The organism is Terriglobales bacterium, from assembly GCA_035561515.1.
Classification (GTDB): Bacteria; Acidobacteriota; Terriglobia; order Terriglobales; family Acidobacteriaceae; genus DATMXP01.
The window spans coordinates 115,344-162,389 of record DATMXP010000014.1 but is presented as its reverse complement, the minus strand read 5'-3'; the positions used below and the strand labels follow the sequence as shown (position 1 = coordinate 162,389).

36 protein-coding genes (1 of these 36 cut by a window edge) are annotated in these 47,046 nt (G+C 57.7%); 10 read left to right on the top strand and 26 right to left on the bottom strand.

What is annotated here, in order from left to right; translation table 11 throughout:
- Positions 1-169: 169 nt before the first annotated feature.
- Both VN577_05830 and VN577_05825 read right to left on the bottom strand, forming a co-directional pair.
- Positions 170-1,777 carry an NAD(P)/FAD-dependent oxidoreductase gene (locus VN577_05830; protein HWR14325.1) on the bottom strand — a complete coding sequence of 536 codons (1,608 nt, stop codon included), beginning with the start codon at positions 1,775-1,777 and terminating at the stop codon, positions 170-172.
- A complete protein-coding gene (locus VN577_05825) occupies positions 1,774-3,315 on the bottom strand; it encodes a hypothetical protein (GenBank protein ID HWR14324.1) in 1,542 nt (513 codons plus the stop codon). The genes VN577_05830 and VN577_05825 overlap by 4 nt, the downstream gene beginning before the upstream one ends.
- 73 nt (positions 3,316-3,388) lie before the next feature.
- Between VN577_05825 and VN577_05820 the strand changes: the two genes are divergently transcribed.
- Positions 3,389-3,856 carry a GNAT family N-acetyltransferase gene (locus tag VN577_05820; GenBank protein ID HWR14323.1) on the top strand — a complete coding sequence of 156 codons (468 nt, stop codon included), beginning with the start codon at positions 3,389-3,391 and terminating at the stop codon, positions 3,854-3,856.
- Between the two features lie 52 nt (positions 3,857-3,908).
- On the opposite strand, the gene VN577_05815 is transcribed toward VN577_05820, so the two are convergent.
- The 17 genes from VN577_05815 to VN577_05735 all read right to left on the bottom strand — a co-directional run bounded on the left by VN577_05815 (position 3,909) and on the right by VN577_05735 (position 23,540).
- A complete protein-coding gene (locus VN577_05815; protein HWR14322.1) occupies positions 3,909-4,337 on the bottom strand; it encodes a cytochrome c in 429 nt (142 codons plus the stop codon).
- 164 nt (positions 4,338-4,501) lie between these two features.
- Positions 4,502-5,938, bottom strand: a complete 1,437-nt coding sequence (locus VN577_05810; GenBank protein ID HWR14321.1) for an ammonia-forming cytochrome c nitrite reductase subunit c552 — start codon at positions 5,936-5,938, stop codon at positions 4,502-4,504.
- Positions 5,925-6,458 (bottom strand): cytochrome c nitrite reductase small subunit, encoded by a 534-nt coding sequence (gene nrfH / locus VN577_05805; protein HWR14320.1) that lies wholly within the window; start codon positions 6,456-6,458, stop codon positions 5,925-5,927. The genes VN577_05810 and nrfH overlap by 14 nt, the downstream gene beginning before the upstream one ends.
- A 127-nt stretch (positions 6,459-6,585) precedes the next feature.
- Complete coding sequence (locus VN577_05800) at positions 6,586-9,699, bottom strand: FAD-linked oxidase C-terminal domain-containing protein (protein HWR14319.1); 3,114 nt, start codon at positions 9,697-9,699, stop codon at positions 6,586-6,588.
- Between the two features lie 11 nt (positions 9,700-9,710).
- Positions 9,711-10,805 carry an enolase C-terminal domain-like protein gene (locus VN577_05795; protein HWR14318.1) on the bottom strand — a complete coding sequence of 365 codons (1,095 nt, stop codon included), beginning with the start codon at positions 10,803-10,805 and terminating at the stop codon, positions 9,711-9,713.
- Positions 10,806-10,909: 104 nt separating this feature from the next.
- Entirely contained in the window at positions 10,910-11,215 is a 306-nt protein-coding gene (locus VN577_05790) for a cytochrome C oxidase subunit IV family protein (protein HWR14317.1), read from the bottom strand.
- Positions 11,216-11,227: 12 nt separating this feature from the next.
- Entirely contained in the window at positions 11,228-11,911 is a 684-nt protein-coding gene (locus VN577_05785) for a cytochrome c oxidase subunit 3 family protein (protein HWR14316.1), read from the bottom strand.
- On the bottom strand, positions 11,901-13,529 hold the full coding sequence (ctaD, locus tag VN577_05780; protein HWR14315.1) for a cytochrome c oxidase subunit I: 1,629 nt from the start codon (positions 13,527-13,529) through the stop codon (positions 11,901-11,903). The genes VN577_05785 and ctaD overlap by 11 nt, the downstream gene beginning before the upstream one ends.
- Positions 13,530-13,531: 2 nt before the next feature.
- Complete coding sequence (gene coxB, locus VN577_05775; protein HWR14314.1) at positions 13,532-14,554, bottom strand: cytochrome c oxidase subunit II; 1,023 nt, start codon at positions 14,552-14,554, stop codon at positions 13,532-13,534.
- Positions 14,554-15,417: an SCO family protein gene (locus VN577_05770; protein HWR14313.1), complete on the bottom strand. Its 864-nt coding sequence runs from the start codon at positions 15,415-15,417 to the stop codon at positions 14,554-14,556. Before VN577_05770 ends, coxB begins: the two co-directional genes overlap by 1 nt.
- Before the next feature lie 34 nt (positions 15,418-15,451).
- A complete protein-coding gene (locus VN577_05765; GenBank protein HWR14312.1) occupies positions 15,452-15,976 on the bottom strand; it encodes a hypothetical protein in 525 nt (174 codons plus the stop codon).
- Positions 15,969-17,183, bottom strand: a complete 1,215-nt coding sequence (locus VN577_05760; protein HWR14311.1) for a hypothetical protein — start codon at positions 17,181-17,183, stop codon at positions 15,969-15,971. The genes VN577_05765 and VN577_05760 overlap by 8 nt, the downstream gene beginning before the upstream one ends.
- The gene (locus VN577_05755; GenBank protein ID HWR14310.1) at positions 17,183-17,752 is read right to left on the bottom strand and encodes a cytochrome c; all 570 of its coding nucleotides are present in this window, start codon (positions 17,750-17,752) and stop codon (positions 17,183-17,185) included. Before VN577_05755 ends, VN577_05760 begins: the two co-directional genes overlap by 1 nt.
- Before the next feature lie 67 nt (positions 17,753-17,819).
- The gene (locus tag VN577_05750) at positions 17,820-18,374 is read right to left on the bottom strand and encodes a DUF3341 domain-containing protein (GenBank protein ID HWR14309.1); all 555 of its coding nucleotides are present in this window, start codon (positions 18,372-18,374) and stop codon (positions 17,820-17,822) included.
- The gene (gene nrfD / locus VN577_05745; GenBank protein ID HWR14308.1) at positions 18,371-19,756 is read right to left on the bottom strand and encodes an NrfD/PsrC family molybdoenzyme membrane anchor subunit; all 1,386 of its coding nucleotides are present in this window, start codon (positions 19,754-19,756) and stop codon (positions 18,371-18,373) included. The genes VN577_05750 and nrfD overlap by 4 nt, the downstream gene beginning before the upstream one ends.
- Positions 19,753-22,809 carry a TAT-variant-translocated molybdopterin oxidoreductase gene (locus VN577_05740; protein ID HWR14307.1) on the bottom strand — a complete coding sequence of 1,019 codons (3,057 nt, stop codon included), beginning with the start codon at positions 22,807-22,809 and terminating at the stop codon, positions 19,753-19,755. The genes nrfD and VN577_05740 overlap by 4 nt, the downstream gene beginning before the upstream one ends.
- 32 nt (positions 22,810-22,841) lie before the next feature.
- On the bottom strand, positions 22,842-23,540 hold the full coding sequence (locus tag VN577_05735; protein HWR14306.1) for a cytochrome c3 family protein: 699 nt from the start codon (positions 23,538-23,540) through the stop codon (positions 22,842-22,844).
- 301 nt (positions 23,541-23,841) lie between these two features.
- Here VN577_05735 and VN577_05730 point away from each other — a divergent pair, with 301 nt between their 5' ends.
- Positions 23,842-25,590 (top strand): thiamine pyrophosphate-dependent enzyme, encoded by a 1,749-nt coding sequence (locus tag VN577_05730; protein ID HWR14305.1) that lies wholly within the window; start codon positions 23,842-23,844, stop codon positions 25,588-25,590.
- A gap of 10 nt (positions 25,591-25,600) precedes the next feature.
- On the opposite strand, the gene VN577_05725 is transcribed toward VN577_05730, so the two are convergent.
- Positions 25,601-27,022 (bottom strand): aldehyde dehydrogenase family protein, encoded by a 1,422-nt coding sequence (locus tag VN577_05725; protein ID HWR14304.1) that lies wholly within the window; start codon positions 27,020-27,022, stop codon positions 25,601-25,603.
- Between the two features lie 136 nt (positions 27,023-27,158).
- Positions 27,159-29,930 carry a bifunctional acetate--CoA ligase family protein/GNAT family N-acetyltransferase gene (locus VN577_05720; protein ID HWR14303.1) on the bottom strand — a complete coding sequence of 924 codons (2,772 nt, stop codon included), beginning with the start codon at positions 29,928-29,930 and terminating at the stop codon, positions 27,159-27,161.
- A 224-nt stretch (positions 29,931-30,154) separates the two neighbouring features.
- Between VN577_05720 and VN577_05715 the strand changes: the two genes are divergently transcribed.
- The 6 genes from VN577_05715 to VN577_05690 all read left to right on the top strand — a co-directional run bounded on the left by VN577_05715 (position 30,155) and on the right by VN577_05690 (position 37,527).
- A complete protein-coding gene (locus tag VN577_05715; protein ID HWR14302.1) occupies positions 30,155-30,415 on the top strand; it encodes a hypothetical protein in 261 nt (86 codons plus the stop codon).
- Between the two features lie 76 nt (positions 30,416-30,491).
- Entirely contained in the window at positions 30,492-31,217 is a 726-nt protein-coding gene (locus VN577_05710) for a hypothetical protein (protein HWR14301.1), read from the top strand.
- Positions 31,218-31,325: 108 nt separating this feature from the next.
- Positions 31,326-32,096 carry an SRPBCC family protein gene (locus VN577_05705; GenBank protein HWR14300.1) on the top strand — a complete coding sequence of 257 codons (771 nt, stop codon included), beginning with the start codon at positions 31,326-31,328 and terminating at the stop codon, positions 32,094-32,096.
- Positions 32,093-33,283 carry a zinc-dependent alcohol dehydrogenase gene (locus VN577_05700; GenBank protein ID HWR14299.1) on the top strand — a complete coding sequence of 397 codons (1,191 nt, stop codon included), beginning with the start codon at positions 32,093-32,095 and terminating at the stop codon, positions 33,281-33,283. Before VN577_05705 ends, VN577_05700 begins: the two co-directional genes overlap by 4 nt.
- 142 nt (positions 33,284-33,425) lie before the next feature.
- Positions 33,426-34,478 carry a phosphoribosylformylglycinamidine cyclo-ligase gene (gene purM / locus VN577_05695; GenBank protein HWR14298.1) on the top strand — a complete coding sequence of 351 codons (1,053 nt, stop codon included), beginning with the start codon at positions 33,426-33,428 and terminating at the stop codon, positions 34,476-34,478.
- Between the two features lie 202 nt (positions 34,479-34,680).
- Positions 34,681-37,527, top strand: coding sequence for a M48 family metalloprotease (locus VN577_05690; protein ID HWR14297.1), 2,847 nt, complete (start codon positions 34,681-34,683; stop codon positions 37,525-37,527).
- Between the two features lie 56 nt (positions 37,528-37,583).
- On the opposite strand, the gene polA is transcribed toward VN577_05690, so the two are convergent.
- A complete protein-coding gene (gene polA / locus VN577_05685; protein ID HWR14296.1) occupies positions 37,584-40,379 on the bottom strand; it encodes a DNA polymerase I in 2,796 nt (931 codons plus the stop codon).
- A 76-nt stretch (positions 40,380-40,455) separates the two neighbouring features.
- On the opposite strand from polA, the gene VN577_05680 reads away from it, so the two are divergent.
- Positions 40,456-41,481 carry an oxidoreductase gene (locus VN577_05680; protein HWR14295.1) on the top strand — a complete coding sequence of 342 codons (1,026 nt, stop codon included), beginning with the start codon at positions 40,456-40,458 and terminating at the stop codon, positions 41,479-41,481.
- Positions 41,482-41,492: 11 nt separating this feature from the next.
- Positions 41,493-42,374, top strand: coding sequence for a VOC family protein (locus tag VN577_05675; GenBank protein ID HWR14294.1), 882 nt, complete (start codon positions 41,493-41,495; stop codon positions 42,372-42,374).
- Here VN577_05675 and xseA read toward each other — a convergent pair.
- From xseA to VN577_05655, 4 genes are all read right to left on the bottom strand, one after another.
- Positions 42,371-43,738: an exodeoxyribonuclease VII large subunit gene (xseA, locus tag VN577_05670; protein HWR14293.1), complete on the bottom strand. Its 1,368-nt coding sequence runs from the start codon at positions 43,736-43,738 to the stop codon at positions 42,371-42,373. The two genes, VN577_05675 and xseA, sit on opposite strands and share 4 nt — an antisense overlap.
- A 99-nt stretch (positions 43,739-43,837) precedes the next feature.
- Positions 43,838-45,013, bottom strand: a complete 1,176-nt coding sequence (locus tag VN577_05665; GenBank protein HWR14292.1) for a PDZ domain-containing protein — start codon at positions 45,011-45,013, stop codon at positions 43,838-43,840.
- A 28-nt stretch (positions 45,014-45,041) separates the two neighbouring features.
- Positions 45,042-46,241: a hypothetical protein gene (locus tag VN577_05660; GenBank protein ID HWR14291.1), complete on the bottom strand. Its 1,200-nt coding sequence runs from the start codon at positions 46,239-46,241 to the stop codon at positions 45,042-45,044.
- A 55-nt stretch (positions 46,242-46,296) separates the two neighbouring features.
- Positions 46,297-47,046: the 3' portion of a HEAT repeat domain-containing protein gene (locus tag VN577_05655; GenBank protein HWR14290.1), read on the bottom strand. The gene runs 192 nt beyond the window's last position; only the last 750 of its 942 coding nucleotides appear in the window; its start codon lies off the right edge, out of view; it ends in the stop codon at positions 46,297-46,299.

The window sequence follows — 47,046 nt, the reverse complement described above, 5'->3', positions numbered from 1 at the left end:
CTTGTGCCTCGCAGCTAAGTCCTTTGTTATCAAATTGATGTTGTAAGTAGCTGTAGAATCAGCAACTTATAAGTCCTTTGTTTTCATAGTCTGTCGTGTAAGTGGTTTGTTTTCAAATCCGGGAGGGGGGTGGGGGGACCCCGATTTTTGGCCGTTTTGGATCGCCCGCTCACTTGCCGGCTGTCGTAGCTGCCGCCGTACCCTTCTGTTCGTGGTACTCCTCTTCGGTGTTGACGGCCCAGATGTTGGTCTTGTCGATTTGGCCCGCGAGGATGTTGTCCACGGCCGTCATCGCCGTCAGCATCGAGTGGTCCTGGTTGTTGTACTTGTGCATGCCGTTGCGGCCCACCAGGAAAAGGTTCTCGAACGTATCCAGGTACCGGCGCAGTTCTTCGAAGCGCTCGTACACTCCAAAGTACGCCGGATAGGTTTTCGGCATACGGACCACCGTAGCGTCGCGCACATATTGTGGCTCCAGGATGTCGATTTTCGCCAGTTCCTCGACGGCGAAGCGCGTCATCTCCTCGTCCGGCTTCCGCCACAAGTCGTCGTTCTCGTAGCAGAAGTACTCCACGCCAAGCCAGACCTTGTTCAGGTCGGCCACCATGTGGGGACTCCAGTTGTTGAAAATCTGCAACCGCCCGGCCAGTACATCCGGCTCCTGGATGTAAATCCAGTTGTCGCTGATCAATTTTTTCGTGCGCTCGTTGTCTTCGCGGACCTTCAGTTCGTCGAGCAGCAAACCGACCGTGATGAAATCGCGATATTGCAGATTGTCGCTGATGTAGCGCGCGTCCTTTGGAACTTCGGTCTTCAGCGCCGAAACCAGTTCCTGGATCGGCATTGTCGAGAAGAAGTAATCGCCTTCGAACGTACGCGAGCTTCCGTCCGCAGCGATTCCGCTTGCGCTCGTGATCTTGCCGTCCTCGACGCCGAGTTCCTTCACCTGGAATTCCGTGATGATTTCGCCGCCCATCGCGCGGACCTTGCGCGCGACTTCCTCCCACATCTGTCCCGGACCGAACTTCGGATACAGAAACTGCTCGATCAACGACGTCTCGGTTCCTTTCTGCGAGAAGTGGCCGTTCTTCGACTTGACCCTCTGCGCGAGGAAATGGCTGATCGTCTTGCGGATCGACAGGCCCTTAATCCGCTGCTCGCCCCAAGCGGCGCTGATCTTGTCGCACGGAACACCCCAGACCTTCTCCGTGTACGACTGGAAGAACGTCTTGTACAACTGGCGTCCGAAACGGTTGATGAAGAACTGCTCCAGGTTCTCGACCTTCTTGATCGGGAACAGGACGCTTCGCATGTAGCTGAAACCGATCTTTACCGTACGCGTGATGCCCAGCTTGCCGAGCGTGTCAGCCGAGAGCTTGATTGGGTAGTCGAAGAACTGCCGCAGGAAATAGATGCGCGACTTGCGCGGACGAACCAGCATCACCCGATGCTGTTCCGAGAGTATATTGCCATTGGTCTTCGGCACCGCGAGTTCGCGCGTCTGCTGCTGGTAAGTAAGTCGAACGTTTCCCTGTGCTTCGGTTCCGACCGGAATGTGCTGCAGCCACCAGTTCATCACGCGGTCGCTCTTGGAGAAGAAGCGATGACCGCCGATGTCCATGCGATTGCCCTTGTAATCGACCGTCCGCGAGATGCCGCCCATGTACGTGCTCATCTCGAGCACGATCGGATGTATGTCCGTCCGCTTGAGCAGTTCGTAGGCGGCAGTGAGCCCCGCAGGACCCGCCCCGATAATGATGGCTGTCTTAGGCTTCAATTTGTCCCTGCTTGCTTGGGCTTTCCGTACTTCTCCCACTCGTCAATCACGACTTGGCCATTCTGTTCGCCGGCTCGCAACTCATGAGTACAGAATTGCTGGAACCCTGGTCCGCACGCGTAGATCTGTGTGAGCGGCAGGTCTTCCTCTCTTACTGGATACATCCCTATCTCCATCGCCCTCGCAACCCTGCGTTCCGTGGCAACGATGCGGTTCCACGGATCTCCCTTGATGCGAAACTGTCCCGACGCCACCTCGTAGTTGCTCACCAGGAAACAGTGCCCAACACAGGCTCGGTCCATCAGGTGCTGTTCGTGGATGCGCGATCCCGGTTTCTGGAACATGGTCGCGATCACACGTTGACGGGGCTGCAAAGTTGCCGCCAGCGCACGCAATTGCGTCTCGCGCCTGTCTAGTTCGTGGCCATCGATGTACAGCATCCCGAAGAATACCGCAGCCAGCGCTCCGAACCCTGCAACCTGCCACTTCCGCAGTTTCAGCGAGGCCAGGACACAGCACAGTAATACCGCGGAATATAAGGATGCGCGATCCGGCAAATACCCCATCATCTGGAGCTTCGGATGGTAGATTCCACCCGGAGCCAGGAAAACCGCGATCGCCACCACCGCATAAACCAGTATCCAGACCGAGCTCTCAGTCCAGGCCTGCGCCTTCTTCCGCACCAGAGCGAGCGCAATTGCGGCAAAGCTCAGGGCCATCACGCCGCTTGCCAGCCACGCATAGGGCACGTCGTAGACCACAAGTTGATCGGCGCCGAGCATCCAGTAGAGTTCAGTCTCCGGCGGAAGCACGAAGTAGTTCTTCTGAACGAACCAGCGCGCTCCGAGATAACCGAGCAGGATCATCGCCGTGAGCGGGACATGCCATCTTGCCGGGAGAACGCGCATCAATACCAACACGCCGCCGATGCAAAGCAAGCCTGCGGTTCCCAGCAAGTGGCCAAACCAGATCAGCATAAAGAGGGGCGCAATGAGGGCTATGTCCCAACGACGCCCGCACCAGAGGATTGCCAGTGCAAACAGTGACAGTCCGACGGACAGATATAGGTTCATGAAGCCCATGTTGAACATGAACCCGTAACAAACCATGGCAAGCAGCGGTGAAATGCCCCAGGCTGGACGTCGGGCGGCTGCTGAGCAGAAGGCAAAACCACCCCAGAAGAATATGAGTACAGCGAGCGATACAGCGACCTTCTCTGCGGCGAGAGGTCCGAGAATGAACAGCTTGTTCAGCAGCACGTCGAACAGGACGTTGCTGGTCTGCGGCACTATATAGAGGCCGGGAGCTTCGCCGCGTTGGATCAGTGTCGCGAGCCAGGCATTGTAAACGTGACTTCCCAAATCGGTGGCTTGGATCCGTTTGTGCCAGAAGCACGGCACCAGCACGACGGCTGAGAGCAAAACCACGCGCAGCCAGTTGGCCGACAGGAATCTTCCCGTCGATTTTATGCACGGAAATGGTGAATCAGGGACCTTCACGCCCGCGGGCGCGAGAGTCGATGTAGAGGCCGAGGACATTGTGTTTGCCGGATTATACCGTGCAACTTACAAAAGTTAGCGACCCGAGAACCTTTCCGATAATCCAGAGTGCATGGGACATTTCACCATTCGCACAGCAACTCCCGAGGACATACCGACGCTCTTGCGGCATCGGCGGCTCATGTGGTGGGACATGGGTCGGCGGGACGAAAAGGCCCTTGACCTGGTAATGATCTCGGGCCGCGAGTACTTCAACTCCGCCGTCGCCGACGGATCGTACCGGGGATTTCTCGCGATGAATGAAGCCGGCGAAGTGATAGGTGGCGCCGGTATCGTCATCAGTCCGTGGCCGGGGCAGTTGCATCAGCCGCAACCGCGAAGGGCGATGATCCTGAACGTTTACGTTGAGCGTGAGTACCGCAGGCAAGGGATCGCGCGGGCGCTGATGGAGGAGGCGATCCACTGGTGCCGCGAAAATGGATTCGCCAGCGTGAGCCTGCACGCCAGTGATGAAGGCAGGATCCTCTACGAAAAGCTCGGCTTCAAACCAACGAACGAAATGCGATTGGACTTTAAATAACTTTAAATGACTTTAAATAAAGGGCGCGACGCTCGCCGCGCCCTTCCTGTGGTTACTTTTCCTGCAAAGATGCAATGTGGTCAGCCAGGTTGCGATAGCGCAACTGGAGCTCAGCTTCGTCCCGGCGGCTTACCTGCGAAAGGATAGCGCCCCAGACGGGCATATCTTTCGAGCCGTGCGCCGCAATGGTGCGATCACCACGGATGCTCTCGATGACTCGTGCTTCCGGATATTTACCGTTGTTCTGTCTTTGCATTCGGGTGATATCCGGTACCGGTTCTTTCATCGCGGAGGATGCTGGCCCGCTTCCCTTGCCGTCGACCCCATGACAAGAGGCGCAATAGGTTTTGTACATCTCCTGCCCTGATGCAGCGGACGTATGTTTCGCCGGAACAATCTGGACCTTAGGCTTGTCGCCAGTTTGCGCAATGAGCGCCACAGCGACACAAACCAACATGACAACGAGTAAGAGTTTGCGCATGCATCACCTCCGGAACACAGCTCAGGTGCCTGCATTCACTGTGGAGCCGTTCTTTCCGGAGGCAGTAGCGACTGAATCACACCCGTTTGTGACAACGTTCTTTCTTGGGCGTTGTAGCGGTACTACTGGCTTGAACCAAGTGAGTCAACAATGATGACAATCGCCTACTTTCCCGCCATGGTTGCGGCAACTGCCGCGGAGGCGGTTTTCACGTTGCGCAATTGCCGAAGGGAGTTCTGTCCTTTGCGGCAGTAGTCGATCGCTTCGGCGAGCGACTTGATTGAGTATTGGGAAGCGTGGAAGCCCATCGAGTTCTCAGAGACAAGGAAGTCAATATAGAACTGTGCTTTGCGATGGTAGCCGCGTGCTTCGGCGAGTTGCGCGTCGGTAGCGCCCGCGTCCTTGGCTGCCTTGATATCGGCGATCAGGTCCATGAGTGCATCGAGAGCGACGTTGCGGGTGTCGAAGAAGCGAGTCTGGATTTCTTCCACTCGGCTCTTGATCTCCTGTTCAGGCCAGCGATGACATGTCTGGCAGGAGCGGTTGATCTGAAGCACCGGACTGTGGACGTTATGGTCGCTGATCTTTAACCCGCCCTCTCGCAAATACGGCATGTGGCAATCAGCGCAGGTAACACCGGAGCGCGCGTGAATACCCTGGCTCCAGGTTTCGAACTCGGGATGCTGCGCTTTTAGAGCCGGGGTGCCGGTTTCGCCGTGAGTCCAATCTGTAAACTTTTGTTCTTCGTAATAGGAAACGATGTTCTCGAGTTTCAGGCCCTTTGCCCAGGGGAAGGTCAAGCGCTTCTCGGGGCCTTTGAAGTAGTACTCGACATGGCATTGTCCGCAGACGTAGGCGCGCATCTCCTGGCGCGTGGCGTCTTTGTTTACGTCGAAATTCTGGATCCCCTGCGATGCCTTCAGCGCGCGAATGCCTTCGATAAAGGCTGGCCGGGTAACACGCAACTGCATTGTCTTGGGGTCATGGCAGTCGATGCACGCGATGGCCCTCGTCACATGCTTGCGCGCCTCGAAATAAGGCATGTGATTGATGGCGTCAAATCCCTTGAAAATGTCGCCGTTGCCAAGTTGGTTGTAGGCCACCCACATAGAGGCATGGCAATTCAGGCATGTGCCGGGCTGCTTTGCGACCTTCTGCCGCTCGGTAAACATCTGGTCGGTAAGCATGTACGCGTGGCCACGCTTCTCACGATAGTCCTTCGAGAAAGCGTATCCGGCCCACATGGTCTTGAGGCGTGGATCGGCTTCAATCTTGGAAGCGGTGACGATCTCGCGCGGGTCCCCTTCGGTCGGGGAATGCGGGAGAGCTTCGCTGCCACCATAGCGGGTGCGCTTCTGGTCGACCGTGCGGAGATAGAGGTCGTACTGTAACGGGAAGTTTTTACCCCAGATCGCCGGGTCTTCAGTGGTCTCCGTGAGTTCGACGACGCGGAAGAACGGGTTCTTGGCTTCCTGTTTGTGCTCGAAGATGTTGATGAGCAGCGCGGCGACGGCAACGGTGGCGATCACGGCGAGTACGAAGACAGTAATGGTAAGTTTGCGCTGCCGGCGTCCGTTTCCGGCGGGATTATCGTTTGCCATGAGGAATCTCCGTACGAGTCTTTGCAGCTTCGGATTCGGGTGGACTGACTTCGTCGCTCATGCCCATGACGAAGGACGACGCCGAATGCCCGACATTGTAATGACACTTGATACACGACATGCCTTCATCGTGGGCGCCGATAATTGCGGTGGTGATCTCTTCGTGGCATGAGCGACACGTGCCTTCGGTCACCTTGGCGTCGCTGGGACGGATCTCGATATTGTCGGGGAACATTCCTGTGGTGAAGCGCCAGGAATGATTGAAACCGTTCTCGGCCTTTACGGCGTACTTTCCGAAGAAGTTATGCGGTGTATGACAGTCGTTGCACTTGGCGACCTGCCGGTGGCTGGACTTCTGCCAAGCGTCGTAATACTCCTGCATTACGTGGCAGTTGGTACATGCAGCGGGGTCGTTGAGCATGTAGGAGTAGCCACGCGCGTACACGAACGTGTACAGACCCAGTCCGACGGCGACGCCGATGAGCACTGCGAGCGTAGTGGTGAGAGCGCGGTGGTTCATTCTCAGTTTCGGAAAACGACTGCTGCTCTACTACTGCTAAGCCAACTCCACCCCAGTACCCAGCGGGGACTAATGTACCAGAAGTCCTTGAATGATTGCACAGGAACTCAGCCTGGAGATGCAGCGACTATTTACGCCGGATTAGCAGCCAGGCGGTGACAGCAACGGCCGAAGCGGCGACGAGCCCAGCGCGCAGCATGCCGCGCTTCTGCGCCGCTACTCGCGGAACGACGAATTCGTCTTCGGGATAGGCAGTTCTGGTTCCGCGTTCGCCGTTGTCGAGCGCAAGTTTGAGGACTTCGGCAGGATGCAGCGCGTGGCGAGAGGTCTGCTGCTGAACCTGCTCACGACAACTAAACCCGTCGGCGATTACCAAGGTTGAGACTTCGGCCTTGCGGACCGCCGGCAGGAGGACTCGCTCACCGACCGCAATGGATACGTCGTATTTGTCTTTCTCATATCCAAACGATCCGGCCATGCCGCAGCAGCCGGAGGCAAGCTCGTTAACGTCGAGGGCCATACGGCTGAGCAGCTTTTGTTCGGCGTCCATCCGCATGATGGCTTTGTGATGGCAGTGCCCGTGAACGATGGCCTTGCGACGGAGCTTCGGCGGATGGAAGCTGGTGTGAGTGTCGAGAAATTCTCCAAGTAGCTTGACGTTAGAGCGAAGCTTTTTGGCCACCAGATCGTTGGGCATCAATTCGTGCAGTTCGTCACGGAAAACGCTCGCGCAACTGGGCTCAAGCACGACGATCGGCGTTCCGTTTTCGATGTCTTCACGCAGCGTATGCATGATCTTGCGCAGGTATCGTTTCGCAGTGTCGAGAAAGCCGTAATCGTAGAGCGGACGGCCGCAGCAGAGATGCTGCATGGGGACATGAACGTCGCATCCGGCGGCAGTGAGAACTTCGGCGGCGGCCTGCGCGGTTTCGGGGAAAAAGTAGTTGTTAAAGGTGTCGGCCCAAAGGATGACTTTGTGTCCGTTGCTGGTTCGTGGTGCGTTCTGACGGAACCAAGATTTGAACGTGTACGGCGCGAAAGCAGGAATCTGGCGCTGCTGCGGCATCCCGGCTGCGAACTTGGCCGCGACGCTGAGGCCGGGCAATTGCGTAAACAGATTTACGAAACTGGGCGCGACGGATGCCAGACGAGACCATTGGTCGATGAAGCCAAAAGCGAATGCATGACGCGGCCGAATGCGCCCTTCCCAGTAGTGGGAGAGGAACTCAGCTTTGTACGTTGCGATATCGACGTTGACCGGGCAATCGCCTTTGCATCCCTTGCAGGCAAGACATAGGTCGAGCGCTTCCTTGACGTGTTCGTCGCGCCAGGCTTTTTTTTGCAAACCGGGCCCGTCGGGACCGTTCTTCAGCATTTCCCAGAGCAGGTGGGCGCGACCGCGAGTGGAGTGCATTTCCTCGCGCGTGACCATGAAACTGGCACACATGGTGTCGTTGCCCTCTTCGCCCGCAAGCCGCCGGCACGAACCGACACCGACGCACCGCAACGTTGCGTGAGACATCTGACCGTTGTCGTTGGGGAATTGGAAATGCGTCTTGGGCTGCCATGGCTTGTAGCTCGGGCCAAGGCGGAGATTCTCGTCGGGACGATATGGATCGACGACCTTGCCGGGGTTCATTTTCCAGTCGGGGTCCCAGATGCCTTTGAACTCGCGGAATGCCTCGATCAGTTCGGGGCCGAACATCTTATCGAGGAAGAGCGCCTTCGATTGTCCGTCGCCGTGTTCGCCGGAGAGCGATCCGTTGTACTTCGAAGTGATCATGGTGGTCACTTCATCGAGAAAGCGCATGTACTTCTCGATCCCAGGTTTCGTGAAGAGATCGAAACTGACGCGGCAGTGAATGCACCCCATCCCGAAGTGGCCGTACATGGCGGACTTGTATTCGTACTTGTTGTAGAGCGCACGAAGGTCCCGAAGGTATTCGCCGACACGCTCGGGGGCGACGGCGGAATCTTCCCAACCTTCCCACGTGATGGGCTCGCCGGGAACAAAGGCGGTGGCACCAAGTCCGGATTCACGGAGTCGCCAGATCTTCTCCTCGTCGGCCTTCTCGGTGAAGAGCTTCATCGTAGGCGCGTCAGACTTGGACTTCAGGCGATCCATCAGGCGTTGTGCCTGCTCGGTGGCCTCTTCGATCGTGTCGCAGCCGTACTCGAGCATGAGCCAGCCGTTGCCTTCGGGAAGCATGGAGATGTATTTCGAATGCGGGCCGCCCTTGGTTCTGACGTTGGAGACGAGCACGTCGTCGATCCCTTCGAGCGCGATCGGATTTGATTCGAGAACTTCCATGATGTGGTCGGCGGCGTGGTAGACATCGGGGTAGCCGAGCATCAGCAGAACGCGCTGCGGATGGTTGTAGACGAGTTTCACCTTCGCGCGAAGGATGGTCGCGAGCGTTCCTTCGCTGCCGACGAGAGCGCGGCCGATGTTGAACCGACCATGCTCGTCGGGAAGCAGGTTGTCGAGGTTATAGCCGGAAACGCGACGCGGAATCTTGGGGTAGTTACTTCGAATCAGGCCGGCGTAGCGGTCGCGCAATGATTTAATCGCGACGTAGATTTCGCCTTCGCGTCCGCCGGCGGCGATCTTCGCGCTGAGTTGCTCATTGTCCATCCATCCGACGTTCATGCGCGTGCCGTCGTAGAGCAGGACTTCCATCTCCTCAAGGTTGTCGACGGCTTTGCCGCCGAACTGTGCATGGGCTCCGCAGGAGTTGTTGCCGATCATGCCGCCGATGCAGCAGTGGGTGTGGGTGGATGGGTCGGGGCCATAGGTGAGTTTGTGGTCGCAGACTGCGTCAGCGAGTTGATCGCGGATGACGCCGGGCTCACACCATGCCCAAGCTTCCTCAGGATGCACTTCGGTGATGCGGTTGACGTACTTTGTCCAGTCGACGACGACGGCATAGTTACAGCACTGCCCGGCGAGGCTGGTTCCGCCGGTGCGGGAGAGGATGGGCGCGCCAAACTCGCGGGCGGTGTTGATGGCAGCCACGGCGTCTTCGACTGTTCGGGGGATGACGACGCCGATGGGAGTCTGCTGGTAGTTTGAGCCGTCGAGAGCATAGAGGCCGCGGGAGCCGCGGTCGAAACGGACCTCACCGTGGACGTGCTTGCGTAGTGCGGATTCCAGAGCATCGGCATCGACGTCAGGCTTGCGCCAGTTGGGTTCCCGAAAGGCTGTCGGGTTGTTGAGGATACGAAGTTCGTTGGCCGACATCGATTTTCCTTTCAGGGGGCAAAGCGCTCGGCATCGGCGCGTTTCAGTTCAAGTCCGATGCCGGGACGAGACAAATCGGGAAATAGTGCGCCGTGTACTGGTTGAGGGACGCCGTCGAAGAACATGCTTTCGATCCGCACGTGATCGTGGAAGTACTCAACGTGTCGCATGGATGGAGCTGCACAGGCAATGTGCGTGTGCAAAGCGGGAGCGCAGTGAGCGGAAAGCGGAAGGTGATGCGCTTCGCAAAGGGTTGCGACCTGGAGGAATCCGGTGAAACCGGAACAACGAGTAGCGTCGGCTTGAAGGACGTCGACGGCCCTGGTTTCGAGCATGCGACGGAAGTAGTCGAGGTCGTATCCGTATTCTCCGGCGGCGATCTCCATAGGGGCAGGTGCGTGATTGCGGATGAAATGAAGACCTCCGAGGTCATCGGAAGAAACGGGTTCCTCGAACCAGGTCACGCCATGGTCGGCGAAGTCGATTGCCTGATCGAGAGCCTGCTTGCGCTGGTAGGCACCATTGGCGTCGACGAAGAGTTCCGCTGCAGGGCCGATGGCGCGTCGGGCGACGACGACGCGGTGTCGGTCAGCGTCTGGATCACGGCCAATCTTCATCTTTACGCGAGGAATGCCAGAGGCGACCCAGCGGCTGAGTTGCTCGTGGAGTTGCTGGTCGGAGTAGGAGGTGAAACCGCCGCTCCCGTAGATCGGAATCGAGTCGCGGAGCTGTCCCAAAAGTTTGACGAGCGGTAACTCGAGCAGCTTAGCTTTCAGATCCCAGAGTGCGGTGTCGACGGCGGAGATGGCCATGGAAGCGATACCGGGGCGTCCGAGGTTGCGGATGGAGTGAACCATCTTTTGCCAGGCGGAGGTGACGTCGAGAGCGTCGGAGCCACGAACGATCTCTGCAAGTCTGGTGCGGATCAGGACAGCGGTGGATTCGTCAGCGTAGGTGTAGCCGATACCGGTTTCTTGTCCGGCATGAGCGTGCACAAGAACCATCGTGGTGCTGTTCCATTCGTAGGTGCCATCGGATTCAGGCGAACTGGTTGGAACAGTGAAGACGGAAACTTCGATGCTTGTGATGGGAATTGAAGCAGCCACTGTCCTGATAAGTGGGATGCCAGCGAGGGCGAGAGGGTGTCTTGATAAGTGAAGGAGAAGCGAAAAGGCGCAGCCGAAGCCGCGCCTCCGCAGAGCAGTTCTCGTTAGTGGCCAGGCACGCCGAGCACGTTGCGTCCGAAGTAGTCGGTGAGGATAAGCCCAAAGAAGATGAGCAGCCAGAAGAATCCTGCGACGAACACCACGGCACTGAGCTTGTAGCTCTCATACTTCAGGTGCATGAAGAACATGAGCACCAATGTGGCCTTGATCGCGCCGATGGTGAGCGCGATCAGGGTATTCAACTCGCCGGGCATGGGGACGCGCGACAGGATTGCCGTCAGGATCATCAGGCCCATAAGGGCGGCGAATACTATCCAGTAACTGCGGGTGCTTGAAATGTGTTCCGACATTCTCTTTTCAACCTATACGTGCGTGTGTGCGATCAGGTACAGCAATGGGTAAAGGAAAATCCAGACAAGGTCCACGAAGTGCCAGTACAGGCCGGCGATGTGAACGGGCGTGTGGTACTGGGGCGTGTACCTGCCTCGCCATGCAAAAAACGCAATGACCGAGAGGATTCCCAATCCGATGATGACGTGCAGAGCGTGCAAGCCGGTCATCACGAAGTACAAATAGAAGAACAGTTGCAGTTCGTTCGGCGGAACGTTCCCGTGGGCATCCACGTGATTGAAATGCCAGAACGGGCCGGGCACCAGACCGTGGACATAGTGCTCGTGGTATTCCATGCCCTTGATGCCAAGGAATCCGAAGCCCATCAGAATAGTGATAAGCAGCAGGATGGCCGTGACTTTCGGCTTTCCGACCTGCGCCGCATGAACGCCGAGCGCCACCGTCAGGGAGCTGGTGAGCAAGATGACGGTGTTCGTGGTCCCGAGCACAAATGACATGTGCTCACTGCCCATCTCCCATGCGGGGTAATGCATGGTGCGATAGACGAGGTAAGCCGTGAAGAGGCCTCCGAAGAACAGGATTTCGGTGACCAGGAAGATCCACATGCCAAGCGTAGCGGAGTCCCGCTGCTGCTGCATGGTGGCGAAATGATGCCGCAGCGCCTGCTGCGCAACGACTTCAGTATTAGCGGCCAACCGGGACCTCCTGCGGCATGTTTTCGTAGTCGTAAGCTTCCCAGGTTACGACCGGGGTCTCATCGAAGTTGTAAGTCGGAGGAGGAGAAGTGGTCATCCATTCCAGTCCGACAGCATTCCACGGGTTGTTGCCTGCCGGTTTGCCGTACCGCAGAGACCAGAGCAGGTACACCAGGGGCAGCAGATATCCGATGGCAAGAATCGAAGCTCCCGCGCTGGAGAGAACGTTCAGCACCTGGAACTCGCTGGCATACGCGTGATAGCGACGCGGCATGCCGAGGTATCCAAGGACGAACTGCGGGAGGAAGGTCAGGTTGAATCCGACGAATACCAGACCGGCTGCGATCTTGCCCCACGCTTCCGGATACATGCGGCCGGTCATCTTCGGCCACCAGAAGTGGATGCCGGAGAGGTATGCCATGACGGCGCCGCCCACCATGATGAAGTGGAAGTGCGCGACAACGAAGTAGGTGTCGTGCACGTGCGGGTCGATACCGAGACAGGCCAGGAACAATCCTGTCATGCCGCCGATGGTGAACAGGCCGATGAAGCCGAACGCGTACAGCATCGGAGTCGCATAGGAAACCTGGCCCTTATACATGGTCACGGTCCAGTTGAAGACCTTGATGGCCGAGGGCACCGCGACAAAGTAGCTGAGGAGCGAGAAGACCAGCGCCGCGTACGCCGAGATTCCGGCTACGAACATGTGGTGCGCCCAGACGAGGAAGCCGAGCACAGCGATCGCGATCGAAGCCAGAGCCACAAAGTTGTATCCGAAAATGCGCTTACGAGAGAAACAGGTTACGACTTCGGACATGATCGCCATTGACGGCAAAATCATGATGTACACGGCGGGATGCGAGTAGAACCAGAACATGTGCTGGAACAGCACCGGGTCGCCGCCCACGCGGGGATCGAAGATGCCGATGTGCCACACGCGTTCAATCGCAACCAGCGCAACCGTGATGGCGATAACGGGAGTTCCGAGAACCTGAATCACCGACGTTGCGTAATGGCTCCAAACGAACAAGGGCAGGCGGTTCCAGGTCAAGCCAGGAGCACGCATGCGGTGCGTCGTGACGATAAAGTTCAGTCCGGTAAGGATCGACGAGAACCCATTGATGAAGACGGCGAGTCCGGCGACCACAACCTGCGAATTCGAGTAGGTGGTCGAGAACGGCGGATAGAAGGTCCAACCGGTATCGACGCCGCCGGTGACGATGGAGTAGATCATCATCAGCGCCGACACGCTGTAAATGTACCAACTCAGCAGGTTGAGCTTGGGGAACGCCAGATCCTTGGCGCCGATCATGATCGGGATCAGGAAGTTGCCCAGCACGGCTGGAATGGAGGGAATCAGGAAGAAGAACACCATCACGATGCCGTGCATCGAGAACATCTTGTTATAGGTGTCCGACGTCATCATGTCGCCGGCGGGAGTCAGCAACTCCAACCGGATCATCGTGGCAAAGAAGCCACCGATGAAGAACATGAAGGTGATAGAGATCAGGTACAGGATCCCGATTCGCTTATGGTCGGTGGTGAGCAGCCACGATTTCCACCCGTAGTTCGTGTTCAGGTAATTTTCTTGCTCAATTGGTAATGCCACTGTGGCCATGATTACTGCACCTTCGCATTTCCAGCCTTGGGAGCTGCGTTCGCGGCGGGGGCGCGTCCCGGAACTGCGGGACGATTGCTAACTGGCTCACCCTGCTGCGGTTGGGCTAATGACTTGACGTATGCAATCAACGATAAGAGCTGCTCTTCACTCACGATGCCGTTGAACGTCGGCATAATCGGCTTGAATCCGGAAACGACCTTTGCTCCGGGATTCAAGATGGATTCACGAACATAGTTGTCGTCGGCGATGACGGTCTGGCCGGTATCAAGCAAGACCGGCTTCCCGTAAGCACCCTGCAGGTTGGGACCGCGTCCCTGCGTGTCCGAACGGTGACAGGTGGCGCAACCGAGTTCCTGGAACAGCTTCTGTCCGGTGGAAGCCATGCTGCCCTCGCCTGATCCTCCGGAGAGCCATGCCGCATATTCCGCCGGTTCCATAACGACCACTTCTCCGATCATCCCCGAGTGCTCGGTACCGCAATACTCGGCACAGAAGAGGTGATAGCGTCCCGTCTTGATGGGATGGAACCACATGGTGGTGTAACGACCGGGGATCACGTCCTGCTTAATGCGGAACTCCGGGACGTAGAAGCTGTGAACAACGTCCTGCGAAATCAGGGTCAGTTTGATGTCGCGGCCAACCGGAACGTGCAACTGGTTGATTTCCCGTACGCCCTCGGGATGCTGCGCTTTCCACATCCACTGCTTGCCCACCACGAAGATGTCCATGGCGTTCTTGGGCGGCTGCACTTGCGTCATATAGATGCTGGCGCCCCAAACGAACATCACCATGAAGAGACCGAAGGGGATGAGCGTCCACGTGGCTTCCAGCGAGTACGAGCCTTCGATCTGAGTGGCGACGCCACCGGGCTTCTGCCGGTACTTGATGGCGAAGAACGCCACCAGAGCAAAGACGATGAGCGTGAAAAGTCCCGTGACGGCGATCAGGAAGATATAGAGCGCGTCGACGTTGTTCGCAAATGTGGAGGCCCGTTCCGGCCAAAGAGGAACGTTCTGGAACATCAGGCCTTTCCTCCTTTGCCGCTGCGGTCCTTCTGCGGTTCAAGCCGGAACATAACGATGAGGAACCCTCCCAGCACGACGAGCGTGAATGCTCCTGCCAACTGCAGCACACGCGAGATAACAGCACCGTACTTACCCGTGCGCGGATCGTAGTGGTAGCAATAGAGCAAGACCTGGTCCACGATGTTGCCGACCTTGTGCTCCGAAGCCTGCACGATTCCGAATCGCAGGTCCTTGGGTGAATACTCGACGCCATAGAAATACTGCGCAATCTTGCCTTCGGGCGTGATGACCATGATGGCGGCTGCGTGCGCGAACTGCTTGGTCTGGTCGTCCCACGCGTACTTGAAACCCACGGCATCGGTGAGCGCGGCAATCGATTCCTGGGGACCGGTGAGGAAGTGCCACCCCTTCTCTGCACCATCACGACCATAGCGCTCAACGTAGGTGCGCTTCTTTCCGCGGGCAAGCTCCGGACCCTCGGTCGGGTCGAAACTGACGGTCAAAACATCGAATTCTTTGCCGATATCGAACTTAAGCGTGGAGAAAACGCTGGCTTCTCCGTTCAGGACTTCGCCACAGAGCATGGGGCACTCGTAATAGACCATGCTCAACACGACCGGCTTCTTGCCGAAGTAATCGCCGAGCTTGACCTCGCGGCCGATTTCATCGCGAAACTTAAGATCTAGCGGAAGCTGCGCATTCAGCTTCTGTTCGATACCCACGTGCTTCAAAATGCTCGGCGGAGGCGCGGTAGTTCCCTTCGGACCACCCATGACTCCCTGCGCAGCACTCAACGTGCTCATGCTCGCTACCAGGACTAGCGTCCATCCAAGCTGACGCAGGCTATTATTCCGTTTCACCGCTATACCCTTTCTGCTGCCTTTCGGCTAAAACCTACTGCCTTGTTTCCGGCCGCGTTCCACCCGCCAAGCCAGCCGGGGTGTCCACACCGGAACCGAACTCCGCTTTCTGTGCCGGCTGTTGCTGCGGGCGAGTTGGGAGTCCCTGCTGTGCCACTGCCTTGATCGCTGTATCGATAGGCACACGTACGACGCCCGCGTTCTTATCGACCCATCCATAGCTATCGAGGATGGCATTTTCCTGCGCGCGCATCTTGTTCATGTCGGCGACGTCATCCGGTTGAAGAACCGGCTTCGGGAAGCGCTGCGTCGGGTCTTTTTGTTGCTCTGGCGTCAACGCCAGCTGTTGCGCGCCCGTAATGGGCGGTTCGGCGACGACGTTTTTCGCGCGATACCCGAAGTAGCCCCATAGGACCAGGCAAATCAGGATGCCGGAGATCATGAGGACGATGAGGAACACCATGATCCCGCGCCCACCGAGGTCGCGATTCTCAAATCCAGCTCCGTGGTGGCTCGCGTCGTAATGAAGTTCGCCCGGATCGTTGTGATGATTACTCATGAACCTCTCCGTAGATCTCGTAGAGCCGCGGATCGTGGACGGCAACCAAGGGACGGCTCATCAGGTTGCGCACGAACAACGCGGCCCAGATGCCGGCCATGGCGATTGCGATCACCGGGTACATCCAAACCTGGCTGATGGCGAAATGTTCCTTGTTGATGGATGGAGCCGTGATCCAGAACAGATCGAAGAACCGCATCACAATCATCCACACAGCAACGAACGCGAGCTTGCGTGGATCCTTTTTCAGCGCCTGTGAAAGCAAGATGGCAAATGGAATGGCGAAATGGAAAACCACCAGGAACAGAGCCATGGCGCCCCATCCGCCCTTGGTGCGATCCAAGAACCAGTGAATTTCTTCCGGCAGGTTGCCGGCCCAGATGATCAACCATTGCGAAAAGCCGAAGTATGCCCACAACATTACGAACGCGAGTAGCAGCTTTCCGTTGTCCCAGAAGACCACTTCGTCCATCAGGACGTTCATGGGTTCATCGCGAACAAGAATGCGACCCACGATGATGCCAATGGACAGGCCAAGAATGCCCTGACCTACAACGATGATCAACGGGAAGATGGTGGACGGCCATCCGGGACTCAGCGACATCAGCCAGTCGATGGCGGCGAATGACATGGACCAGACATAGGCCAGAACGCCAGCCGCACCGAGTGCGTTCAACTTTCCGCCGAGCCAGCCTTCATACGGCTTGTCCTGGATTTTCGAGTACTTGTTGATGAAGTAGACGATGGCGAACCACACCAGGAAGTAAACGACCGAGCGGATCAGGAACCCCGGGAAGTTCAGGTAGTGCTTGGTCAATGCCTGCATGTGCTCGGTGGCATGCAGCGATTCCGGATGCGCCCAGGGATAAATGTGCTTGTAGCCGATCAGAATCGGAATAAACGCAATGGCGGCAACCCAGATGTTCCGTGATGCCGCTTCCCAGATGCGGCGCATGGTCAGCCCCCAACGCCCGCCCGGCATGAACCATGTAAGCAGCATCCCCATGGGCCCGAGAGTGAGCCCGAGGAAGAGCATGAAGCCAACGAGATACGCCTGCATTGCCTGGCGGGGATTCAGGATGAACGCGATCAGCGAGAGCACAGCGAACACCCCGCCCACTGCTACCGCACGCCGGTACACAGCCTGCAACGACGCCGGTGGCGCATAGTTCAGTCTGTCTAGATCAATCTTGTGGGTCGTGTGCACTATTGTTTCCTCTCCGCCGGTTGTTGCTGTGTGGTCGCGCCTGTCTTTCCTTCATCCGAGCCGACCTTCGGCGTTGCGGGGGCATCAAGGTTCTGCCCCTGCGCCATGGATTGCGGCGCGTGCTGACTTAACTGCAGTGCGCGGATGTACGCAGCAATCGCCCAACGATCATGGGGCGTGACCTGCGCTGCGTAATCGGGCATGGCGCCGAAGCCGTTGGTCATGACGTCGTAGAAATGACCGATCGGCGCATTCAGCAGCTTGGGATCCTGATAAGAAGGCGGACGGCGATATCCGCGCTGCACTACCATGCCATTGCCGTCGCCAGTACGCGAATGGCAAGGCGTGCAGTAGATATTGAATCGCTCCTGCCCGCGCTTCAGGACTTCCTCCGTCACCGGGTACGGCATCACGTCGCCTTCCTTACCATTGATCATGCCGGTGTAGAAGTAGGTGTCTTCGCGAAGCTGTCCGCGGGCGACGGTGTTCGCGATCAGCGGACGCGAACCGCGACCGTCGCTGTAGAAATCGCTCTCGCGCAGCGGCTTCATCTTGGGCTGCACGTGCATGTCGAGCCGGCATCCGGCGAGGACGCCACAGCACAGAAGAGCAAGCGCCGATAATTTTGTGCTCGGTTTAATAGGGCACCTCCGCTACGGAAGCGGGGCCCAGACTTTCGAGGAACGCTCGGGTATCCGCCATATCAAAGCTAGGATCTGCCGATTCAATGCAGAGGAAGAACTTGTCGCGACTTACACGTGCGAACTGCGGCACGTTGAACACCGGGTGGTACGGGGTGGGCAGACCGTTCATCGCAAGCATGCCGATTCCGGCCGCGAGTCCGCCGAAAAGAATCGTCAATTCGAAGGTCACGATGATGAACGAAGGCCATGAGTGGAATGGACGGCCGGCGATGTTCAGCGGGTACGCGATGGAGTTGATCCAGTACTGAAGGCCGTAAGCGGTAGCCATCCCAAGCAGACCGCCCGCAAGACAAACGAGTGCCACTCGGTTCTTTTCGAACCCAATCGCCTCGGCGAGTCCGTGCACCGGTTGCGGGCTGTAGGCGTCCATCTTCCGGTAACCGGCCGCATATGCCTTGGTGGCGGCGGTCAGGATGTCGGTCGGAGTCTCAAACTCTGCCATCAATCCGTACACAGGAGGAACGGCGGTGGTGGTTACGTGACTCATTCCGCCACCTCCACGTGCTTCGGTTTCGATGCGGGTAGCAGGTCACGCATTTCGAAGATCGAAATCATGGGCAACACACGAATGAAGAGCAGGAAAGCAAAGAGGAAGAATCCGATCGTGCCGAGGTACGTCGCCCAATCCCAGCGGGTCGGGATGTACAGGCCCCAGCTCGAAGGCAGGAAGTCCTTCTGCAAGCTGATGACGACGATCACGAAACGCTCGAGCCACATCGCCAGCAGGATGATGATCGACACGAAGAAGAGCATCACCGGGCTCTTGCGGACCTTCTTGAACCAGAGCACATTGACGAAGCCGATGTTGATGGCGATGAGACCCCAGTAGGCCGGCGCATAGAAGCCGGTCATGCGGTTCATCATCATCGTCCACTCATACGGGTTGCCGCTGTACCAGGCGAAGAACGTTTCAATGATGTATCCGTAAGCAACGATCAAACCCGTTGTGAGCATGAACTTCGCGCAGTTATCGAGGTGGCGGTCGGTGATCATGTCGCGCAGGTTGTAGACGGCGCGAATCGGAATGGCCAGCACCAACACCATCGCAAAGCCGGAGTAGATAGCACCGGCAACGAAGTAGGGAGGGAAGATCGTGGTGTGCCATCCAGGTACGATGCCGACGGCGAAGTCGAAGGACACCACGGTATGCACTGAGAGCACGAGGGGTGTTGAGAGTCCGGCGAGAAGAAGGTAAGCCTTCTCGTAACGGTGCCAGTGACGGGCCGAACCGCGCCATCCCAGCGCGAGCATGCCGTAGATGAAGCGCGCGATCTTGTTCTTGGCACTGTCGCGTAGCGTCGCCAAGTCGGGGACCAAGCCGATGTACCAGAACACAAGCGAAATCGTGAAGTAAGTCGAAACCGCGAAGACGTCCCAAACGAGCGGGCTGCGGAATTGCGGCCAGATCGACATCGTGTTGGGGTATGGCGTCAACCAGTAAGCCAGCCACGGGCGTCCGGTATGAAGAACCGGGAATAAGCCCGCGCACATGACGGCGAACAGCGTCATGGCTTCCGCGAAACGGTTGATCGAGTTACGCCACGACTGCTTCAGCAGCAACAAGATGGCGGAGATCAGGGTTCCGGCGTGGCCAATACCAATCCACCAGACGAAGTTGACGATCGCGAAACCCCAGCCGATTGGGATGTTGATGCCCCAAATTCCGGTACCGCGATACAGGAGCCAGGCAGCCGCGATCAGCAGAACGAATGCCAAACCGCCTGCCATACCGACCGCCGCCAACCACCCCAGCGAGATTTCGCTGTTCAGCACGATCGAGGAGATCTTGTCCGTGATCGTTCCGAAGGTGTGTCCCGGAGCAACGACCGGAATCGGCCTATGTTGTGCTTCGATACGTGTCTCTCTCATGAATGATGCTGCTCCGGTTCGCCGCCCTCGATTTCCGGATTCGGGTTCAAAACGGCAGCCGTGTAAGTTGTCCTCGGTCGCGTGTTCAAGTCCTCAAGCACTCCGTAGGTGCGGGGATCAGCTTTTAACTTCGCAACACGACTATTCGGGTCGTTGATGTCGCCGAAGATGATGGCGTCGGTCGGACACACCTGCTGGCAGGCGGTGAGGACATCGCCATCGCGGACGCGACGGTCATCGCGCTCGGCGACGATGCGTCCGTTGGTGATGCGCTGGACGCAGTACGTGCACTTTTCCATGACACCGCGGCTGCGCACCGTAACTTCCGGATTGCGCATCATCTTGAGCTGCGGCGTGGTCCAGTCCTGGAACAACAGGAAGTTGAACCGGCGGACCTTGTACGGACAGTTGTTGGAGCAATAACGAGTGCCGACGCAGCGGTTGTAGACCATGTCATTCAGGCCTTCGCTGCTGTGGACCGTCGCTCCGACCGGGCAAACCAATTCGCAAGGAGCCGTTTCGCAGTGCATGCAAGGAACAGGCTCGTAGTACATCTGCGGATTTGCCGCGCCACCCTTGTAGTAGCCATCCACACGCAGCCAGTGCATGTGACGTCCGCGGAGAACCTGATCCTTTCCAACAACCGGCGTGTTGTTTTCGGCGACACACGCGATGATGCAGGCGTTGCAGCCGGTACACCGGTTCAGATCGATGCTCATGCCCCACTTATGCTCGGGAGCACCGTTCTCACCGACGGCAGGATACTGATAGTTGGGAATCAGCGTCTCATCCGGCTTCGGCGACTCGGCATGCTCGTGCGCGAACTCCGGATTGCGCTTGTACTCTTCCAGCTTCGCGGCACGAACGATGTTGCGTCCGTTGAGCACCTGCGTGCCCTGCGTGGAAGCCAGCGGATACTTCTTGCCGGTTTTCGTGACCTTGACTCCGCGGCTGTAAAACGGCTCGTCGGAGTACCACATCGTGTACGCGTTGAAACCGTGGCCCGTGGCGGTTTGTCCACCGCGCAGGCGTCCATAGCCCAGGTACATGGTGATGGTGTCGTCCGGATGACCGGGCTGCACCCATACCGGGCCTTCGATCTTGCGGCCGCGATATTCGACTTCCGCTACGGCTGCATCCTGATCGGCCGGGAACCCCATGTCTTTCGCCATCTTCGGACTGACCATGATGGCGTTATCCCACGTCAGCTTTGTCAGCGGCTTGGGAAGTTCCTGCAACCAGCCGTTGTTGGCAAAGCGTCCGTCGTAGATGCTTGGGTCGCGGCGAATCGCCATCTCCGTTCCCTGCGACTGATTAACTTGCGTCGCCGGGAAATCGCGGGTGCGAACCTTCACATTTTTCGTGGCGAGGTCTGACCCGGCGATGAAGCCATCGTGAATCGAGCGACGCCAGAAATCGTCGAAAGTGCCTGTGCCCTTGAACTGTGTCTGCCAATAGGTGCGGACGAGATCGTAGCCGGTGACATCGGGCTGACCGTTCATCAGCGCCAGAATCTCATGCGGACTGTGCCCGCTATAGAGAGGCGCGATCAGCGGCTGCACAATGGATACCACTCCATCGGCCGCGCGCGCATCGCTCCAATGCTCAAGGAAGTGCGTGCCGATGATGTGCCAGTCACAAACATAGGCAGTTTCGTCGTAGTGCAGACCGTAGTGAACCTTGAGCGGGACCTTCTTCAGCACTTCCTGGAAGTCGCTGTCGACCGGGCATTCGTAAACCGGATTGCCGTCGAGTATCAGCAGGAAGTCGACTTTGCCCGCCGTGATGTCACCGACGAGCTCTTTGAAGCCTGCCGTCGCGCTCGCGGTGTTGGGAATCAGGGGTTCCGTGTAAATGACGGTGGAACCAACGGCGCCCAGCGCTTCGTTCATTGCGTGCGCCAGTGCATGCACTGCTGCCGGTTGATTCTCGCCTGCCACGACCACTGCGCGTCCGCGATGCGCCTGAAGATCTTTCGCTACCGCATCAAGCCAGCTGTTGTGCTCGCCGTGGACGCTTCCACCGCTGCCCACACCCAGGCGGCTTGCCAGGGCGCGAGCATACTGCTCAACTTCTGATGGCTTCACCGGAATACGGTGGTCCGCCTTGAAACCTGTGGTGGTCGGCGAGCTCTCAATGGCATACATGCGGCTCAGTCCGTGCGGATTTACCTTCTCGTCTGGATCGCGGCGATTAGCCCAATCCATCGAGTACATCGCCATGCCCGGGAATCCGGAGTACAAGAAGTCGGCATCGAGCGTGACGACGACATCGGCATTCGCGAACTGATAGCGCGTCTCGACCGGCTCGCCGAAGGCAAGCTGGGCTCCCGCATAAACAGCGTCGCGGTTGACCGGGTCCCACTGAACCCACTTCATCTGGGGAAACTTCTGCTGCAACGTACGGATCTGCGCAGCAAGAGTCGGCGAGTTGACGGTGCGGGTCAGCAGACGGAAGCCTGCTCCACCATTCGCCTTTTGCGAAGCAAGCGGGGCCTGCATCGCTGCAATGAACGAGCCGTAGGCGCGCGTCTCGCCCCGATACATGTTGGTTTGCGAACGGTCCGGGTCGTACAGATCAAGAATGGAACCTTGAGCAAAGGAATCCGTGCGTCCACGACTGGCCGGGTGCTCGGGATTGCCTTCAATCTTCGTCGGACGACCTTCGTGGCTGCGTACCAGCACCGGAATGGCTTCGGCGCCGAGCGTGAATGCCGAGGCGAAGAAGAGCGGACGGCCCAGCACCAGCTCCTCCGGCTGCTTGACGTAAGGGACGATTGCCTGCGTCGGCATCCTGGTGCAGCCGCTGAGTCCAGCCAGTGCCAGCGACGCACTCATAAGCTTCAGGAAACCGCGGCGGGATGTTTCATCGCCAATCCATTCCGAAGCCTGCCGCGGGAACTCCCGGTGCAGCAACTCCTGGAACTCGTCGGTTCCAGCCAGCTCTTCCAGGCTCCGCCAGTATTCCGGGCCTTGTGCCGCGGAAAGCTGCTTTTGGACAGTCTCCAAATCCAGCTTCGGCTTGCCCGTGTTCTTGATTTGTATGAGTTCCATCTTTTCCGTCTTACCTACCTCGCCCGCAGCCATTAGCGGTGGCAAGTGTTGCAACTGGTGATGTCGTACACACTGCGCAGCTTGTATTCCTTCTTCAGGTAAGTCCCGAGTTCAATCTGGTCCGTGAACTCCTTGCCGTTCACAGTGACCGGCTTACCCGGCGCAGGTTTTTGGTACGCCATGTTGAATACCTGGTCCTTCGGACGCAGCACTTTTTCCGGCGCGCGATGGCAGCTCAGGCACCACTCCATCTGCATCGTGTTCTCTGCGTACATGAGCGGCATCTTGTCCACTGCCCCGTGACATTCGTTGCAGCCCACACCCTTATTCACGTGAATGCTGTGGTCGAAGTACACGAAGTCGGGCACGGCGTTCACGCGCGTCCACACCAGCGACTTGCCGGAGCGGAAGCTCTCGCGGACCGGTTCAAGCATGGGAGCATTGGTCCAGATCTGCGCGTGGCAGTTCATGCACGTCTTAGTCGGCGGAATCCCCGCGAAATTGGAGTTCTCCACCGACGTGTGGCAGTAGCGGCAATCAATCCCCAGCCCGGATACGTGGTGCTGGTGGCTGAACGGAACCGGCTGTTGCCGCGCTACACCTCTCCAACTGAAATAAGGAGAGCGCTGCAATTCCAGTGACGCCCATAACCCTCCGGACACCAGGACCAGTGCCAGAATGATCGATACTCGTGCGATTGTGTTGGTACTGCGATGAAAGATTTGGGGCATTACCTAGCCATTAGTTCCATCAGGCCAGAGGAAGGCCGTGACAACCGGCGCCCTCCCGCCGTTTGAATCGTGCTACAAATCACAAGCAGTGGTGACCCACATCACCGAAACATGTGATTGTAACAGGTGAGCCGCTCTATGTGTCTCGTACATTCTTCAACTTTCTTCAAACTGTTTCCCAAAATGGGAACAGTCATCCTCTACTCTCCACAGCGAACTCCGAAATTCCGCGACTGTTGCCTTTTCCGAGAGAACATCCGATTCCGGCGCCGCATCCTACCTTTGCGGGAGCGGAATAAACATGAACACCTCCGACGTACTCATTGAGACTTTGATCGACTGGGGAGTGGAATACGTATTCGGCCTGCCCGGCGACGGCATCAACGGCATCATCGAAGCCCTCCGAACTCGACAGGACAAGATCAAGTTCATCCAGGTGCGCCACGAAGAGACCGCCGCGTTTATGGCCTGCGGATTTGCGAAGACAACAGGCAAGCTCGGCGTTTGTCTCGCCACGTCGGGACCTGGCGCCATCCATCTGCTGAACGGTTTGTACGATGCCAAGCTCGACGGGGCTCCCGTGCTCGCGATCACCGGCATGCAATTCCATGACCTGATCGGCACTTTCACGCAACAGGATGTCGAGACGGACAAGCTGTTCATCGACGTTGCGCAATATAACCAGCGCGTTATGGGTCCGACGCACGTTGAGAACGTCACCGAACTCGCGTGCCGCACGGCGCTCACTTATCGTTGTGTAACCCACATTACCGTCCCCGTTGATATCCAGGAGCAGACGGTGTCCGGCGGAAAGCGCTCGAAGCGCAATGTCGCCGACCACGTCTCCAATGTTCTTGCTGCTTCCCCCCGAGAACCCGATGACGCCAACCTCCGCCGGGCCGCTGATGTGCTCAACTCCGGCAAAAAGGTATTCATTCTCGCCGGACAGGGTGCGCTGCATGCGACCGACGAACTCGAACAAGTTGCCGAGATACTCGGCGCACCGATTGCCAAGCCGCTGCTTGGAAAAGCCAGCGTACCTGACCACAGCCCGTACACGACGGGTCCTATTGGCCTGCTCGGAACCAAGCCTTCGCAGGAATGCTCCGAAAACTGCGACACATTATTAATGGTTGGAACTTCGTTTCCGTATATCGAGTTTCTGCCGAAACCCGGTCAAGCTCGCGGCGTGCAGATTGACGCGAATCCAACTCGCATTGGACTACGCTATCCGATGGAGGTAGGCATCGTTGCGGATGCAAAGAAATCGCTACAAAAATTAATTCCATTCCTAAAACGGAACGATGACCGTAATTTCCTCAAAAAGGCACAGGATGGCATGAAGGAATGGTTCGAGTTCATGGACAAGCTCGGAACCAGTGAAAGCATGCCGATGAAACCGCAGGTCGTTGCACACGAACTGGGACTCCGCTTGCGCGACGATGCGATCGTAACTTGCGACAGCGGCACCATCGCGACCTGGTGGGCGCGGCATATTCCAGCACGCCGCGGACAAAAGCACACTCTATCCGGGAACCTCGCCACTATGGCTCCGGGACTGCCCTACGCCTTAGCTGCGCAGATCGCATACCCTGAACGCCAGGTCGTCGCGTTTGTCGGCGATGGCGGCTTCAGCATGCTGATGGCAGACTTCGTGACCGCTGTCCGTTACAACCTGCCAATTAAGGTTGTGATCATCAAGAACAACTATCTCGGCCAAATCAAATGGGAACAGATGGTGTTTCTTGGGAACCCGGAGTTTGGCGTAGATCTGTCGCCAATCGACTTCGCAGCGTTCGCACATGCATGCGGAGGAGTCGGATACCACGCCGAGAAGCCAGGCGAAATCGGAAACACGATGGAGCAGTTCCTGGCGTCACCGGGGCCAGCGATCCTCGAAGCCGTGGTGGACCCAAACACAGCGCCGATGCCCGGCAAGATCAAGATGGAGCAGGCACTCAAGTTTGCGGAATCGATCGCGCGCGGAGAGCCTAAAGGACTGGAGATCATGAAGGAAGCCCTGAAAGACAGAGCCCGCCAGATCATCTAGCGAATCCAGGCTATCGGAGATTCATGACGAGCAACTTCTGTTCGGTCATGTCTTCGATAGCCCAGCGCAAACCTTCGCGACCGAGGCCGGATTCCTTGACGCCTCCGTAGGGCATGTTGTCCATGCGGAATGTGGGCACGTCTCCGGCGACAACGCCGCCGACCTCGAGTTCGTTGTACGCCTCAAAGATGAGGCTGGCGTCTCGCGTAAACAGGCCCGCCTGCAATCCGTAGCTCGAGCGGTTTACGGAACGAATGGCTTCTCGGAAATCCGAGTATTGCTCGAGCGTAACCACGGGTGCGAATGCTTCCTGGCAATTCACCCGCATCTCGGGCTTCGTCTGCGTCAGGATTGTCGGTTCGTAGAGCGTACCGTTTCGCCTGCCACCGGTGAGAAGCTTCGCACCCTGAGCGACAGCCTCCTTCACCCATGCTTCGGCCCTCATGGCATCCGATTCGCGAATGAGCGGTCCGACGTCGGTGGTTTCATCAAGAGGATTACCCAGCTTGAGTTTCCGCGTCTTCTCCATGAGCGCCTGCTGGAACGATTCAAAGATGCTGGCTTCTACGAGAATGCGCTGTACAGAAATGCAACTCTGGCCGGCATAGGAGAATCCTCCGGTAACGCAACGCTCGGCTGCGTATTCAAGGTCGGCGTCGCTGTGGATGATGACGCCGGCGTTGCCGCCGAGTTCGAGCACAACTTTCTTCTTTCCGGCACGTGCTTTCATCGCCCACCCCACGGGCGCCGACCCGGTGAAGGTGAGCAACTTGAAGCGGTCGTCTTCTACCAGGGGTGTTGCATCGTCGTTTGATAGAGGCAGAACGTTCAGGGCACCGTCGGGCCATCCGGCATGCTGGACAACTTCCCCAAGCATAAGTGCCGTCATCGGCGTTTGCGGTGCAGGCTTCAGAACCATCGTGCATCCGGCGGCGATTGCAGGCGCCACTTTATGCGCAACGAGGTTCAGCGGAAAGTTGAACGGCGTAATGGCCGCCACGGGGCCGACAGGAAACCGGCGCGATATTGCCCAGCGCCCTTCGCTGATCGACTGCTGATCGAGCGGAAGCACTTCGCCACCCATCCGGCCAGCTTCTTCGGCTGCGACGGTGAATGTGAAGATGCCGCGATCGACCTCCGCGCGCGCCGTCCGGATCGGCTTCCCTGCTTCGAGAGCGATCATGCGTGCGAATTCTTCTTTGCGATCGGAAATCTGCCGCGCAATGGAGTGCAGAACCTCTGCACGCTTGTAGCTGGGAAGGGCTCTCGTGATCTCGAACGCTTTCTGTGCGGAAACAATGGCGGACTCAAGGTCGGACTTCGCTGCGTACGTTACGTGTCCGACGATATCGCCGTTGAAGGGCGAGTGAATGTCCTTCTGCTCACCTGCGGTCGAGAACCTTCCGTTCAAAAGAAAACCGAACGACTTCACGCTTTCCTTCATGCGGATAGTGTAGTCGTTCGGCTCGGGTCTTGATCTTCTTCTGCTCTGGTTTTATTCGCCTGCTATTAAGGTTTTCACAACGCGTTGCGGACTCGCGTTTCGACTCGTGCGTCGCTCAAAAATGCTACCGCAGTGCGACGCGAGCATTCACCAGGTCTTCTTCGAGATCGACCTTCAGGGCAAAGCCAAGGCGATTGCAGATGGCTCTCATCTCACGGTTGATGCCCAACATCGTTGAGTGGACGTACTGTAACTTTTCTTCGCGCGCGATCAGCATCAATCGCCGCACCAGTTCGGTGCCTAATCCAAGATGCTGGTAATCGTCTCGGACGAGCACCGCGACTTCCGCTTCCGACTTGCCATGCAACTTGCTCAGCCTACCGACGGCGATGATCTGCGGCCCCTCGCCAGGTACGTCGCGCTCCGCGACGAGTGCCATCTCACGGTCGTAATCGATGAAGCAGATTCTCGTGAGCCTCTCGTGCGCGGTCCGCTGCGTCAGTTTCAGAGGCTGGAAGTAGCGCATGTATACCGTTCGGTCGCTGAGGCGCGAGTGGAAGTTGATCATGAGCGGCTCGTCTTCTGGCCGAATGGGACGGATCGTGACCTCGGTGCCGTTCTTCATGCTCCACTTCGACACATGCTGCACCGGATAGGGACGCACCGCCGGACGCGGCAGGTCTTCTTCTTTCATGCTGGACGGATGCAACACAACGCGAGCATCGAGCGCCTTTAACTCCTCGCCACAGATCAGCAGCGGGTTAATGTCGATCTCTTTGATCCAGGGCTGCTCCGTCACCAGATGACTGAATTTCACCAGCAAGGCTTCGAGCGGCTGCAACTTGATCTCACCGCGGTCTTCGCAGGATTGCAGTTCTTTGAAGACCCTTGTTTGCTCCATCATCCTTCGGGCGAGGGTGGTGTTCAACGGCGGAAGAGCGAGAGCACGGTCTTTATGGACTTCGACCATTCGGCCGCCACTACCGAACAGCAGAACAGGTCCGAACTGCGGGTCAATGCTGCTGCCGACGATCAACTCAATCCCGTCGCGCATCACCATCGGCTGCACCGTTACGCCGAGAAAATTCCCCGGCCCGGTGCGGGCCTCGATCGCCGACTGGATTTCGCTAAACGCCGCGCGTACAGCATTCGCGTCCCGCAGGTGCAAGCGGACTCCTCCAACGCGAGACTTATGTGTGATGGTCTCCGAGTGGACCTTCACTGCCACTGGATAGCCAATCTCTTCCGCATGGGCGATCGCTTCTTCTGCGGAATGCGCGATCCGGGTGTCGATTGTCGGGATTCCGTACTGTGCGAGCAGGCGCTTGGATTCGTACTCGGTCAACAACGCGCGTCCCTGCGCGCGCGCGCGTTCGATGGTTCCCTTCACGGCGTCGTGGTTCACGTCCGCATCTGCCTCGGGACGGAACACCGGTGTTTCGTAAAGGCCGCGCAGATTGTAGGTGTAGCGCCACATGTAAACGAAGGCACGGGTGGCGGTGTCCGGGAACTGGAACGTCGGGATACCAGCGCGGTTGAGGATCTCGTTGGCGGCTGCGACTTCGGTTCCTCCCATGAAGCACGTCAGGATTGGCTTTCCTGTGCCGCGTGCATACGGCTTGATCAATTCGGCCGTCTGTGTCGGCTCGGTGAGTCCTTGCGGCGCGGTCAGCACCAGCACGCCGTCGCAGTTCGGATCCTTCACGACCACATCAAGGGCCCGCGCGTAGCGCTCGGGACTGGCGTCACCGATGATGTCAATCGGATTGCCTTTGCTCCAGTGTGGCGGACATATCTTGTTCAGTGCCGCAATGCTTTCCGGCGAAAGCTTGGCCAGGGTGCCACCGGCGGCGATGAGGCCATCGGCGGCGATTACTCCCGGGCCACCCGCGTTCGTCAACACGGCCAGCTTCGGACCCTTCGGCCTTGGTTGCTTCGAGAGAACTTCCGACATATAGAAGATGTCGGCAATGGAATTCACGCGCAGCACTCCGGTTCGACGAAACGCCGCGTCGAGGACTTCGTCGCTCCCGGTCAATGCTCCCGTATGCGATGCCGCTGCGCGAGCCGCTTCGTCACTGCGTCCGGCCTTGATCACGATGATCGGCTTGGTCAATGACACTTCACGTGCTGCCGACATGAAGGCCCTGGCGTCACCGATGGTTTCCATGTAGATGACAATGGACTGCGTTCGAGGATCGTTGCCCAGGTAGTCGATCAGGTCGCCCCAACCAACGTCGAGCATTGAGCCCACGGAGACAAACGCGCTGAATCCCACCAGTTCGCGGAGGCTCCAGTCGAGGATGGCGGTGCAGAGCGCTCCACTTTGGCTGATGAATGCCACATTTCCCGGCCGCGCGATCTGTTGCGAGAACGTCGCATTCAGACCGGTAAGGGGATTCATGACGCCGTGGCAGTTCGGTCCGACCACACGCAATGGTGTTCCACGGATACGACGCAGGATCTCCCGCTCGAGTTCCGCGCCTTCGGGTCCGTGCTCGCGGAATCCTGCCGAGATGATGATGGCCGCCTTCACGCCGGCCTCTATGCACTCGCTGATTATCGAGGGCACCGTTGCCGCTGGAGTCACGATCAACGCCAGGTCCACCGGCTCCGGAACCTCCTTCACCGTGGGACAGGTCTTGATGCCGAGCACGCTGGAGCGTTCCTTGTTTACGGGAAAAACCGTCCCGCCGAACGGACTGCTCAGAACAGCCCAGAAGACGCGTCGTCCGATGCTGCCCTGCCGTTCGCTCGCGCCAATCACGGCAACGGACTTTGGATGGAACAGTGCATCGAGCGGATTTCGCTCGGTTCGGAGTACGTCGTGGGCGGGGTCCGTTCCGGGCAGTACGGCGCCGGGTTTTGACGAGGAGGGTTGTGCGCCGGGTTTCATGATCGACTCGTGTTCGTGCAGTCTAGCCTAGCTGGAACGCCGTGGGAATCCTGCTATCACCTCGCTGTGTGATACCGCGCTCGATTTCAAATTGGGAATAACGCCCGGCAGAAATGCAGCATGTCCTTGATAGGTGAACCTGCGGGGTATCCAATTTCAGTGTTCCGAGGAGCATCTCCAGAACAACTCTGTATTGATCACAATCCAGTTAGGAGCTTTCAAGAATGAAGAAATTTTTCACATTGCTATTTGCCCTCGCCGTCGCCTGTTCGCTGACCTTTGCACAGGCCGTCCCTGAGAAGAAGAACGAGACCGCTGAAAAGAAGACGGAGGAGGCTGCGGAGAAGAAAGCCGAGAAGAAGGAAAAGAAGGAAGCCAAGAAGAAAGCCAAGGAAGAAGCGAAGGCCGAGAAGAAAGAAATGAAAGAAGAGAAAAAGGCCGAAAAGAAGGACATGAAAGAAGAAAAGAAGGAAGAGAAGAAGTAGTCCATTCTGCCTGGCGAAAGCCCCGGGCCAACCGGGGCTTTTCTGTTGTCCGCTACGAAAGCGTAGAATCGCTCGCATGTGGCGCTGCGTGTTGATGCTTGCCTGCTCTTCTGTCCTGACACTTCCATCGATTGCGCAGGATGCTCGGACCACATCAAGCCAGACATCCGGTTCCCGGCAGGCGGATGAAAACACGGGCAAAGTACCTGACAAACAAAGCGATTCCGCGGCGCAACCCGCAGACAAGCCCAATCCCGTAACGAACAAATTGCGCAAGCTGCTCCCGGAATGCGTGAATATCATCTTCAGCACTTGTAAGGGCAATGCATCGCGCGAAATTGAGGCGCAGCAGCGCGAAGAAGAGCGTCTGGCGCATGCCGCCGAGCGATGCGCCAAATTGCAGGCAGCGTTACCCGCATCACTCAGGCCCACGACTACGACATCCAAATCAACCACAATTTCGCCGCAGGAAAGTTCCAGCCGTTCCGCGTCCTCTCCCGAGATTCATCCTTACTGCACTCCGGAAGACGTCCTTGCCGCCGAGCACGACGTGGAAGTGGGAGACTTCTATTTCAAAGACAAGGCGCTGAAGTCCGCGGAAATGCGGTATCGCAGCGCGCTTGAACGGTTGCCGGGTGAACCGATGGCGTCTCTTCGCCTTGCGCGGATGCTGGAAAAGACCGGCCGGGGTGCGGAAGCACTTACGTATTACCGCACATTCATGGAGTGGTCTCCGACGGGGAAGGAAGCGGAAGAAGCGCAAACCTCCATTCGAAGGCTGAGTTCATCCGCACAAAAGTAGCTGCCGACCGGGAGTTTTCATTTCCACCATCATCTGCGGTTTAGGGCAAAACTCGCCGTACCCCCCACGCATCCGACCAGAACGACCCTAACCCAGAGGCACAATTCCATGAATCAGACATTCAGAGATCGTGATCGGCAGCGCCGGAACGGCAACTACTCCGCCGTCCCGCGCTGGGCGGCGATAGTGGGCGGCAGCGCGTTGGCTGTTTATGGCCTTACTCGCCGTTCAAAGACCGGAGCCGCATTGGCTACCGCGGGTGGCCTGCTTGCTTTCGGCGGCACTCGCATTTCAACAGAACCGCAGGAAATCCATACCGAATCCAGCTTCACCGTCAATGTTTCGCCAGAAGAAGCTTTCCGTTTCTGGACCAACTTCGAGAATCTTCCTAAGTTTATGTCGCACCTTCAATCGGTTCGCGACCTTGGCAACGGGCGCTCCGAGTGGGTTGCTCGCGGCCCCATGCAGATGCGCATCAAGTGGACCGCCCAGATCGTCGACCAGCGTGAGAATCAGTGGATCGTCTGGCGTTCGGATGCGGATTCCGTACTCCCCAACACGGGTTCGGTACAGTTCCGCAAGGCACCGGGAGATCGCGGCACCGAGATCACGATCGTGATGCAATATCAGCCACCCGCTGGACCGATTGGCAAGGCCGTTGCCATGATGTTCGGCAAAGATCCTTCCCAGACCATCTACGAAGACCTTCGCCACTTCAAGCAGTTGATGGAAGCCGGTGAAATCGCCACCACCGTGGGACAGCCACACGGTCCCCGCTCCCTGAAGATCCGGATGAAGCAGGCGATCTACGACGATTACCGTCCGAAACCGACGCAGAGCGAGCGTCCCCAACCTCAACCCCAGGAGGTGGCATCATGAAAGCACTCTGCTGGTACGGCGCCGAAGACGTCCGAGTTGAAACGGTTCCAGACCCGAAAATACTGAACCCACGCGATGCCATCATCAAGATCACGAAGACTGCGATCTGCGGATCGGACCTGCACCTTTATAACGGCTACATGCCGACCCTTGAACAAGGCGACATTCTTGGCCATGAGTTCATGGGCGAAGTGGTCGAGGTGGGGCCGGGCGTGAAGAACCTGCAGGTAGGAGACAGGGTGGTGGTGCCGTTCACCATCGCATGCGGGAAGTGCTTCTTCTGCGGGCACGACCTCTGGTCGCTTTGCGACAACAGCAATCCGAATGCGTGGATCGCCGAAAGCCTGATGGGTTATTCGCCCTCCGGACTGTTTGGCTACACCCATATGACCGGCGGCTATGCCGGCGGGCAGGCGCAGTACGCACGCGTGCCGTTTGCCGATGTCGGGCCATTGAAGATCCCGAATGGTATCTCCGACGAAAAGGTTCTGTTCCTTTCCGACATCTTCCCCACTGGCTACATGGGTGCGGAGAACTGCAATATCCAACCGGGCGATACGGTCGCGATCTGGGGATGCGGTCCGGTGGGGCAATTCGCGATTCGCAGCGCCAAAATGCTTGGCGCAGAACGCGTGATTGCCATCGACAAGGTGCCGGAACGACTTCGCCTGGCCGAAGAGGGCGGCGCCGAAGTTATCAACGCTGACGAAGTGGACAACATTCTTACCGTGCTGCGGGACATGACCGCCAACCGTGGGCCGGACTCGTGCATGGACGCTGTCGGCATGGAAGCTAGCGGGCATTCACTCCCGTACGTGGTCGACAACGTAAAGCAGAAGTTGCGCGTGCAGTTCGACCGCCCGCAAGTCTTCCGCGAATGCGTGATGGCTTGCCGCAAGGGGGGAACGATTTCTGTTCCGGGCGTGTACGGCGGGTTCGTGGACAAAGTGCCGCTCGGCGCCGTCATGAACAAGGGTCTGACTCTTAAGACCGGTCAGACTCACATGATGCGATACATGAAGCCTCTTCTCGAACGCGTGGAGCGGGGCGAAATCGACCCCAGTTTCGTTATCAGTCACGTCTTACCGATCGACGAAGCACCGCGCGGATACCAGATCTTCCGGGACAAGCAGGAAAACTGCACCAAGGTGGTTCTGGATCCGTGGGCCGGAGCGGCAGCCGCATAGGACACGAACGGGAGCAGCGATCCTGCTCCCGTTCGTTCTCAATTCCAACCTTTTAAGCTGGTTTTTCGGCCATTCCGTTCAGGAATGTTAAAATAGCTGCTCTTCTCGGAATACATAATTCGCTGCAACTACGGAATCGCACTTGGCTGAGCAACTAGTTCCAGATCAAACCATAACCTACGCCGATGCAGGCGTGGACATCGAGCGTGCCAACCGCGCCAAACAACGCATTAAGTACCTCGCTCACCGCACCTTCAACAAGTGTGTCCTGAGCGACATCGGTGGCTTTGGCGGGCTCTTTGCCATCGACAAGAAGAAATACACGGATCCCGTTCTTGTCAGCAGCGTTGACGGCGTCGGCACGAAGCTGAAGATCGCCTTCGAAATGAATCTGCACCACACAATCGGTGCCGATCTTGTGAACCACTGCGTCAACGACATTGCCGTTCAGGGCGCAGCTCCCATGTTTTTCATGGACTACTTCGCCACCGGCAAACTTGATCCCGAAGTAGCCGAGAAGGTCGTCAGCGGCATTGCCGACGCCTGCAAGCACAACGGCTGCGCACTCATTGGTGGCGAGACCGCCGAGATGCCGGGCTTCTATACCGGCGGCGAGTATGACCTGGCCGGCTTCATCGTAGGGGTCGTTGAGCGCGAGAAGATCATCACCGGAAAAGATGTCCAGGTCGGTGACGTCCTGGTCGGACTTCCTTCCAACGGAATGCATACGAACGGCTATTCGTTGGCTCGGAAGCTGCTGTTCGAAGTCGCCAGGTATTCGGCCGAGTCTTACATCAACGAGATCAAGAACAAAGTCGGCAACGAACTGATGCGGACTCACAAGAGCTACTGGCCGGTGTTGCGTCGCTTGTTTGAGGCCGAGGCTGTAACCGCCGTAGCGCACATCACCGGTGGCGGCATCACTGAGAACCTGCCTCGCGTTTTACCGAAGGGTATGGGAGCTCATGTCCAACTCGGAAGCTGGCCGGTGCAGCCCATCTTCAGCCATCTGCAGAAGCTGGGAAACATCAACGACGCCGAAATGCTCCGCACCTTCAACATGGGAATCGGCATGATCCTGGTGGTCCCCCCGAAGAAGTTCAAGCGCGTTCAAACCGTGCTCGAGCGTGCAGGCGAAAAGGGCTACACCATCGGACGCATCCTAAAGGGCGACCGAAAGGTGTCGTACAGCTAACGCTTAACTCTCGAATAGGATCAAGCCGCCCACCGTGGGCGGCTTTTCTTTTTGACGGTTCATTCAGGCATTCGCCTGATTAGCCCGAGTTTTCCCTCCCAATTTGGTGCTCTAGTCACGAAAATATTCCCTTTTCTTTAACGCAGTCGAGGAATGGTGCGGTAAAGTATCCGGCGTTCAACTCTGCTTTGGCGAGGTATTCATGCGGCTGTTTGCCCTTCTTTTCTTTTCAACCTGGCTGGTTTACGCACAAGCACAGACAGAGTCCGCTTGTCCTCAGGCCCCTGTTTTAACTAAATCCACTCGTGCGAACATCTTCACCGAGCAACAGGAGATTGATTTAGGCGATGTCGCGGCCGAATCCGTGACTCGCGACGTGCACATTATCGAAGACGAAGAACTCGTCGCGCCTCTGCGGCGTATTGGTGAGCGAGTGGTGCGGTACATGCCCGAAAGCCACCTGAAACATCAGTTCTTTCTCGTGGACGAATCGGAAGCCAATGCATACGCCCTGCCCGGCGGCCGCGTTTATGTAACCCGCAAGTTGATTGCGACGACTCGAAATGAAGACGAACTGGCAGGAGTGCTCGCTCACGAAGTCGGGCACCAGTTGAACCATGACACCGCTGTGCTCTTCACCAAGCTGCTCAAGGTATTTCTGAACGTCACCTCGCTCGGCAATCGGGACGACGTCGAAAACCGCTATCACGAACTGCTGGAAAGCTATCGCAAGAAGAGCGTGGACATCGACACCGACGAAGACAAGTCTCAGATCAATGCTGACCAGGTCTCCGTCTTCGCTGTGGCGCGTGCCGGTTATGACCCTCAAGCGGTTGTTACGTTTTGGGACCGCTTCACCGAGCGCAAAGGCAGGAAGGGAAGCTGGTTTTCAGATGTATTCGGCTCCACGGCACCCGAATCCAAACGGTTGCGCGAATTCGCCACCAATGCGAGTCAGGTGCCGGCAGGGTGCAAAGAAAAACGTGAAGCTTCAGCTGATTTTGATACTTGGAGAGCCGCCCTGCTCCGCTTCAACGGTTTCGGCAAGAAGCTTGCGCTGCCCAACATGCTTTCGAAGAAGGTCCTCGACCCGCCGTTACAGGGAGAACTGACACACTTCCGGTTCAGCCCCGACGGCAAGTTGATTCTTGCGCAGGACGATACCAGCATCTTCGTTCTACAACGCGAACCGCTGAAGGTCCTCTTCCGCATCGACGCCCCCGGCGCATTCCCAGCTCATTTCACCACCGATTCCAAAACAGTCGTGTTCCACAATGAAGCTCTTCGCGTTTACAAGTGGAGTGTAGCCGAGCAACGCGAGACAGACGTACACGATGTCTACGTTTTTCGTGGATGCCTCCGTAGTGCCATCTCTCCAGACGGGAACATCCTGGCCTGCTTCCGACCGGACCCGGATCAGTTCATTCCGGTGGGAATCCGGCTCATCAACGTTGACAAGGGTCAGGACGTTTTCGAGAAGAAGAATTTCATCGATGGATCTGTCGGCGATGGGCGAGCCTGGTCTATCTACAAATACCTGATCTTCGAAGGAGGGCCCGCGGTCACCCTTGAGTTCTCCTCGGACGGGCGCTACTTCCTGGCTGGAGTCGGCCCATTTCAGTTCGGTTACGATTTCAAGGACGAGCGCGAGCTAAACCTGCCCGGCAAATTGAAGACCATTATGGAAACGTCCTTCGGGTTCCTGGGACCGGACCGTGTTCTCGGTGTGGATGGCAAGGACGGCTACGACTCCAAGATCGTGACCATAAATGGTGAAGTCATCCAGTCCGGATTGCATATTGGGCCTCTTGCAATTGAGACTCCCACCTTCGGCGATTTCGTGATGATTCGCCCACTGCCTGAATCTCCGGTGGGCATCATGGACCTGAAGGAGAACAAGATTTTTCTGGCGAGCAAGACCAATGCAGTAGACGTGTATGACGGTACCTGGGTTAACGAGCGCGCCAACGGAGAAGTCGCACTGTACCGTCGCCCGCTTACCGCGCCTTTGGCAACGGTCACTTTGCCCAGGGCGCCTCTCGGCTACACTCGTGCGGTAATGTTCTCGCCTGATCTGAAGGTGCTTGCGCTCAGCGAAAAGACGCGAGGAAAGATCTGGGACCTGACCGGCAGTGGTGCTCTGAATCTTGCGCCGTTCAACGGCGCCTTCTTTGAGAGCAGCACCGCGCTCCTGAACTTCGCGCCGCCGAATCGCTATCGCAAACTCCTGATGCGCGGCACGAGCGAAAAGGACTTACGCAAACAGGAAGGAGACCAGCAGGGGAACACTGTAGCCTCTATTAACCTTGACCGTCCTGCCATAGTCCAAGTTGCAAGTCACAAGAAGCGCGAACGGGTGTTTCAGGTTGCCGGGACGTACGTCGTTATCCTGCCGAAAGATCCGGATGAACACCCGACGCGTGACGTGACGTTTGAAATTCACGATGTGCGTTCCGGGAAACTGCTCTGGACCCGCTTCTTCAAACGGATGCCGAACCTTGGCTGGAATCCTGGCGAAAATGTCCTGGTGCTCGCGTGGGATCTCACCGACAAGGGTGCGAAGGAAGAAATCAAACAAGATCCGGAGGCGGCGCGTCTGGCGGAAACTATTCTGCAGAAGGACGAAAGTTATTTCGTCGTCGCTCTGGATGTGCGCACTGGGACCCCAATGGCACGTTTCCCGATCGATACCGGCAGAGGTTCGTTCAAGATTTCCGACATGATCCCGACAGGCAAGTACCTCATGTTTCAGGATAGCCACCATCGAGTGTTGATCTACGACCTGAAGGGCCAGCGAATTGGACGGTACTTCGGAAGAGCGCCGGTCATCTGCACAAAGACAGACATTCTCGCGATCGAGCGTGAGCCCGGACGAGTGGTGCTGTTCGACTTGGCTGCCAAATCGAAGAAAGCCGAGCTTACCTTCGAGAGTCCCATCGAGTACGCCCAATTCTCCGATGACGGGGAGAGACTAGCTGTACTTACAGAGCGGCAGGAAGTCTACACGTTGAAAGTAAGTTCGGCGCAATCTGGAGTTTCAGGGAATTAGTGCGCAATCTGTACTCCCACCTTCCCGGCGGAGGGTGGGAGCGTACTTCGGGTCGGCTAAATGTCCCGCCAGTTCTTACCCGTCCCCGCATCCACCTGGAGCGGCACCCGCAAGGGCCACACCTGCTCCATGCGTTCGCACACCAGAGACATCATCACATCCACTTCCTCTTCGGGAACTTCGAACACCAGTTCGTCGTGAACTTGCAGCGTCATTCGCGACTTCAGCTTGCGCTCGCGGAGATCGGCATCCAGGCGAATCATCGCCAGCTTAATCAGGTCGGCGGCTGTGCCCTGCAGCGGCGTGTTCATCGCCGTGCGTTCGGCAAACCCGCGCAGGTTTGGATTGCGAGAATCGATATCCGGCAGTGGACGCATCCGCCCGAACATCGTCTTCACCATCTTGTTCTCGTGCGCCTCGACGACGATGTCGTCCAGCCACTTGCGGACGCCCGTGTACTTCGCGAAATACGCCTCAATGAACTGCCTCGCCTCTTTCTGGTCGATGCCGAGCGTCTGCGCCAGCCCAAATGGCGTTTGCCCGTACACGATGCCGAAGTTAACTGCCTTCGCCCGACGCCGATGTTCCGGCGTGACCTCGTCCGCGCCTATGCCAAACACACGCACCGCCGTTGAGGTATGAATATCTTCATTGTTCGCGAAGGATTCGATCAGTAGCGGATCTTCCGAGAAATGCGCCAGCAGCCTCAGTTCGATCTGCGAGTAGTCAGCCGACAGCAGCACATGTCCGGGCTCGGCGATGAACGCTGCGCGAATCTCGCGTCCAAGCTCGGTGCGAATCGGGATGTTCTGCAAATTCGGGTTCTTCGAAGACAATCGCCCGGTCGCCGTGTTCGTTTGATCGAAAGTCGTATGCAGACGCTGCGTGCAATGGTTGAGCATCAGCGGCAGTGCGTCGACGTAAGTAGATTTCAACTTCGATAACTGGCGGAACTCCAGCACCAGCCGCGGAACCTCATGCTCGGTCGCCAGTTCCTGCAAGACGTCAACGGCCGTCGAAATCGTCTTGCCCTTGCCATACTTCACTGGCTTCCGCAGGTTCATTTTGTTAAACAGCACGTCGCCCAGTTGCTTGGGCGAGTTGATGTTGAACCGCTGCCCCGATTTCTCGTAGATCTTCTCGGCAACAGCGTAGCAGTCTTTGTCGAGCCGAGCCGACATGTCTCGCAGGACATCGCAGTCGATCTTCACGCCAGCCTGTTCCATGCGCGCCAGCACCGGAACGAGCGGGAGGTCGATATCGTCGTAAACTTTGCGTAGACCTTTGCTTTCCACCTCATCGCGCAATAGGTTCGCCAGGCGTTGCGTAATGTCGGCCGATTCCGCCAACCCGCCGCTCAGCTTCACGTTGAAGCGCCGTAGCGCCACTTCCGGAAGCGTGTGGCTCGAATACGTCGGATCCAGCAGGTACGAATACAGCATGGTCTCGTCGCGGACACCATCGAGCTTCACCCCGCACTCGTCGAACCCATGGATCGCCGACTTGTAATCGTGGACGGCCTTCTCGACATTCGCATCAGCCAGCGAGCGCTTCAGCACCTTGCCGGCATCGCTGTCGTCCAGCGACACCACACTTGCCTTACCTGACGCCGCTGAGATGGCTACCTTCTGAAGCTTCGGCGAACTCGCTGGCGCCGCCGACAACATCAACTGTCCCTGTTGCTCCTGCCCTTCTTCCGCAGATTCCGCTTCCTCTTCAGATTGCGCGGGCACATCGAGTGCAACGGCCAGCACGCCATCTTTGCCCAGCGACTTCATGACTTTCTCAATATCTGCCGCCGACTTCGCCTCGCCATACTCGGTCTGGCTCTCATCCACGCCGGCCACCATATCCTTCAGCAGCGACGTGAACTCCAACTCGGTGAAGAGTTCACGAAGGACGTTCATATCCGGATCGCCTATCTTCATCGGCGCCGGGTCAAAGTCGATTGGAACATTGCAGTCGATGGTGGCCATCTCGCGGCTGAACTGAATGGTCTCCTTGTTATTCAGCAGCGACTCTCGATAAGTCTTCTTCTCCACCTGTTCCGCGTGCTCGAGCAGGTTGTCCAGTGAGCCGAACTTCTGGATGAGATCCACCGAACCTTTGTCGCCGATTCCCGGCGCTCCCGGAATGTTGTCGATGGAGTCGCCGCGCAGCGCCATCACGTCGATCACGCGCTCCGGCGGAACGCCCAGGATTTCCTCCACCTTCCGCGAATCGCAGATCAGGTTGTCCTTCGGCGGGTTCAGGACGCAGACCCGCTCGTTCACCAGTTGCAGCATGTCTTTGTCGCTCGACACCACGTACACGGGAAAGCCTTCGTCCGCAGCCTTCTTCGCCAGCGTCCCGATCACGTCATCTGCTTCGAAGCCTTCCATCTGCAGGATCGGAATCCGGTACGCCTCCAGCGCTCGCCGGATGTATGGGATTTGCTGCGCCAAGTCGGCTGGCATCTCCGAACGGTTTGCCTTGTAGCCCTTGTACTCGATCTCCTGGAATGTCTGGGTCTTGAGGTCGAACTTCTTTACCGCTGTTACTTCCTGCGCTTTCGTATCGCGGAACGTCGGGCCGGAGGTATCGAACACGGCTGCCACGTACTCGGGATGAAAATCCTCCCGCAGTTTGCGCAGCATGTTGATGAAGACATAGCTCGCGCTCGTGGGAATACCCGCCTTGGTGGACATGGAGCGCTGTCTCGACATCGCGTGATACGCCCGGAAGATCAACCCAAACGAGTCGATCAGGAACACACGTCCGAGTTTCTGAGTGTCTTCGGGGCCTTTCGCCACGTAAGTTGCAGCTTCCGCGGGCGCGGCACTTTCAGCAGTAGTTTTCTTCTTCGTAGCCAACCGGAAAAGTCTACCAGTTGGAACCGGACCCGCGCAGGATCAGTGTCCTGTAAAATGCCAGCGCAGGAAGGCGCTCATGATAAAGGTTGGTGTCGTCGGTTTCGGACTCGCGGGCAGAGTCTTTCACGCCCCATTCATTCAGCTCGTGGAAGGATTTCAGCTCGCGGCTATCATGCGTCGCAGCGGAGAGCCTGATCCTGCTTACAGCTCTGTCCATTTTGTTCGAACCGTGGACGAATTGCTCGCCGATAAAGACATCCAACTCGTCGTCGTCGCCACGCCCAACGACTCGCACTATTCCATCGCGTGCCAGTGCCTCGAGGCCGGACGCCATGTCGTCGTCGACAAGCCCTTCACGCCCACACTGAAGGAAGCCGAAGAACTGGTTGCGCTTGCGAAGAAGCAGCAACGCATCATCACTGTCTTCCAGAATCGCCGCTGGGATGGCGATTTCAAGACAGTGAAGAAGATCATCGCCGACGGCTCACTCGGGCGCATCGTCATCTTCGAAACGCACTTCGACCGCTTTCGTCCGAATCTCCGTGGCACGTGGCACGAAAAGCCTGTGCCCGGTATGGGCCTGCTTTTCGATCTTGCGCCGCATCTCATCGACCAGGCACTCGTGCTTTTCGGGACGCCTCAAGCTATCACTGCGGATCTCCGCAAAGAGCGGGATGGCAGCGTTGTTGACGATGCTTTCGACATCACCTTTCATTATCCGCGGCTGCGCGCATTGCTGCGTGCCTCTCCGGTTACCGCGGCGCCCGGTCCGCGCTACTGGATCTGCGGTACCACCGGCACATACACCAAGTACGGGCTCGATCCGCAGGAAGACGCGATGAAAGCGGGCGGCCACCCCACGCAACAAGGTTGGGGCACGGAACCAGAAGCCTCGTGGGGCAAACTTACCATCGCCGATGGAGTCAAAACCATCCCCACGGTTCCGGGGAACTATCGCGGCTACTACGAAAATGTTCGCGACGCCATACTCGGCAAAGCCAAAATCGCCGTCACGCCCGAGCAAGCTCTCAACGTGATGCGTGCGATGGAGCTCGCCATCGAAAGCAGCGCCCAACGCCGAACGCTCGACTGGCCTTCATAGGAGACATGAGGATGAAACTACTCGCAGCTCTTCTCGTGGTCATAAGCACCATTAGTTTTGCGGAAGAACTCAAGCGTCCCGCCATCACCGGCATTGCTCTTGTTCGCATCCTCGCCAAAGACGTAAACGCATCGCACAAGTTCTATACCGAACGGCTTCGCCTTCCTGAAGTTCCCTGCGTGATCAAGGACTGCCGTCAATACCAGGTCGGCAAAGACCAGTACGTTCAGGTCATCAAGGCTGACGGCCGCAACAATGGCATGGAAGTCATCGGCTTCAAGACCGCCGATGCAGAAGGACTTCGCCGCTATCTCGAGGTGAAGAAGATCAGTGTTCCGAAGACTGTGCAGAAGAACTCCGACGGAAGCCAGGAGTTCGAGATCACGGATGCCGAAGGGCACCGTGTTGTGTTTCTGCAGCCGGGCAAGCTCAGTGACAAACGGGGCGACATCTCCCATCGCATGATTCACGTTGGCTTTGTCGTCAACGACCGTGGAGTAATGGACCGCCTCTACCGCGAGATCCTCGGCTTCCGTCCTTACTGGTACGGCGGATGGACCGAGGACCATCCGATTTGGGTTTCGTCCCAGGTTCCGGAGGGCACCGACTGGATGGAGTACATGTTGGATGTAAAACCCAACGCCGATCACCACTTGCTGGGCATCATGAATCATTACTCGCTCGGCATCGCCGACATCAATGATGCAGCCAAGGGTCTCGCAAAATCAGGATGGGAGCCGACAAAAGCCGAGCATACGCAACTTGGACGCGACGGCAAACGTCAGCTCAATGTTTGGGATCCAGATGATGTTCGGATCGAGTTTATGGAATTCACTCCAGCAGAGAAGCCATGCTGCTCTGAATTCACGGGACCTCATCCAACGGCCGATTAGTTTTCGGTCCGCTTCACCGTTGCAGTGATCTTCCCGTCTGCGACCTGTGCGCTGATGTCCTGTCCGGGTTGGACCTGCGCGGCATTCTTCACCAGCTTGCCTTCGGCATCGAAGACCAAAGCATAGCCACGCTCCAGGATGTTCGTAGGAGAAAGCGCCTTCAGTTGCGCAGTCAAATGCTCCAGTGTCGCCCTCCGGCGAGCCAGCAGGTTGCGCACCGCTGACGTCATTCCCGACGCATGCGTATCGAGTTGCTTATGGAAGTAGTTCAGCCGCAGACGCAGGTCCAGATGGCGCAGACGCGTGGATGCCACATCGAGGCGCCGCATCCGGGCAAGAATCAACTTTCTCTCTGCCTGGGCCAGGCGATACCTAAGCTCATCCACCCGCTGATCGCGCCGGCGAATCGCCTCGCGCATACTGGCAAACGCCCCGTGTTGAGCCAGTTGCGTCAGTCGCAGTCGAAGCTGCTGCAGTTGATATTGCGCACCTCGCGCCAGCCTTCGCCTAAGTGTCGCGACCTGCTCTTCCAGCAGGCGTTTCGATTCAATCACCAACTCCGCAGCCGCTGAAGGAGTTGGCGCGCGCATGTCGGCAACAAAGTCTGCGATCGTAAAGTCGGTCTCATGGCCGACGGCGGAAATCACCGGAATCTCCGACGCGGCAATCGTCCGTGCCAGGCCTTCGTCGTTGAAGGCCATCAAATCTTCAAGCGACCCTCCGCCCCGCGCCAGCACAATGACATCCACGTTCTTTGCCCGGTTGAAGTACTTCACACCTGTCGCAACTTCCAGGGCTGCCGCATCTCCCTGCACTTGCGCCGGGTAAATCAATATACCGACATCTTCATGCCGACGGCGCAGGATGTTGAGCATGTCCTGCAATGCGGCTCCGCGAGGGGAAGTTACAATGCCGATCCTTCTCGGAAGGCGCGGAATCGCTTTCTTTCTCGAGCGATCGAAGAGTCCTTCCGCCGCGAGTTTCGCCTTCAGTTGCTCGAACGCGATCTGCAGTGCGCCCGCACCTTTCGGCTCGAGGTAATCGGCGGAAAGCTGAAGTTCCCCGCGCTGATCGTAGACCGTCACGCGACCGCGAGCGATCACCTGCAATCCGTTCTCCGGCTTGAAGCGAAGAAGTCGGGCCTGCGTACGCCAGATCACCACCCGCAACTGCGAGGCATCATCTTTCAGAGTGAAATACAGGTGGCCCGACTCTGCCGAGCGGTAATTGGAAATCTCTCCCTCCACCCACACGTCGGTATACTCGCGCTCCAACTGCGTGCGGATCGCCGAGACCAGGTCACGCACGGTAAAGATGCGTCGCATCGGCTGAAAGGTGAAGTCGAGTTGTTCGCCCAGGGACACTAAGCCCCAGTTTACTTGATGGAATGCCTCAACGATTCATTCGGTAGGAAATCAAAAAGGCGCGCTGGGGGAGCGCGCCTTGGTCACAGTGACAGGAGGTTAGTTCTTGTCGTCGTGAATGTCGTCGTCGAAGTCGATAGTGATTCGCTGGTCTTCCAGGTCCTTCATCGCCTTACTCATCGCCTTGCGTGCCTCTTCCATCTGCTTCTGGACCTCTTTCTGACTCTTCTCCAGCGACTTTCTCAGGTCCTTCTGCAGTTCCATCTGGAACTTCTTGTCGTTCAGCTTCTTGTTGAGCTCCGTCCGGACCTTTTCCCAGTCTTCACGCCAATGCGGATTCAGGTCGGCAATGACGACGTTATCCCCGTCCAAATCGAACCCGTCTTTCAGAGACCGATTGCCGCGACGCTCCGGCATGGCTAGTGTGAAAGTTGATTCGCGCTTCTCACGAATCACCGTGACTGGGACCTTGCCTGCCTGCTGCTGGCGCATGATCTGGTTCCAGTCCGCCATATTCTCCACCGGTTCGCTGCCAACGCGGATGATCACATCTCCTGCTTTAAAGCCGGCCGATTCCGCTGGACTGTTCTTCTCCACCGAACGGACCAGCACGCCTTTGCCTTCTTTCGCTCCGAAGAATTCACCCAGTTGACGCGTCAGGTTTTCGACCATTAACCCATTCCGGCGCGAATACTGGAGCATCGCGAAGGAAGGAACTTCGATCTCGGGCATCGGAGGAATGTCGATCTTCGGAATCCGGATCATTTCGCCCGACCACATGCTGGTTCTCGATGCCAGTTCGACGGGCACGTTCATCTGCTGGCCATCGCGGCTGATTCCCAGGCTCACTTTCGTTCCCGGGGCCGTGTCGCGGATCATCTGCCGGAGTTGCACCACGTCCTCAACCCTCTTGCCGTTGAAACTCAGGACGACGTCGTGCTCCTTTAATCCTGCTTTTCCGGCCGGAGCGTCGGAATCTACCATCACGATCTCGACGCCCTTGTCGCTCTTTAACTTCAGTGCGCCCGTCCGTTCAGGCGTCACGTCTTTGGTGTCAACACCGAGATACGAACCCCGGTTGACACTGTGTGGCGCTCTCGGCGCTCGGGGTGCCCGTGGCGCGCGAGGGGCTCTCGGTGGCTTCACATCCGGAGTCTGTGGCACTTCGGGAGTGGCCGCAGTCGGCGGCGTTGGTGGTGTCGGCGGCGTCGATTGGGCGACCGCTAATGCCGAGATTACGATAACAGTTACGAAAATTAGGCTCGCTTTACGCATGACCTTGTTCCTGATTTGAAGTAGCCCCTTACTGTCTTGCTCTGCGGATGTAGATATTTCCGATCGTCGTCCGCACCTTGAGCAGCGGTCCTCCGCCGTTCAAGCCGCCTTCCGCGTACACCGTCTTTGGGCCCCAATCGCCGCCCTCGGTGGTGACCTTTAACTCGGGGAAGTCCGAGGAAATCTTGTGTCCGAATGCCGTCTGGATCACGGCCTTTACGTTCAGCTTTGCCTGCGGAGAAACGTAGACCACCACGTCGCCCGCAGAAGTTTCCAGCAACGAATATCCCTGTGCGTTAGACGGAGTACCTGAGAATTCGGCAGTAATCGAACCTGCTCCCGTCGAAGCCTTCGCTCCCTGCATAAGCTTGTAGAGCTCAAGGTTTCCGCCGCCCGTACTTACCTTGACCGGCCCCGTCGCGCCAGCTAACCGAATCGATCCCCCGCCCGTCTCCATCGTTACTGGACCATTGATCGTTCCCAGGTCGATAGTACCGCCGCCGGTTTCCACGCTGGTCTCACCATTGCAGCTCTGCACATCTACTGACCCGCCGCCGGTCTCGACCGCAACCGCCGAAGCCTTACCGACCCATACTTTTCCGCCGCCACTACTGGCCGCCACGCGGCCCTTGGCGGAGACGACCTTGATATTGCCGCCGCCAGTGGTGAGCTTCAGCTCTCCATTCGAGCGGCCGACTTCAATCGAACCACCGCCCGTCTCAGCGATCGCGAATCCGCCGATGTCGTCCAGTTGCACCGATCCGCCGCCCGTCTCAGCTTCCACTCTCCCGCCGATCCCGCGAACGTTGATGCTCCCACCGTCGCTGCTCAACTTCACCAGCGCCAGGTCACGCGGAACTACGAGGCTGAACTCAGCGTTGAACCTGCGGACGCGTCCACCTTCAACACTCCCCTGGAATACCGCGAAATCGGCGCGCTTCGAAGCCGACACCTGGAACTGCTGGAACGCCTGGCGAGCATCCTGTTCCGATGTCACATAAGAGCGCTTCTTGATGGTGTATCGAACTTCCGCCCCGCTCCCGCCGTTGACGTTGACCGAGCCAAGCTCAGTGACGACTTTCAGATTCCTTGCATGCGGCAATGTACCGGTGATCTCCTCCACCCACGCATTGCCTTCGCGGTACACCCGCGAGTTTTGCGCCAGCATGGGCAGGGTGATCATCACCGCCATCACCAACACCGTCGCGATTTGTAGTCTGCGTTTCAACTTCGTTTCTCCTGACTCGCCCCGAGTCGGCCTACTCTAAAATGGCTGTCCCGTATCAATAAATTTGCGGCAAAGTTGCCAACATCGCCCGCGACTGCCGCCGTATCGCCTGGTCTTTGTCTTTCTCCGACAAGAACTGCAACGTCATCCGTACCGTGCTGTCGCCCTTCACCGGCTGCAACATCTGGAGCGCCAGCGAGCGAACCCCTGGATTCGTGTCGTGCAGCAACGCTTCCACCATCGCGTTGCGGATCACCTGGTCGTCCTTCACATACGGTCCCAGTGCTTCCAACGTCTTCAAACGAACGCCTGGATTCGAATCAAACCGCAGCGATGCAATCAACGCCTCGCGAATCTTGCTGTCCTCCGGCTGCTGCGTCAGCGCGCTGATCGAGTTCAGCCGGATACCCGAGTTGTTGTTATTCCGTGCGGCGTAGAGAAGCAGTTGCTGGATTCGCTGATCGTTGATGTTGCCTTCCACGGTCTGCGGCTGAAGCGTGTCGTACTTGATGGAAACTTTGTTAGTCGTCGGATCCTGCTGGATTTCACGAATGCCCGCAATCGACATCGCGGTCGGCTGTTCCTGCACCGGAGCATTAACGCCACCACCGCCAACTCCCGGCCTGTGCGCCATCTTCCACGTGACTGCTCCGCCGCCGACAAACCCGACCATCAGGATCACCGCCGCCAGTGCCGGCGAAAACTTCATCTGGCCCAGCATCGCAAACGGGTCATAGAACCAGCGCTTCCATCCGCGCTCCTGCTCTGCGATTTCCAACTGTTCCTGCAGACGCATACGTGCGGA

Excerpts from the sequence above, each read along its gene's own strand:
- nrfH (HWR14320.1), bottom strand. The coding sequence starts at position 6,458 with ATGAACCACCGCGCTCTCACCACTACGCTCGCAGTGCTCATCGGCGTC.
- ctaD (HWR14315.1), bottom strand. The coding sequence starts at position 13,529 with ATGGCCACAGTGGCATTACCAATTGAGCAAGAAAATTACCTGAACACG.
- VN577_05680 (HWR14295.1), top strand. The coding sequence starts at position 40,456 with ATGATAAAGGTTGGTGTCGTCGGTTTCGGACTCGCGGGCAGAGTCTTT.
- VN577_05810 (HWR14321.1), bottom strand. The coding sequence starts at position 5,938 with ATGGCAAACGATAATCCCGCCGGAAACGGACGCCGGCAGCGCAAACTT.
- VN577_05735 (HWR14306.1), bottom strand. The coding sequence starts at position 23,540 with ATGCCCCAAATCTTTCATCGCAGTACCAACACAATCGCACGAGTATCG.
- VN577_05750 (HWR14309.1), bottom strand. The coding sequence starts at position 18,374 with ATGAGTCACGTAACCACCACCGCCGTTCCTCCTGTGTACGGATTGATG.
- VN577_05700 (HWR14299.1), top strand. The coding sequence starts at position 32,093 with ATGAAAGCACTCTGCTGGTACGGCGCCGAAGACGTCCGAGTTGAAACG.
- VN577_05815 (HWR14322.1), bottom strand. The coding sequence starts at position 4,337 with ATGCGCAAACTCTTACTCGTTGTCATGTTGGTTTGTGTCGCTGTGGCG.
- VN577_05800 (HWR14319.1), bottom strand. The coding sequence starts at position 9,699 with ATGTCGGCCAACGAACTTCGTATCCTCAACAACCCGACAGCCTTTCGG.
- VN577_05720 (HWR14303.1), bottom strand. The coding sequence starts at position 29,930 with ATGAAACCCGGCGCACAACCCTCCTCGTCAAAACCCGGCGCCGTACTG.
- VN577_05690 (HWR14297.1), top strand. The coding sequence starts at position 34,681 with ATGCGGCTGTTTGCCCTTCTTTTCTTTTCAACCTGGCTGGTTTACGCA.
- VN577_05740 (HWR14307.1), bottom strand. The coding sequence starts at position 22,809 with ATGGAACTCATACAAATCAAGAACACGGGCAAGCCGAAGCTGGATTTG.
- VN577_05675 (HWR14294.1), top strand. The coding sequence starts at position 41,493 with ATGAAACTACTCGCAGCTCTTCTCGTGGTCATAAGCACCATTAGTTTT.
- VN577_05755 (HWR14310.1), bottom strand. The coding sequence starts at position 17,752 with ATGCACGTGCAGCCCAAGATGAAGCCGCTGCGCGAGAGCGATTTCTAC.
- VN577_05820 (HWR14323.1), top strand. The coding sequence starts at position 3,389 with ATGGGACATTTCACCATTCGCACAGCAACTCCCGAGGACATACCGACG.
- VN577_05730 (HWR14305.1), top strand. The coding sequence starts at position 23,842 with ATGAACACCTCCGACGTACTCATTGAGACTTTGATCGACTGGGGAGTG.
- coxB (HWR14314.1), bottom strand. The coding sequence starts at position 14,554 with ATGTTCCAGAACGTTCCTCTTTGGCCGGAACGGGCCTCCACATTTGCG.
- VN577_05705 (HWR14300.1), top strand. The coding sequence starts at position 31,326 with ATGAATCAGACATTCAGAGATCGTGATCGGCAGCGCCGGAACGGCAAC.
- VN577_05825 (HWR14324.1), bottom strand. The coding sequence starts at position 3,315 with ATGTCCTCGGCCTCTACATCGACTCTCGCGCCCGCGGGCGTGAAGGTC.
- VN577_05710 (HWR14301.1), top strand. The coding sequence starts at position 30,492 with ATGTGGCGCTGCGTGTTGATGCTTGCCTGCTCTTCTGTCCTGACACTT.
- VN577_05715 (HWR14302.1), top strand. The coding sequence starts at position 30,155 with ATGAAGAAATTTTTCACATTGCTATTTGCCCTCGCCGTCGCCTGTTCG.
- nrfD (HWR14308.1), bottom strand. The coding sequence starts at position 19,756 with ATGAGAGAGACACGTATCGAAGCACAACATAGGCCGATTCCGGTCGTT.
- VN577_05790 (HWR14317.1), bottom strand. The coding sequence starts at position 11,215 with ATGTCGGAACACATTTCAAGCACCCGCAGTTACTGGATAGTATTCGCC.
- VN577_05665 (HWR14292.1), bottom strand. The coding sequence starts at position 45,013 with ATGCGTAAAGCGAGCCTAATTTTCGTAACTGTTATCGTAATCTCGGCA.
- VN577_05765 (HWR14312.1), bottom strand. The coding sequence starts at position 15,976 with ATGAGTAATCATCACAACGATCCGGGCGAACTTCATTACGACGCGAGC.